Source organism: Bifidobacterium pullorum DSM 20433, assembly GCF_000771405.1.
GTDB classification, from domain to species: Bacteria; Actinomycetota; Actinomycetes; order Actinomycetales; family Bifidobacteriaceae; genus Bifidobacterium; species Bifidobacterium pullorum.
The window spans coordinates 1-57,671 of record NZ_JDUI01000008.1 but is presented as its reverse complement, the minus strand read 5'-3'; the positions used below and the strand labels follow the sequence as shown (position 1 = coordinate 57,671).

48 protein-coding genes, 1 tRNA gene, 5 pseudogenes and 1 riboswitch (1 of these 55 running past the window's edge) are annotated in these 57,671 nt (G+C 62.1%); of the genes and pseudogenes, 32 read left to right on the top strand and 22 right to left on the bottom strand.

Going from position 1 to position 57,671, the window contains the following annotated elements:
- The 6 genes from OU11_RS04770 to OU11_RS04745 form a co-directional block, all read left to right on the top strand.
- Positions 1 to 916 carry the end of an elongation factor G gene (locus OU11_RS04770; RefSeq protein WP_033514813.1) on the top strand. The gene continues 1,358 nt to the left of window position 1, outside the view, so 916 of the gene's 2,274 nt are visible here — the last part of the coding sequence; its start codon lies beyond the left edge, outside the window; its stop codon occupies positions 914 to 916.
- Positions 917 to 1,362: 446 nt separating this feature from the next.
- The gene (locus tag OU11_RS04765) at positions 1,363 to 2,925 is read left to right on the top strand and encodes a DNA cytosine methyltransferase (protein WP_052122646.1); all 1,563 of its coding nucleotides are present in this window, start codon (positions 1,363 to 1,365) and stop codon (positions 2,923 to 2,925) included.
- Positions 2,926 to 3,017: 92 nt separating this feature from the next.
- Positions 3,018 to 4,469: an ATP-binding protein gene (locus OU11_RS04760; protein ID WP_033514811.1), complete on the top strand. Its 1,452-nt coding sequence runs from the start codon at positions 3,018 to 3,020 to the stop codon at positions 4,467 to 4,469.
- On the top strand, positions 4,466 to 7,252 hold the full coding sequence (locus OU11_RS04755) for a Z1 domain-containing protein (protein WP_052122644.1): 2,787 nt from the start codon (positions 4,466 to 4,468) through the stop codon (positions 7,250 to 7,252). The genes OU11_RS04760 and OU11_RS04755 overlap by 4 nt, the downstream gene beginning before the upstream one ends.
- On the top strand, positions 7,230 to 8,225 hold the full coding sequence (locus tag OU11_RS08955; protein WP_161782760.1) for a PD-(D/E)XK motif protein: 996 nt from the start codon (positions 7,230 to 7,232) through the stop codon (positions 8,223 to 8,225). Before OU11_RS04755 ends, OU11_RS08955 begins: the two co-directional genes overlap by 23 nt.
- The gene (locus OU11_RS04745) at positions 8,218 to 10,320 is read left to right on the top strand and encodes an AIPR family protein (RefSeq protein WP_033514807.1); all 2,103 of its coding nucleotides are present in this window, start codon (positions 8,218 to 8,220) and stop codon (positions 10,318 to 10,320) included. Before OU11_RS08955 ends, OU11_RS04745 begins: the two co-directional genes overlap by 8 nt.
- 75 nt (positions 10,321 to 10,395) lie before the next feature.
- On the opposite strand, the gene OU11_RS09165 is transcribed toward OU11_RS04745, so the two are convergent.
- The 5 genes from OU11_RS09165 to OU11_RS08650 all read right to left on the bottom strand — a co-directional run bounded on the left by OU11_RS09165 (position 10,396) and on the right by OU11_RS08650 (position 13,673).
- A complete protein-coding gene (locus OU11_RS09165) occupies positions 10,396 to 11,325 on the bottom strand; it encodes a hypothetical protein (RefSeq protein ID WP_152597070.1) in 930 nt (309 codons plus the stop codon).
- Between the two features lie 192 nt (positions 11,326 to 11,517).
- Positions 11,518 to 11,766 carry a hypothetical protein gene (locus OU11_RS04740; RefSeq protein WP_033514804.1) on the bottom strand — a complete coding sequence of 83 codons (249 nt, stop codon included), beginning with the start codon at positions 11,764 to 11,766 and terminating at the stop codon, positions 11,518 to 11,520.
- A gap of 203 nt (positions 11,767 to 11,969) precedes the next feature.
- A complete protein-coding gene (locus OU11_RS04735; RefSeq protein WP_033514802.1) occupies positions 11,970 to 12,218 on the bottom strand; it encodes a DUF2442 domain-containing protein in 249 nt (82 codons plus the stop codon).
- A gap of 46 nt (positions 12,219 to 12,264) precedes the next feature.
- Complete coding sequence (locus OU11_RS04730; RefSeq protein WP_033514800.1) at positions 12,265 to 12,534, bottom strand: hypothetical protein; 270 nt, start codon at positions 12,532 to 12,534, stop codon at positions 12,265 to 12,267.
- Positions 12,535 to 13,076: 542 nt separating this feature from the next.
- Positions 13,077 to 13,673 carry a GNAT family N-acetyltransferase gene (locus OU11_RS08650; RefSeq protein ID WP_161782759.1) on the bottom strand — a complete coding sequence of 199 codons (597 nt, stop codon included), beginning with the start codon at positions 13,671 to 13,673 and terminating at the stop codon, positions 13,077 to 13,079.
- A gap of 187 nt (positions 13,674 to 13,860) precedes the next feature.
- On the opposite strand from OU11_RS08650, the gene OU11_RS04715 reads away from it, so the two are divergent.
- Positions 13,861 to 14,805 (top strand): metallophosphoesterase, encoded by a 945-nt coding sequence (locus tag OU11_RS04715; protein WP_033514798.1) that lies wholly within the window; start codon positions 13,861 to 13,863, stop codon positions 14,803 to 14,805.
- Between the two features lie 117 nt (positions 14,806 to 14,922).
- A complete protein-coding gene (locus OU11_RS04710; protein WP_052122640.1) occupies positions 14,923 to 15,633 on the top strand; it encodes a metallophosphoesterase family protein in 711 nt (236 codons plus the stop codon).
- On the opposite strand, the gene OU11_RS04705 is transcribed toward OU11_RS04710, so the two are convergent.
- Together OU11_RS04705 and OU11_RS04700 are read right to left on the bottom strand one after the other, a co-directional pair.
- Entirely contained in the window at positions 15,611 to 16,516 is a 906-nt protein-coding gene (locus tag OU11_RS04705; protein ID WP_033514970.1) for an ADP-ribosylglycohydrolase family protein, read from the bottom strand. The genes OU11_RS04710 and OU11_RS04705 overlap by 23 nt on opposite strands.
- Before the next feature lie 30 nt (positions 16,517 to 16,546).
- Positions 16,547 to 17,086 (bottom strand): GNAT family N-acetyltransferase, encoded by a 540-nt coding sequence (locus OU11_RS04700; RefSeq protein WP_033514796.1) that lies wholly within the window; start codon positions 17,084 to 17,086, stop codon positions 16,547 to 16,549.
- A gap of 213 nt (positions 17,087 to 17,299) precedes the next feature.
- Here OU11_RS04700 and OU11_RS04695 point away from each other — a divergent pair, with 213 nt between their 5' ends.
- Positions 17,300 to 18,211, top strand: a complete 912-nt coding sequence (locus tag OU11_RS04695) for an SPFH domain-containing protein (RefSeq protein ID WP_033514794.1) — start codon at positions 17,300 to 17,302, stop codon at positions 18,209 to 18,211.
- Between the two features lie 132 nt (positions 18,212 to 18,343).
- Here OU11_RS04695 and OU11_RS04690 read toward each other — a convergent pair whose 3' ends face one another.
- The 3 genes from OU11_RS04690 to murI form a co-directional block, all read right to left on the bottom strand.
- Positions 18,344 to 20,026, bottom strand: coding sequence for an amidohydrolase (locus tag OU11_RS04690; RefSeq protein ID WP_033514792.1), 1,683 nt, complete (start codon positions 20,024 to 20,026; stop codon positions 18,344 to 18,346).
- Positions 20,027 to 20,096: 70 nt separating this feature from the next.
- On the bottom strand, positions 20,097 to 20,960 hold the full coding sequence (locus OU11_RS04685) for a patatin-like phospholipase family protein (RefSeq protein ID WP_081963446.1): 864 nt from the start codon (positions 20,958 to 20,960) through the stop codon (positions 20,097 to 20,099).
- 262 nt (positions 20,961 to 21,222) lie between these two features.
- Positions 21,223 to 22,002: a glutamate racemase gene (murI, locus tag OU11_RS04680; RefSeq protein WP_033514788.1), complete on the bottom strand. Its 780-nt coding sequence runs from the start codon at positions 22,000 to 22,002 to the stop codon at positions 21,223 to 21,225.
- Positions 22,003 to 22,257: 255 nt separating this feature from the next.
- Between murI and dapF the strand changes: the two genes are divergently transcribed.
- Positions 22,258 to 23,178 (top strand): diaminopimelate epimerase, encoded by a 921-nt coding sequence (dapF, locus tag OU11_RS04675; RefSeq protein ID WP_033514786.1) that lies wholly within the window; start codon positions 22,258 to 22,260, stop codon positions 23,176 to 23,178.
- On the opposite strand, the gene OU11_RS04670 is transcribed toward dapF, so the two are convergent.
- Positions 23,175 to 23,870, bottom strand: a complete 696-nt coding sequence (locus OU11_RS04670) for a vitamin K epoxide reductase family protein (protein WP_081963474.1) — start codon at positions 23,868 to 23,870, stop codon at positions 23,175 to 23,177. The genes dapF and OU11_RS04670 overlap by 4 nt on opposite strands.
- Before the next feature lie 83 nt (positions 23,871 to 23,953).
- Here OU11_RS04670 and OU11_RS04665 point away from each other — a divergent pair, with 83 nt between their 5' ends.
- Entirely contained in the window at positions 23,954 to 24,838 is an 885-nt protein-coding gene (locus tag OU11_RS04665) for a PHP domain-containing protein (RefSeq protein ID WP_033514784.1), read from the top strand.
- Positions 24,839 to 24,937: 99 nt separating this feature from the next.
- Here OU11_RS04665 and OU11_RS04660 read toward each other — a convergent pair whose 3' ends face one another.
- A complete protein-coding gene (locus tag OU11_RS04660) occupies positions 24,938 to 25,162 on the bottom strand; it encodes a DUF3107 domain-containing protein (protein WP_033514782.1) in 225 nt (74 codons plus the stop codon).
- A gap of 77 nt (positions 25,163 to 25,239) precedes the next feature.
- Positions 25,240 to 26,700 carry a phosphotransferase gene (locus OU11_RS04655; protein WP_033514780.1) on the bottom strand — a complete coding sequence of 487 codons (1,461 nt, stop codon included), beginning with the start codon at positions 26,698 to 26,700 and terminating at the stop codon, positions 25,240 to 25,242.
- 69 nt (positions 26,701 to 26,769) lie between these two features.
- Between OU11_RS04655 and OU11_RS04650 the strand changes: the two genes are divergently transcribed.
- A complete protein-coding gene (locus tag OU11_RS04650; RefSeq protein ID WP_033514778.1) occupies positions 26,770 to 28,275 on the top strand; it encodes an ATP-dependent helicase in 1,506 nt (501 codons plus the stop codon).
- A 7-nt stretch (positions 28,276 to 28,282) separates the two neighbouring features.
- Here the strand turns inward: OU11_RS04650 and OU11_RS04645 are convergent, their stop codons facing one another.
- Positions 28,283 to 29,800 carry a zinc-dependent metalloprotease gene (locus tag OU11_RS04645; RefSeq protein ID WP_033514776.1) on the bottom strand — a complete coding sequence of 506 codons (1,518 nt, stop codon included), beginning with the start codon at positions 29,798 to 29,800 and terminating at the stop codon, positions 28,283 to 28,285.
- A 69-nt stretch (positions 29,801 to 29,869) separates the two neighbouring features.
- Here OU11_RS04645 and OU11_RS04640 point away from each other — a divergent pair, with 69 nt between their 5' ends.
- Both OU11_RS04640 and OU11_RS04635 read left to right on the top strand, forming a co-directional pair.
- Entirely contained in the window at positions 29,870 to 30,718 is an 849-nt protein-coding gene (locus tag OU11_RS04640) for a YlbL family protein (protein WP_081963473.1), read from the top strand.
- Between the two features lie 95 nt (positions 30,719 to 30,813).
- Positions 30,814 to 31,230: a DUF3052 domain-containing protein gene (locus OU11_RS04635; RefSeq protein ID WP_152597068.1), complete on the top strand. Its 417-nt coding sequence runs from the start codon at positions 30,814 to 30,816 to the stop codon at positions 31,228 to 31,230.
- A gap of 54 nt (positions 31,231 to 31,284) precedes the next feature.
- On the opposite strand, the gene OU11_RS04630 is transcribed toward OU11_RS04635, so the two are convergent.
- Positions 31,285 to 31,358, bottom strand: a tRNA-Val gene (locus OU11_RS04630).
- A gap of 125 nt (positions 31,359 to 31,483) precedes the next feature.
- Here OU11_RS04630 and OU11_RS09590 point away from each other — a divergent pair.
- The 9 genes and pseudogenes from OU11_RS09590 to OU11_RS04585 form a co-directional block, all read left to right on the top strand.
- Positions 31,484 to 32,126: pseudogene (locus OU11_RS09590) on the top strand (DivIVA domain-containing protein); the annotation flags it as partial.
- Between the two features lie 553 nt (positions 32,127 to 32,679).
- A complete protein-coding gene (dxr, locus tag OU11_RS04620) occupies positions 32,680 to 33,867 on the top strand; it encodes a 1-deoxy-D-xylulose-5-phosphate reductoisomerase (protein ID WP_033514770.1) in 1,188 nt (395 codons plus the stop codon).
- Between the two features lie 26 nt (positions 33,868 to 33,893).
- Positions 33,894 to 35,129 carry a flavodoxin-dependent (E)-4-hydroxy-3-methylbut-2-enyl-diphosphate synthase gene (gene ispG, locus OU11_RS04615; RefSeq protein WP_033514768.1) on the top strand — a complete coding sequence of 412 codons (1,236 nt, stop codon included), beginning with the start codon at positions 33,894 to 33,896 and terminating at the stop codon, positions 35,127 to 35,129.
- 99 nt (positions 35,130 to 35,228) lie between these two features.
- On the top strand, positions 35,229 to 36,869 hold the full coding sequence (locus OU11_RS04610; RefSeq protein ID WP_033514964.1) for an alpha/beta hydrolase family protein: 1,641 nt from the start codon (positions 35,229 to 35,231) through the stop codon (positions 36,867 to 36,869).
- Between the two features lie 20 nt (positions 36,870 to 36,889).
- A complete protein-coding gene (recO, locus tag OU11_RS04605; protein WP_033514766.1) occupies positions 36,890 to 37,603 on the top strand; it encodes a DNA repair protein RecO in 714 nt (237 codons plus the stop codon).
- Between the two features lie 86 nt (positions 37,604 to 37,689).
- A complete protein-coding gene (locus OU11_RS04600; RefSeq protein ID WP_033514764.1) occupies positions 37,690 to 38,481 on the top strand; it encodes an isoprenyl transferase in 792 nt (263 codons plus the stop codon).
- Between the two features lie 311 nt (positions 38,482 to 38,792).
- A pseudogene (locus OU11_RS08645) lies at positions 38,793 to 39,840 on the top strand (LacI family DNA-binding transcriptional regulator).
- A gap of 467 nt (positions 39,841 to 40,307) precedes the next feature.
- Positions 40,308 to 41,640 (top strand): annotated as a pseudogene (locus OU11_RS08640) (oligosaccharide MFS transporter).
- Positions 41,641 to 41,747: 107 nt separating this feature from the next.
- Positions 41,748 to 43,298 carry a glycoside hydrolase family 32 protein gene (locus OU11_RS04585; protein WP_033514762.1) on the top strand — a complete coding sequence of 517 codons (1,551 nt, stop codon included), beginning with the start codon at positions 41,748 to 41,750 and terminating at the stop codon, positions 43,296 to 43,298.
- 158 nt (positions 43,299 to 43,456) lie between these two features.
- Here the strand turns inward: OU11_RS04585 and OU11_RS08800 are convergent, their stop codons facing one another.
- The 5 genes and pseudogenes from OU11_RS08800 to thiM form a co-directional block, all read right to left on the bottom strand.
- Positions 43,457 to 44,287, bottom strand: a complete 831-nt coding sequence (locus OU11_RS08800) for a hypothetical protein (RefSeq protein ID WP_052122634.1) — start codon at positions 44,285 to 44,287, stop codon at positions 43,457 to 43,459.
- Positions 44,288 to 44,398: 111 nt separating this feature from the next.
- Positions 44,399 to 44,809 carry a thiamine-binding protein gene (locus OU11_RS04575; RefSeq protein ID WP_052122632.1) on the bottom strand — a complete coding sequence of 137 codons (411 nt, stop codon included), beginning with the start codon at positions 44,807 to 44,809 and terminating at the stop codon, positions 44,399 to 44,401.
- Between the two features lie 119 nt (positions 44,810 to 44,928).
- A complete protein-coding gene (gene thiD / locus OU11_RS09585; RefSeq protein ID WP_052122679.1) occupies positions 44,929 to 45,771 on the bottom strand; it encodes a bifunctional hydroxymethylpyrimidine kinase/phosphomethylpyrimidine kinase in 843 nt (280 codons plus the stop codon).
- 177 nt (positions 45,772 to 45,948) lie between these two features.
- Positions 45,949 to 46,566, bottom strand: a pseudogene (locus OU11_RS09580) (thiamine phosphate synthase); the annotation flags it as partial.
- A 74-nt stretch (positions 46,567 to 46,640) separates the two neighbouring features.
- The gene (thiM, locus tag OU11_RS04565; RefSeq protein ID WP_033514760.1) at positions 46,641 to 47,573 is read right to left on the bottom strand and encodes a hydroxyethylthiazole kinase; all 933 of its coding nucleotides are present in this window, start codon (positions 47,571 to 47,573) and stop codon (positions 46,641 to 46,643) included.
- A riboswitch (TPP riboswitch) is annotated at positions 47,569 to 47,671 on the bottom strand. It overlaps the preceding gene by 5 nt.
- A 121-nt stretch (positions 47,672 to 47,792) precedes the next feature.
- On the opposite strand from thiM, the gene OU11_RS04560 reads away from it, so the two are divergent.
- The 8 genes from OU11_RS04560 to OU11_RS04525 all read left to right on the top strand — a co-directional run bounded on the left by OU11_RS04560 (position 47,793) and on the right by OU11_RS04525 (position 55,625).
- A complete protein-coding gene (locus OU11_RS04560; RefSeq protein WP_033514758.1) occupies positions 47,793 to 49,310 on the top strand; it encodes a glycine--tRNA ligase in 1,518 nt (505 codons plus the stop codon).
- A 97-nt stretch (positions 49,311 to 49,407) separates the two neighbouring features.
- On the top strand, positions 49,408 to 50,637 hold the full coding sequence (dusB, locus tag OU11_RS04555; protein ID WP_081963443.1) for a tRNA dihydrouridine synthase DusB: 1,230 nt from the start codon (positions 49,408 to 49,410) through the stop codon (positions 50,635 to 50,637).
- Positions 50,638 to 50,764: 127 nt separating this feature from the next.
- Complete coding sequence (gene ftsZ / locus OU11_RS04550; protein ID WP_152597083.1) at positions 50,765 to 51,967, top strand: cell division protein FtsZ; 1,203 nt, start codon at positions 50,765 to 50,767, stop codon at positions 51,965 to 51,967.
- Between the two features lie 29 nt (positions 51,968 to 51,996).
- Entirely contained in the window at positions 51,997 to 52,467 is a 471-nt protein-coding gene (locus OU11_RS04545; protein ID WP_033514753.1) for a cell division protein SepF, read from the top strand.
- A 50-nt stretch (positions 52,468 to 52,517) separates the two neighbouring features.
- Positions 52,518 to 52,799 carry a YggT family protein gene (locus OU11_RS04540; RefSeq protein WP_033514750.1) on the top strand — a complete coding sequence of 94 codons (282 nt, stop codon included), beginning with the start codon at positions 52,518 to 52,520 and terminating at the stop codon, positions 52,797 to 52,799.
- 97 nt (positions 52,800 to 52,896) lie between these two features.
- A complete protein-coding gene (locus OU11_RS04535) occupies positions 52,897 to 54,171 on the top strand; it encodes a DivIVA domain-containing protein (protein WP_033514748.1) in 1,275 nt (424 codons plus the stop codon).
- A gap of 21 nt (positions 54,172 to 54,192) precedes the next feature.
- Positions 54,193 to 54,708: a signal peptidase II gene (locus tag OU11_RS04530; RefSeq protein WP_033514746.1), complete on the top strand. Its 516-nt coding sequence runs from the start codon at positions 54,193 to 54,195 to the stop codon at positions 54,706 to 54,708.
- Complete coding sequence (locus tag OU11_RS04525) at positions 54,705 to 55,625, top strand: RluA family pseudouridine synthase (RefSeq protein ID WP_033514744.1); 921 nt, start codon at positions 54,705 to 54,707, stop codon at positions 55,623 to 55,625. The genes OU11_RS04530 and OU11_RS04525 overlap by 4 nt, the downstream gene beginning before the upstream one ends.
- On the opposite strand, the gene OU11_RS04520 is transcribed toward OU11_RS04525, so the two are convergent.
- Positions 55,593 to 55,916, bottom strand: coding sequence for a hypothetical protein (locus OU11_RS04520; RefSeq protein WP_033514742.1), 324 nt, complete (start codon positions 55,914 to 55,916; stop codon positions 55,593 to 55,595). The two genes, OU11_RS04525 and OU11_RS04520, sit on opposite strands and share 33 nt — an antisense overlap.
- A 187-nt stretch (positions 55,917 to 56,103) precedes the next feature.
- Between OU11_RS04520 and OU11_RS04515 the strand changes: the two genes are divergently transcribed.
- Positions 56,104 to 57,162, top strand: a complete 1,059-nt coding sequence (locus OU11_RS04515; protein ID WP_033514740.1) for a helix-turn-helix transcriptional regulator — start codon at positions 56,104 to 56,106, stop codon at positions 57,160 to 57,162.
- Positions 57,163 to 57,261: 99 nt separating this feature from the next.
- Here the strand turns inward: OU11_RS04515 and OU11_RS04510 are convergent.
- Positions 57,262 to 57,671 (bottom strand): annotated as a pseudogene (locus tag OU11_RS04510) (DnaA ATPase domain-containing protein); the annotation flags it as partial.

The following is a 57,671-nucleotide window of genomic DNA, read 5'->3' as shown; positions in this document are numbered from 1 at the left end:
CGACCGGTTCGGCTTGGATGTGGTGTTTGGTCCGGGCGGCATCCTGTACCGGGAGACCATCACGACACCGATCGAGGGTGTGGGCCATTTCGAACCGTTGCGGCATTACGCTGAGGCGCACATCCGGCTGGAGCCGGGCGAGCCGGACAGCGGTGTGCGGATCGCGACCGCGGTGAGTGAGAACGTGCTGGACCGCAACTGGCAGCGGCTGATCATGACGCATCTGGGGGAGCGTGAGCACTTGGGCGTACTGATCGGCGCGCCGCTGACCGATGTCAAACTGACGCTGGTGGGTGGCCGCGCGCACCTGAAGCATACGGAAGGCGGCGATTTCCGCCAGGCCACATACCGGGCGATTCGGCAGGGGCTGATGGAGCTGCGCGTGGGCGTGGAAGGCCGGCCGTCGGCGGCGGAAGGGCAGACCGATGCCGCGTTTGTGAAGGAGGCGATGGACAAGGGGCGCGGGTATTGCCGTGTGCTGGAGCCGTGGTACCGGTTCCGATTGGAGGTGCCGCAGGATATGGTCGGCCGGGCGATGTCCGATATTCAGCGCATGGCCGGCACGTTTGAGATGGGTGACGATACGGGCGCTGGATTCGGCTCTGGCACGGCTGCGTCAGCAGGTTCCGCGATGGATACCGATTACGCCGTGCTGACGGGGGAATGCCCGGTCTCGGAGATGCGTGACTACGCGATGGACGTGAACGCGTACACGCACGGTCGCGGGCGATTGAGCTGCACATTCGCCGGCTATCGCCCGTGCCATGACGAGGAGCGCGTGGTACGCGAGGCGCACTACGATCCGGAAGCGGATTTGGACAATACCCCCGATTCCGTGTTCTGTGCCCATGGCGCCGGCTACCCGGTCAAATGGTATAAAGTGCCCGAGTTCGCGCATGTGGAGTATGCTGACTAAGCAGCCGGGAGATCTCACGTGACCAGCTTTCAAGCTTGGCATATACGTCGAGGGGTTATCTTCCGGTTTGCTTCTTGGGAAAGCATTCAAATGTGGAGTATGTCTCAGCCGATCTGGTTGTGCGTTTGTCGTTGTGCGACGATAGGGGGCTGCAGCAGACAGGGGGACCGCGTCCTGCACAACATCGCACTGGTGTGTATGCGTCACTATCAGCCCACCCGCGGCTACGTCGCCATGAAACTCCTTCGCGTCTAGTCAAGGCTTACAACCAAATCATTGGCGAATACGAAAGCGATCCCGGTCTGCATATCGAATACAACGGCTAGTGCGGCGCTCGTTTAGCGCGTTATGCGGACACAGGCCACAAAATACTTGAAAGTATTGTCGCCTTTCCTGGTGTTTTCCAGGCTAAACGCTATCCTGGATACACTAGGAAAGGTGACGATGTGCGCAAGAGGGTTCCCATTATTGATCTGTTCGCAGGCCCCGGAGGGCTCGGGGAAGGATTCTCTTCCCTGACCGACTCCACCGGCGAACGTATCTTTCAGATTCTTATGTCCGTAGAAATGGAATCTTCGGCTCATAAAACGCTTCGACTGCGTTCGTTCTTCCGTAAGATCTATGACACCGAAGGCAGAATCCCACGGCAGTACATAGATTACATGGAAAATCCAACAGCAACTCAACTTTCCAAGCTGCAAAACGCATTTCCAGACCAATGGGCTGAAGCAGATCATGAGGCAGTCCAAGCCACTTTGGTGGAAGGTGATGATGCCTTAGTCCAAGAGGCACTCAAACGTCTAGAAGGTTATAGCGGCCCAAAAGTTATCATTGGCGGCCCTCCGTGCCAAGCATATTCCCTAGTAGGACGGTCAAGGCGCTCGCATGAAAAAGAAAAGCTCCAAGCCGACGACAAACAAACTCTCTACAAGTGCTATCTCCAGTTCTTGAACGCTATCCAACCTGACGTGTTTGTGATGGAGAATGTTAAAGGCATTCTTTCAGCGCAGCTGCATAATCAGGGTGTGCTTGGCATGATTCGTGCCGATATTGAGGAAGCTGGATATACGATTCATTCCCTAGTGGTTGCCAATCCGCAAAAACCCTCAGACTATGTAGTTAAGGCGGAACGGTATGGAATTCCACAAGCCAGGCACCGCGTCATTCTTCTTGGAATTCGCAATGACCTAGATGTGGACCCAGCCCAACTTAAGAGACACCCCGAGGAAACCGTTCGAGAAGCCTTGGCAGGCATCCCCTTATTGCGCAGTGATTTCTCGCGACGCAGCAAAGAGGAAGTGCACAGTTCTTGGGCTGACTACATATTGAAAGCCGCTCATCATATCTCGGAGCATTACCCGGATACAGAGCTAGCTGAAGAGCTCTCTGAAATCAGGTTTGGCGACCTTCCGGCTTTCACGTCCGACGACCATGTGCGACGCTCTGATATCTTCACATCTCTTGCCGGCTGGTATCGAGAACGACTAAATGACGTTAATAGCAACGTGCTTACCAATCATTCCGCACGGTCCCATATGGCAAAGGACCTCGATCGTTACCTGTTCTGTGCCGCTTTCGCCCAAGTACACGGGCAACCAGCCAAACTCAAGGATTTCCCTACATACCTGTTGCCAGCACATAAGAACGTCGCCGATTCCAAAGACCTTAAAGCCGTGGAGTTCGCTGACCGTTTCCGAGTTCAGATGTACGACCGCCCTTCCACAACTGTCACGTCGCACATTTCCAAGGATGGCCACTACTTTATCCATCCCGACTTCCGGCAGTGCCGCAGCCTAACGGTACGTGAAGCTGCACGTCTACAGACTTTTCCTGATGACTACTTCTTCGAGGGGAACCGTACGGCCCAGTATCAGCAAGTCGGCAACGCCGTGCCGCCTCTACTCGCTAACCAGATTGCAAAGGTCGTAGCCCAGTGTCTACATATCCCCGCAGACGACTACTTTGACCAATTGCAGCATGCATGGAGGGAAGTGCGCATCCGCCCTTGACAGACACAGCAATATGGGCAGAAATCCGCCAGTCAGAACCATTTCCACTATATACTGGGAAAACCCAGACATGGGGAAGGAACTACGGTGAAGTGACTAATGAAATCGAGCTGACTCCTGAGCCTGGCATTCTGATTGAGAGTCTCCGCGACATCGGATACTCCTTCGACAGCGCGCTTGCTGACATCATTGACAACTCCATCACTGCTCATGCACGGGAGATATCTGTCTTTGCGCTGCCAATAGAAGATTCCTTCAAAGTTGCCATCATTGACGACGGCGATGGTTTGAATCGCTCGGACCTTCTACAAGCCATGCGCTTGGGCAGCACCAATCCAAGAGACGAACGCGCAATCGGCGATCTGGGACGCTTCGGACTAGGACTGAAAACTGCTTCATTTTCACAATGCCGTAGATTAACCGTCGCATCGCGGCAACATGGCAAGACAGTTGCTTTCACTTGGGATCTCGACACCGTTGTTCGAGAAAACTCATGGTCTGTTCTAGAGAGAGCCGACTTCGAACGCATATTTACATTCGACGAGCTGCCTCCCACCGGAACGCTGGTTCTTTGGGAAAAGGTCGATCGATTAACTGGAGACAATGGTTCCGGAAAAGTGGACTATGCACGCATAGTCAGCGAAGCTCAGGACCATTTATCCTTGGTCTTCCATAGGTTCCTCTCTGGGGAAAAAGGTATCCAGAAAGTCAAAATATCCGTCAATGGACGTTCTCTTGACCCCATTGACCCGTTTAATATCGCCAATGATGCCACTCAGGCATCTCCGGAAGAAATAGTGTGCCCAGGCGTTGCGTTACGTTCATTCACGCTTCCACATATTTCGACTTACGAAGACAAGCGCGAATATGACCGCTACGGTCTGCCAGGCGGCTACTTGCGCAACCAAGGTGTATACCTTTACAGGGCTAAGCGCCTTATCATTTTTGGCACATGGTTTGGGTTGGCCAAGAAAACGGCTCTCACACAGCTGACCCGCGTAAAAATCGACATTGGCACCGATCAGGATGAAGTCTGGAAAATCGACGTTAAGAAGGTTTCTGCGCAAATGCCTGAAACCGTTCGTCGCCGAGTAAAGTCTCTAATCCAGACAATAGGCGCGCCTTCCCGTAAGGTGTACAGGCGCAGGGGGGCGCGTCTGACCAGCCCCACTGTCTATCCTGTTTGGAACCGAACCGAAAATGGCGAGAAAACCACTTACAGCATCAACACCGAGCATCCCGTCCTGAAAAATTTCAGAGAGGGCCTTGACGAGGAGAATCAGAAGCAATTTGACTCGCTCATCGCTCTCATCGGAGCCATGCTGCCGACGGAGGCATTGTTCTACGACATGTCCAATAACGCCGAAAGCATTTCGGCAACTGCATTGGAATCGGAAGATTTCTCTAGGAACGCGCGTACATTCTTCGCTGCGCTCAAACAGTTCAAGAACGACGAAGAATCTTTGGATACAATGCGAACCATTGAGCCGTATCAGACCCGATGGAACGAGACGCTGGCCGCACTAGGAATCGAGGAACAATGAGCAACATCAAACTCATGGCTGAGTGGATTTACGAGTACGCCGAACGCGATCTCGATAAGAAGCGTGATTCAGGGGCTAATGCAGTCACCGAAAGCGTTGTTGAGCAATGTTTTCTTACATGGCTCAAAATGGCCGAAATGTATCCTGATTTCTCATCTATGCAGCTGGAAGATCCATCTGCCTTTATCAATAAGTTGATCCGTGACTATAAAACAAAAGAAGATTTTCTGAAACCAGTTGGTTTCCGTTACCAAGACGATGAAGTCAAACCTTGGGTGAACCAAGTGAAACCAGATATCGACTGGTTTTATTGGAACCGTTATAGCGAATATCTTCGCAATAAGAAGCACTGGTCCAGAGACACCATTCGTTCTATGGACAAGGACACCGACAATATTCTTGATGGCATCTCCAACCCAAAAACAGATGAACCGTTTGATCGCCGTGGACTTGTAGTAGCATCAGTGCAATCCGGTAAAACAGCCAATTACATTGGCCTCATTTCGAAGGCCGCTGACGCTGGATACAAAATCATCGTCGTCATGGCAGGTATCTACAACGTACTTCGCAACCAAACTCAAGAGCGCATTGAGGACGGTTTCGTAGGCTATGATCTCGTCAGCAAAAAAAATGTCGGAGTAGGCATCGGTCATCAACGTCACCCTCTCCTCGGAACTTCCAGAATTCGTGACTTTAATAAGGCCACGGAAGATGTTATGCGCGGAGTAATGTCCGGTCATGTTCAAGAACCACTTGTATTCGTCATCAAGAAAAACGCTAATTCCTTGCGTGAAATATCCATATGGCTTGAGGACAATTGTAAAGATGATGGCCCATTGCTGCTCATCGATGATGAAGCCGACAACGCTTCTATTAATGTCAAGTATGACAAAGGAGATATTTCTAAAATCAACGGCCAGATTCGCAAGATTCTAGGGCTATTCAGCCAGAGCGCATACATAGGTTACACCGCAACGCCATTTGCGAACGTCCTAATTGATTCCCAAAGCACCGACGAAGAAGCTGGCGATGATATCTTCCCTCGAAGCTTCATCTACACATTGGAACAATCAACTGCATACTTCGGTGCCGAAAAGGTATTCGGAGATATCGACGACCCGAACCCTAAATTCGTGCGTTGGATCCTAGACGATGATGAGTGTCAAGGAATTAAACGCCGCAGCGGTGACGTCTTGGAGGAACTGCCCGAAAGCTTGGAACAAGCCATCGATACTTTCATCATAGCTTGTGCAATTCGCGTGTTATCAGGCGACGAAGACGAGCATATGACCATGATGATAAACATGTCCCCATTTAAAACGGTGCAACACTCCATCTACTATCTCGTCGAAGACTACGTTGACATACTTCGCAGCTCTATCAATTCTTATGCTGCGTTACCGAGTGACATAGCGCTCAATTCATCTGCTAAATTGCGTGAGTTACACCAAATATGGGAGCATGAATACTCAGATCTGCAATACACGTGGAACGACGTACTCAGCGTTCTGCAAGAAACCATCCGACCCATTACCTTGGCAGAGATTAACTCTCAATCCAAAGATGCATTGGATTATACGAAGTCCCCTCAACGCATAATCGCCATCGGCGGATATCGATTGTCCCGAGGATTAACACTTGAGGGCCTGCTGGTATCGTATTATGCGCGTAATGCCCGAGCCTATGATTCCTTGATGCAGATGGCGCGCTGGTTCGGCTACCGCTTTAACTATGAAGATCTCTGTCGCATTTGGATGACTGAACAATCGGCAAGGTGGTATGCATATGTGGCAAACGCAACTTCAGAGCTGACCGATGAAGTACGAGCCATGTGCACCGCACATTCAACTCCGCGCGAGTACGGTCTTAGGATTAAAAGCAGTCCTGATACATTGATGATCACAGCTCGAAACAAAATGGGAGCTGGAACAGAGGTTAAACCTGCAAAAGTCAAGCTGGATGGCGCATTCATTGAGACAACCGCTTTTGACCGAGATCCTGCGAAGCTGCGCTACAACGACGAACTATCACAAGAATTTCTAGAGAAACTACAGGTGCAGCATTGCATTCCCGATAAGGACTATTCAAAAGCCAACGGGAAGCCAGCAGGCAAACTAGTGCGTCACGTACCCAGCACCTTAATCCGCGATTACATCAGCCGCTACCGCAATTCAGATGAATCACCGAAGTCTAACAGCGAATACCTGCTCAGGCATATCAATCTGCTTGATGACTATGGGCATGACGATTGGGATGTGTTCATCACTTCAGGCAATCCAGCGGAAACAACAGCCAGTTTTACTGCCTTTGGTAATAGCACAATACGCGAGCGCCGAGCACCTGGACGCGGAACGAACAAGGCAATTTTCTACTTGTCTCAAATGCGTCTTTCCAGCCGAGGAGTAGAGAAAGCTCCTCTAGATGAGCAGCAAATCACTCAGGCAGAGACACGTTTCAGAGACAAGAATCCCAATAAGAAAAATGTGTCCGACATCTACTACCGGCAGGTGCCAGGCCGCAAACCATTGCTGATCATTCATCCTGTAGCACTTCAGTTCAAAAACGCGGAAACCTTCGAAAAATGGCTTAAGCCTGAAAACGGCGGGAATAGATCCATTTGGCCCTCTGCAGACCATATCGAGGAAACCGTTGGCTGGAGCATCAGTTTCCCTGAGATTGGCATCAAAGAAGAAGTCACCTATGTCTATAACGATGTGATGCTACATCAAATTGGACATGATATTGAGATTGAAGAGAACGATGACGATGATCCAGACCTCTGATTTCAACCCGTGGGAAGGTATACGCAGCACATCATCACATGCGTATTTTGCGAGCAGACGTGTTGATGAATCGCTTAATCCACAGCAGCGAGACTTGCACTGGTCTCTCGATGAAATGGGTAGTCCAGCGTTGCTTATCGGATACGACGCCAATGAGCAGTATATCAATCCCATGCCTCGTTTCAAGGGCATTGCATCTGGCGAAGACTGCGGCCGGCATCTCATGGTTATAGCCTTGAAAGATCCGGCCATGAGCGAGGCCTTTCTCAAGGTATGCCTTGACATTATCAAGGTACTGCAAACCGCGCCAGTCAATCAGCAACGCCATGCCACCATACTTCGGCTAGAGCGCTGGGCCTATTTCTTTCAAGGTAAGAGGTTAGGACTAACCGAAGAAGAACAAAAGGGATTAATCGCCGAACTCCTGTGCTTTCAGCGTATCGCTTTAAGATCACTAACTCCCAAAGCGGCATTGCAAAGCTGGACCGGCCCGCAGCAAGCCGTACATGATTTCTCATTCGGACAGACAGCAATAGAAGTGAAATCAAATAGAGGAGCCGGAACACCAACTATAACCATTAACTCTGCAACGCAGCTAAGCGTAAACGATAACGAAAGGCTTTTCCTGTACGTTGTCGAAGTAAACCAAGAACCTTCTCGGGCCGAAGGACATTCGCTGAACGATTATGTCCGACAAACCCGCGCATTACTTGATTCTCCTTTGGATGCACTTGAATTTGACCTTAAACTCTCGCAAATCGGCTTTGAAGAGACAGACAACTACTCAGGAACAGCATGGAGCATCGGAGCAATCCGACAGTTCATCGTCCCTGAGAATTTCCCGCATATCGATGAAAGTTCTCTTGATCCAGCAATTTCCAGCGTCACCTACAAAGTGAACCTGAACCATTGCGGTACATTCGAGATAAGCGAAGATGCACTGTTGAAGATCGTGGGAGGCGGCAATGCCTGATACAACCGAGCTGGAAGAATTCTCGGAAGATTTTTTCCAAGATATCATCAACGAGTCTGAAAATGGCGGCTGGAAGGAAGACATCTTCTTCGACAAATTCGCCGACTTCCTTATCGATGCCGGAGAGTTCGACGAAGCGGTACGTTCCAGCTATCAGCCTGCTAATGGACAGATGCGTGTAGACGGATACTGTGGAGATCCTCTCGAAAGCCGCTCAACCGGGGATCCTGACGAACCATTAACGTTGGGGCTTATCATTCTCGACTTTCACCAAGGCGGAGATCTCGAGACGCTAGGTACCCGCGATATGAACGCCACTTTTAACCGTCTCATGCGTTACCTTCACAGTGCTCTTAAACCTGAGTGGCGTCGATCACTGGAGATTTCCGACCCAGGCTTTGGTCTTGCGGACTTGATCGCCACACGCTGGAGCCGAATCACTAAAATACGTCTCTACCTGTTGACCAACAAAGTGCTCAGCAGCCGAATCGATGGCAAAACAGCCGGGGACTTCGAAGGTCGTTCCGTCGTATATAGCGTTTGGGACATCAACCGTCTTCTCACGCTCAATAAAGCAGCAACAGGCCAGGAGCCCTTGCACGTGCATTTTGATGAAAAGCCGCTGCATCCGCTACGTGCGTTGCTGGCAAGCGCAAGAGATGCAGAGAATCCTGTGTACTTGGCTGCTGTGCCAGGTACAGATCTAGCTCGTATCTACGACCGATGGGGAGCAAGACTACTCGAACAAAACGTACGAGTCTTTTTGCAAGCCCGCAGCAATGTCAACAAGGGCATCAAACGAACGCTTGAAAGCGAACCTGAACTTTTCTTCTCATTCAATAATGGGCTGACTGCCACTGCTGAGCATATTGAGACCGAGATGACGTCGGATGGCCTTAACATTCTCTCTCTGGACAATTTGCAGATCGTTAATGGCGGACAAACCACAGCATCCGTATATGCTGCTTACCGAGCCGGCAAAGACCTTAGCAAAGTCTTTGTCCAAATGAAGCTCAGCATCGTTAATCCAAAGAAAGCCGAGGACCTTGTCCCCCGCATTTCCGAGTACGCAAACAGCCAGAACAAAGTTTCGCAAGCGGATCTGTTCGCTAACCATCCGTTCCATGCACGCATGGAGAAATTCTCTAGGCGTATCTTGGCTCCTGCGCAAGAAGGAACCTTCAACCAAACCAAGTGGTTCTACGAACGCGCTAGAGGACAGTACGGCGATGCACAAGCGTATCTGACTCGCGGCGAGAAGAACAAGTTCCTAGCGGAGTTTCCAAAGAATCAGAAATTCGCGAAAACCGATTTGGCCAAATATGCAATGGTTTGGACAGATAAAGCATACTTTGTTAACCGTGGTGCTCAAAAGAACTTTGCAGAATTTGCCAAGGACATCGCACAACGATGGACCGAGAACGATCTCCAATTCAACGAGTACTATTACAAAACGCTGATTGCGCAAAAGATCATTTGGGATGCCACCGAAAAGATCATTCCTCAAATGGAATGGTATGAAGCTGGCGGCTATCGAGCGCAGCATGTTGTGCTCACCATCGGGTTGCTAGCAGAAGCTGCCCGTCAGCTTAAGAAAAAGGTGGATTTCGAGCGTATTTGGAATGCCCAGTCACTCGACGAACCATTCAGAAAAGCTATTCGCCAAGCAGCCGACGCAGTTCACCCGGTACTCATGCACCCAGCTCAGGGCTACCGCAACATCAGCGAATGGGCCAAGCAACCACGCTGTTGGGAAGCAGTGAAAGCATTGCATGTTGTTTGGGACCAAGATTGGCTGTCTAAGCTAATCTCCCCGCGGGAAGAGTGGTCGCGCAATCGAAGCAGCTCGCGAGATCAACGTGAAACAAACGGCATCGAATACACGGCAGCAGTTGTAAACGCTGGCCCAAAGTTCTGGAAAGACGTAGCTCAGTGGCTTCTTGACGAAGACGAGGGCGATGAAAAAGAACGAGGATGCGTAAGCGTTGCAGCCGCGATGCCGACAAAGATTCCATCCGATAAGCAAAGTGCTGTCATTGTCCACCTAATGCAGCGTCTGGCGAAAGCTGGCTGCCCCTACCGACTGAAAATCTAGGTAATGACGCCGGGGAGGGGCGTCCTCCCCGGTCCCTCCCGCATTACTCCAGAGGATTAGGCAGATTTCTCCATGCTATTTTCCACAGGGGTACTGAGACCATTGCTCACTAATTTCCTTTTGTAAACAAGCCCTATATTGTTCTTCGGACATACGGAAATTAGGGAAGAACTCTGCATAGTTCAATAACCTAAATACTGGAGGCTGAGCAAAGCGTGCTTCCAATTGAGCTCGTGATCCAAAAGAAGATATCGTTGAGCCAGAGTCAACTTTATCTTGTGAATACTCAGCTTCAGAGAAAGAATCAAGACAAGCTACTAAATATCTAATAATGACATATAGAAAAGAACTGCCTTCGAGCTGTATATGGTTGCTTTGAAAAAGAGACTCCACACATTGCTCGTTACTTTGAATGATGTTACCTTCTTCATCAAAGTAATATATATCCCTCAGTTCATTAGGTACATTGTCTTTCTCTTTTGCGATAAATAACATCTCATTCTGCCAAGGCTGATGTTTTTGCTGTGGCTTAAACCGTAAAACTAATCGTCGCCATCTGCGTACTGGATCGGATGCACCACTCTTGTCCAGAGAAATAAAATTATAGTAGCGATCTTTCTTGGCAAAGTCTGTTAAGAATTTTAGAACATCTTCTAAAAACTCATTGTCTTCGGGGGTGGCCACATTAACTACATGCCCCGATTCTTCCATTACTGAGCCTACTTGCCAATACAGTTTCGATAAATCATGTCCCCAATTGGACAGCTTTCCGTTAGTTAAAAATTGCCCTGTATTCACATATGCTTCTGAGTCAATAATAAGTTTGCAAAGTCTCTCAAAAGCAATCGTAATATTAAAGAAAGCGGTGTTATATCGCTCTTGACTTCGGAAATCCGCTTTCCTCAAATAGATGAAGCCGAGATTCAGCATCTTCTCTACAAGCCCTGTTTCACGATGTAATGCAATCCACTTCGGGTCATAGTCATTAAAATGCGATACCAGCACGTCTTCTATTATATGGGCTCAATGTTCTCGTGGACCGGGGAGACTCGTTTCAGCCTGTTGCGACACGCCAGAGAGGGGGTTGCGGACGTTTGCTTGGAGATGGTCACGCGCAGTGCCTGGCTGTATTCCTCACGCCGTGATGATTGTGCGCTGTACCCGTTGGACAGATCAGCGACGTCTATCTGGAATGAGCTAGTAGAGGACGCCGGGATCGGGGTTATCCTGCAAGTCGATTCTTGGCAATGGCACGCCGGTCGACAGCGCGTTGACGGCCTTCTCGTGGAAGCCGGGATCAGCTTCGATGCCTCCGTAAAGGAAGCTCACCGGATAGTACGTGGGTTCGAACGGGTAACATTCGCCGAATGTCTCTTTGTAAGCTTCGGCGAGTTCGTCGTTGCTCATCGTTTCCAGTTCTTCCGCGGTGCGAGGATTCTTCGTCATTGCGGTGTCTCCTGCCCATCATGCCAACCAGCTTCACGGATTGCTGGAATGCGCTATCCATTATCTGCCGCGCATGACTGTTCACAAGCCGAACGGCCGTCGTTTTGTTGAACATCTCGCGTTTTGGCCCGAGCTTGTGCTCGGTTTCGGCCTGTTCCTGTGTCCTATGGCCTCGGGCGGGCGACGCCATCAAACCGTCTCGGTCAGCAGGACACCATATCGGAACGCACGCGCTCCGGCGCGATATCAATATCACCCGGCCACGTCGGCGCACCGAAAATCAGACGCACGACATTGAACACACTCGTATCCTTCAACCGTTTGAACATGCCACGCTCCAAATACCGGGACATGTCGAAAACCCCTGACACGCCATCCGAACACTTGACCCTAAGCCGATACCCCGGCAAAGGCTCGCACTCGGTAACCCGGATCAGATAATCGATCGCCATCTCAAGACCTCACTTCAACGGTTCTATGGGATAAGGCTGCTCGCCTTCATGAGTAATCGGTGTTTATCCGACGGTCGAGCATGGGGCTGTATTCTTCCTTGTCTTGGTCTTCGAGCATGTCGTACGCTTCGAGCAGCGTATCGAGTGGAACGCTCGTATCGTGTGAGAGGATATCGGCTATGAGCCAGCTGAGCGCATAGTACGGCTCATCGGATAGGCCAGAGTCCAACAGTTCAAGTCCATCCGGTTCGATGCTCCCATCGCAGTATGGCCTTAGCCGTCCGTATGCGGTTTTGCATTGCGTATCCGTTGCCATATTCGTTCCTGTCTTCGTCCTTCGTTAGATGCGCCGTGTGGACTGTCCATCTGCTTTGGGTAATCTACGTTTCTGGATCCATACCATGCTCTGACGATCATATCTCCGATGGCCTTGAGTCGATACTCAAGATTCCCGTCTTGCGTCGCGATGACAAGGTCAGGTGAAGCTATCTTCCTTGACCGCTCGTTATGTCTTGTCTTTGTTCCAGTCAACGGGGTTTGAACTGCAACCTGTTCTCATGCTGTTAGGATGACCGTATGTCCACTGAAGGTTTTTCTTCTGCTCCAGTCAAGCTGATACCAGTTACTGACCCAGAACGACTTGAGGAAATATACAGAAAAACCGGCCTGTATCCCCTTCCGGCGGCTGAACGAGAATGGGTAAGCCGAGAGGGTAAAAGCGTCTCAAAGCCGGCATTCCCTGCAGCACGGATTCGCTTCGCGCCGAATACGCGCGTTACGTCGCCTCCAAGCGCCGACAACGGGTTCGGAGGGAGGACCCTCGGAAAAGGGGGAACCCTCGGAAAACTGACTGTCGCGTCAGTTATCGGCACTATTCCTTTGCCGGCATGCCACCTCCTTCACCGCCCACATGTCCATTGCCGAATGCTCTCCACCGATCAGCGGCCCGTCCAGAAACTCGAATCCCATCGCCCGGTATAATCCGCAGGCCGCCTTCAGCGAGCTATGCGTCTCCAAGTAGCACCGCCGGTAATGCTCGCCCGCAAACGCCAGCGCCTTCTCCAGCAATCGCCGCCCCAACCCGAGTCCGCGCCGATCGGCCGCAACATACAGTTTCTGCAACTCGCATGTATCCTTCGACCCCGGCCACGCCGCAATGCCAACCCCGCCGACGACAATGCCGTCCGTACTGAGGCCGTATACGTTGCGATCATTCGTGCCATGGCCGGAGGCATCGCAACCATCCGCCCCGGAACCGCAGCCGATGCCGCCACCGGCATCACCGGAGCCGCAACCGTCATCATCGACAAGCCGCTCAACCATAACCCAATACGCCCCAGGCCGTTCCAATCCCGCGTAATATTCCGCCAGCCGGTCCAACTGTGGGTCGCAGTACGCGGTGCCCGGCCGGTCCAGTCCCGCATCCTCCAGGCTCCGGCGGATCAGCGCGGCCATCGCCGCATCATCGGCGGGCGTAATCGGACGAATTGTATACGCAGCAGTCATATCGCCATTATCCGCCGTCGGCGAGATGCCGGTGTCTCGTAGCTTGTGCGGGAACCCCGGCGGGACGTGAACCCGCAAAGTCGATGCCATGTTTCGGAGGTTGCCCGTCGTTCCGCGGAGCGTGTACCGTGGAATCATGTCGACCGATCAGCACGCCACTCCCGAATCGCCTCGCCCCGCCGACCTCTGGCGCAAAGGCTTGGGCCAAAGCGGCTCCCGCGCCGACCGCATCCTGTTCTGCGGCGACATCCATGACAAAGGCAAACGCCTGTGCCCGCTGGTCGAACGCACGGCCGACCGCGTGGACGCCGGCACCATCGTGCTGTTGGGCGACCTGCTCAACGAGTGGGGCATCTCGTCCGCCGGCGAGATTGCCGCGTTCGAATACCTGGCCGCATGGGTGGAGTCCCAGCGCAAGTCCCGCAGTGTGGTGGTGCTGCTCGGCAATCACGACCTGACCTACTACGTGGATTCCGGAACGCCGAATTTCCGCGCGTTCGCCGGCACCTGTCCCGGCTTCAACCCTGCCGCGTACCCGGACGTGCATTATCTGCTGCGCATGATGAAACCCCGGCTCATGTTCGGCTTCACCGACGCCGCCGGCACCGGCGTGCTCGCCTCGCACGCCGGTCTGACCCACGGCTGGTACGAGTGGATGTGGGAGCGGCTGGCTGCTGCGGATGAGCCGCGTCCGCAATCGCCGTCCGCCGAGATGATCGCCGATCAGATTGACGCGTTCGCCGCCGGTCATATCGGCGGTGGCATCCGCCCGTTCGGGGTGATGGTGGGTCGGGCGCGCGGCGGCTGGGACACCGCCGCGCCCTCGCCCTGCTGGGCCGACCGGACGGAACTGGCGGCCGATCCGCTGCCGGGATTCCGACAGGTCGTCGGTCATACGCCGGTGCCGACCGTCCTGTTCCAGCGGAGCGCGGCCGGTGCATGCGCCGGCAATCCCGTCGACTTGTGGTTCTGCGATACGCATTCGCTGACGCGCGGCGGTGTGTCGATCGGCGACGGGTCGATGCTGCTGGTCGACCGTGCGGCCGGCGGCGCGTGGCGTGTGCCCATCGCCGACGAATGATCGCCGTCTGACGTTTCCGGACGATCGATTCCAGGCGATCGATTCCGGCCGACTGCCGGCGGTGCGGCTTCGCGCCGAATCGGGTAGGCTTCTGCTGTAGGAAGAGAGGAGCCGACGATGGCGATGTATTTCACGACCGACACCCATTTCGGGCATCCGTTGGTGTCGGCACTGCGCGGGTTCGTCACAATCCCCGACATCAAGGCCGGCTACGACCGCATCGTCGCGGAACAGGGGCGCGCCGAGGCGACCCGGTATGTCAAGCGGACCGCCACTGACCGGAATCTGCGCATGCGGGACATCGCCGATACCGACGCGCATGATGCGGCGGTCGTCGCCTCGATCAACGCCACGCTGACGCCGGACGACGAGCTGTGGATCATGGGCGACGTCGGCTACCGCACCTCGATGGAGCACATCCGCCACTGCCTGCACGCCATCCACGCCAAGCGTCTGCACTTGGTCATCGGCAACCATGACGTGAACTTCCATCACCGGGAGTTGGACGGCGCATGGCATCACGCCTTCGCCACCATCCAGGACAGCGCAACCGTCGCCATCGACGGCGTCGCATACCATCTCAGCCATTTCCCGTACCGGGAGGATATGGACGGCTACCGCGACCCGACCGGCGACGTGTCCGACAACGCCTACGATCCCGGATACGCGCCCGACGCGCTGCCCCGGGACGGGCGTCGTCTGCTGTTCGGACATACGCACCAGCACACCAAGGCCGGACGGTCGGCGGATTCGCTGCACGTCGGATTGGACTCGTGGGATCTGCGGCCGGTGAGCGAGACGCAGGTCACGCAGTGGTTTGCGGCGTGAAGAGCACAGTTTCGATGATCTCCTTGCCGCGCAGCGTCTCCATCCATCGCGCCGGAATCGCGTCGGTTCCGTAGGCGATGCCGGCCAGGGCCCCCGCCACGGCCGCCGTCGTGTCGGTGTCGGCGCCCAGGTTCACGGCCTTGCGCACGCAGTCCGCGTACGTTTCGGTCGTCAGCAGGCACCAGACCGCCGCCCGGAGCGTGTCGAGCACGTATCCGCCCGAATTGATGCCGTCCTCGGAGGTCAGGCTCAGCAGCCTGCCGACCGTGGAGGCGCCGGGGGAGAGCGCGGAGGCGTGTTCTCCCGCCAGGCTTGCGATCACATCCTCATGCAGTGTCGCGCAGTCCGCATCGATCGCCCGATGCACGGCCTCGCTCGGCGTCGCCCCATCGGCCAGCAGCCGCGCGATGTGCACGAACAGCACGCAGGCGTCGCAGGAAACCGGATGCGCATGCGTGATCGCGCTGACCTCGCGGATCTCGTCGTCGCCGGCGGCGGTGAACGCCAACGGCACCGTACGCATCAGCGACCCGTTGCCGTTGTCCCATTCGTCGGCCAGGCCATGCCCCTGCGTCAACGCCACGCGCGTGGTGTTGCCCACGTCGAACGTGCCGCCCACCGTGTAATCGCCGTGACGGTACCACCGTACGAAGCGCTCGCGGATGTCGTCGCAGTCGATGCGGCCGGTCATGCGGATGCTGTCGCAAATCGCCAGCATCATGCTCGTATCATCCGACCAGGTGCCGGCCGGTTGGTCATGCGTGCCGAATCCGGTCATGCCGGTGCAGTCGAAGGATCCGCGCGCACGGAACTCGTACGGCACGCCGAGCGCATCGCCCACCGCCTGCCCATACACCGCGTCGTGAAGCGTGGCCTTGGTCATCATCGCCCCTTTCCTCGCATTACTGCCAGTTTAGCCGCACACCGCAGGCGGCTGGAATCGCAGACGCATCTGGTACCAGGTCACGTCGCCGTGCGTGGAATCGGAGACGCCTTCGTTCGCGAAACCGAGCCGCCCGTAGAACCCGATGAGCCGGTCCTTGCAGGTCAGCACCAATCCCGCGCGGCCGGCGTCGCGCGCGTCCTCGATCGCCGCGCGCAGCAGCTCGCTTGCATACCCGTGGTGGCGGTATGCGGGCGCGGTGTCCACGCCGAAGATCATCTGCCAGGCGCCCCGTTCGTCGTGCATGGCGGCGTTCTCGTACATCTCGTCGGTCAGGTCCGGTTCGTCGGTCGTGAACCCGTTGACGAACGCGGCGAGCCTGCCATCCCGGACCGTCGTCGCATCGCGGTCCGTCGTCTCGTCGTCCACCATCAGCCAGAAATGATTCGGATACACGGACAGCCGGGCGCGCACCTCGCTCTCGTCCGCCGCTTCGGCCGCGGGGAAGCAGGCGGCCTCCACCGCCGCGATCGCCGCGGCGTCGTCCAATGTCGCATGTCGGATTCTCATACGGACCACTGTAGTCGGGGTCTCGCCACCGCTGGTCGGTCGCGGCCATGCGCGGGCACGAGCCGGGGCGAACGGGCATCGGCCGGTCCCTGCCGGATACCGGATGTTCATCCGCTTGTCGGCGGGGCTGGGCGCGCGCTGATGCCGCGATTGGTAAGATGGTGCCACGGAACGCGGCGACCGGTGCCGCGCCGGAGCCATGAAGGAGACATCATGTTTGGCTCGGATTTTGGGGCGCTTGTGACTGTGATCGTCGTGCTGGTCGTCATCGTCGCGGTGCTCGCCGCATCGTTGTTCATCGTGCCGCAGCAGCAGGCGTACATCATCGAGCGGTTCGGCAAATTCAACAAGGTGCAGTTCGCGGGCATCCACGTGAAGATCCCGTTCGTGGACCGCATCGCGATGAAGACGAACATGCGCGTCTCGCAGATCAACGTGCAGCTGGAGACCAAGACGCTCGACAACGTGTTTGTGACGGTGGTGGCCTCCACACAGTTCCGCGTGAACCCGCAGGATGTGGCCACCGCCTACTATGAGCTGCGCGACCCGGCCGGCCAGCTGCGCTCCTACATGGAGGACGCCCTGCGTTCCGCGATCCCGGCCCTGAGCCTGGACGACGCGTTCGCGCGCAAGGATGATGTGGCCTCCGACGTGCAGAAGACTGTCGGCGCCGAGATGGCGCGCTTCGGCTTCACCGTGGTCAAGACGCTGATCACCGCGATCGACCCGAGCCCGCAGGTCAAGAGCGCGATGGATTCCATCAACGCCGCCCAGCGCGAGAAGGAGGCCACCCGCCAGCGCGCCGAGGCCCAGCGCATCCAGATCGAGACGCAGGCCGCCGCCGAGGCCGAGAAGACCCGCCTGCAGGGTGAGGGCCAGGCGAACTACCGCCGCGAGATCGCCAACGGCATCGTCGACCAGATCAAGAGCCTGCAGGCCGTGGGCATGGACATCAACAACGTGAACAACGTGGTGCTGTTCAACCAGTATCTGGATGTGATGCGCTCGCTGTCCGAGTCGAGCAACGCCAAGACCGTGGTGCTGCCCGCCTCCACGCCCGGCGGTTACCAGGATCTCTATGAGCAGGTGACCAAGGCCATGCTCACCGCCGGCGAGACCAAGTAGCGCCGTCCGCCGTGTTGCGACCGGTTCGGCCGTGACGCAGCGCCGTGGCCGTGGAACCAGTGCGATAATCGGAGAACGGCCCCTTCCCATATCAGGGAAGGGGCCGTTCTCGTTACCGGGGCGATTGTTCCGCTACTGGCGCTGCCATGCGAGTTTGCCGGTTTTGATCGTGGCCAGTACGCCGATGCGACGCAGGCTGTCGGGGGAGTCGGGGGACAGGCTGCACGCCAGCGGGTCACGGTCCAGAATCACCAGGTCGGCCAGTTTGCCTGGCGTCAGCGTGCCCTTGGTGGACTCCTCGCCGTACTGATGGGCGGCGTTCACCGTTATCGCCTTCAATCCTTCGTAGACGCCCACGCGCTGTGCCGGGTCGAGCTGGACTCCGCCCTTGGTCACGCGGGTCGCCGCGCACCAGACCGACTCGAACAGATTCGGTTCGATCACCGGGGAATCGGTGTGGAACGTGAACGGCAGTCCCAGGTCCAGCGCATCGCGGACCCTGCTGATCTCCGCGGCGCGGTCCATGCCCATGTTCGCGATGTGGATGTCGCCCCAATACCACGTATGCGCCACGAAAATCGACGGAATCATCCCCAATCCGCGCATCCGCTCGTACTGATCACGCCGGGCGAACTGGCAGTGCACCATCACCGGGCGCAGACGCCGCTTGTCCGGATTCGTCGAGTCCCGCAGGGCGCGTTCGTAGAGGTCCAGATACGCGTCCGACGCGGCGTCGCCGTTGCAATGGCACAGCAGCTGATGCCCCTCGTCGATGGCGGCCAGTGCGAATCGGTACGCGGCATCCATGTCCACGGTCGCATGTCCGCGATATCCCTCACCCTCCGGGCCCGGCGTATACGGTTCACTCAGCCATGCGGTCCGGGCCTGCGGGGAGCCGTCCATGAACAGTTTGCGTCCGCCGAATCGGAAGTGGTTCCGGTAGGTGGGGCCGTCAAACCGGGCGTAGTTGCGGAACACGCCGTCGACGTCCTCGCCGAACATCGGATAGGAGACCAGGTCGAGCCGCAGATCCCCGTGCTCGGCCGCGTCCGCGAACCGCGCCGCATCATGGGCAGTGGTGGCGCCGTCCTGCAGGGTGGTGATGCCGTTGGACGCATACAGATCCTGCATGTCGCCGAGCAGATCGCGCAGTTCGAAGCGTTGGTGGACCTGGATGAACGTGAAGATCGGCGACATGGCCGGAGGCTCCACGCAGCGGCCGTCCGGCGCGCCGGACGAGTCGCGCAGGTACCGTCCGCCGGTCGGATCCGGCGTCTGCGCGGTGATGCCGACGAGTTCGAGCATGCGTGAGTTGCAGGACAGATTGTGGCCGGAAACATGGTTGACCACAATCGGCAGGGTGTCGCTTACGCGGTCGAGCACCCGCCGGTCGGGCATGCGGCCTTCGGTCAGCTCGTTGTCGTCCAATCCGACGCCGATCAGGATCACCCCCGTATCGACGGGGGTGTGGCCGTGTCGTTCCATCCAGTGATGCCGTTGCGCGAATTCGCCGAGCAGTCGGATCACGTCGTCGAAGTCGCGCGCACCGCTCAGGTCGGCGGCCGTGAAATATTGCGTGGCGCCGCTGAAATGCGAATGCGGGTCGATCAGTCCGGGCATCACGGTGTATCCGCCGCAGTCGATCTCGCGCAGCGCCGTATCCGGCGTGGTGTCGCGCAGATGGTTCGCGTGCGCGCGGGCGTCCTCCAGGGAGCCGGTGAAGGCGATGGTGCCGGTGCCGTCGACCAGCATCGCCTCGAAGGTGTCATGTTCGCCGGTCATCGGCAGGAACCGGGCGTTGGCATAAAGTTCCATGGCTGCTCGCTTTCCTTAGGTCGTCGCGAGTCTACGCCGTGCACCGGGGAAAATCCAGAGAAACCCCCCGTCAGCTGGCGAGGAAGTCGCCGATCTGCGCGGCTGCGGCGTAACCCTTGCGGTACATGCGCTCCAATCCCTCATAGGTCTTGGTGAGCGTGCTCAGGCCGCACAGGTCGTCCGGCGCCAGAATCAGCGCAATGCCCTGCCTCTCGTACTCCTTGGCCAGCGCCACCTCGTCGTTGTAGGTCTTGTAGCGGTTGAGCAGGCGCTCGGCGGCCGCAGGATACAGATGCTTGAGCACGCGCGCGGGGGCGACGTCCTTCTTCTGCTCGCGCAGCTCGTCCTTCAAGCGGGTCAGCACCACCACGATGCGGTCGCAGCCGTCGTCCACGGCCTTCTGCACCGGCACCGGGTCCGCGATGCCGCCGTCGTAATACGGCACACCGTCGATCACATACGGTTCGTTGGCCACCGGCACGGAGCTGGAGGCCTTGATCGGGTCGATCGACTCGTAGCCCATGTCGTCCCAGCCGAAGTACTTGGTGGAACCGTCGCGCGCGTCGCAGGCGACGACTGTGAACTCGGCGGGGTTCTTCAGGAACGTCTCGTAGTCGAGCGGGTTCTCTCCGTCATGGTTGCTCAGCGTGCTGTACACGTAGTCCAGGTCGACGAAATTGCGGTGTTTGAGGAAGTTCTCGGTGCTGGCGTATTCCTTGCGGAAGGCGTACTGGGTGTAGAACGTGTGGTTGCGTCCGGGCTGGTTGGCCAGATAGGAGGTCAGGTTCGCGCTGCCGGCGGACACGCCGTAGCAGCTGTCGAACGCGATGCCGTCCTCCAGGCACCGGTCCATCACGCCTGCGCCGAAGATCGCGCGATAGCCGCCGCCTACATCGATGATGGCCGTCTTGTGCGCCGTCTGCGTCATCGCCATACCCCTTTCGTACTGTAAACGGCAAGCTTACGCGCCCTGTCTCGACATTTCCGCCGGACGGCCGATCTGCACGACACGCCCACCCCGTTGCGGACTCTGACACTTTTGTGACCGTGATGCAAGTTGAAAACCTTGGAATATAGCGGTTTTGACAATTGTGTCAGGGTCACGATGCATCAGAGTCCGAAACGGGGTGGGCGTGTCGGGGTGGGGACGACGGGGAGGGCGCCGGGTAGGGGAAGGGTGGGGCCGGGTGGGATGGTTATTGACGATGCAGGAGGTCCTGTGCCAGGGTGGCGATGCGGGGGGACGGGTCGGAATTCGACAGTTCCACGCCGCCCGCGGCGTCCTCGGGCGCCAGTTTGCCCAACGATTCGAGCACCACGTGCAGATGCCGCACCGTCCCCTCATTGCCGTCGATGATGGCGGCCGAATCGGGCAGCAGCTCGCGGAAATAGTCGCGGAAGAACACGAAATGCGTGCATCCGAGCACCACGGCGTCGATGGAATCCAGGTCGTAATGGTCGAAGTAGCCGTGCAGCGTGCGCATCACCAGGTCGTGGTCGTCCAACCGTCCGCTCTCCACGATCGAGACCAGGTCCGGGCACGGTTCCGGGTGGATCGTATGGTCGGCCTTGAACCGGTCCATCAGCGCGGCGAACTTGCGCTCGCGCAGCGTCAGCGGCGTGGCGGCCACGATCACGCGTTGCCGCCGGCCATGCCCGCGGTCGCAGGCCACCTTGAGCGCCGGTTCCATGCCGATGATCGGGATGTCATACGTCTCACGCAGCTCGTTCGCCGCGGCGGACGTGGCGGTGTTGCAGGCGATCACCACCGCTTTCACCCCTTGTTTCACGAAGTGTTCCACGATGTCGAACGACAGGTCGCGCACCTGCTCCGGCGTCTTCGTGCCGTAGGGGGCGTGCGCGGAATCCCCGAAATACAACACCCGCTCGCGCGGCATGGCGCGGTGGATCTCGCGCGTCACCGAAATGCCGCCCAATCCGGAATCAAACACCCCGATCGGTGCCGTTGATGCCATGCCTTCCACTCCTTCGTCGCCGAATCATGCCGTCCATAGCTGCATATGCTGCTTTATCAGGATACCGCCCGCGTAGCCTCATCCCGCGCCATGCGACCCGCACGGTCCGTGTCTTGGCATGGGGCGCGCCACGCGTGCTGTCCGAATCGGGGGATTCGGAATATGTGAACGTAACCAATGCCCCGAAGGCGTAGGAATCCCCCGATTCGGACAACGGACGGGACACCGCCTTGAGGTGGCGGTAGGCTCTAAGGCATGAGCATTCCCCAGGACGTATTCAAGGCGCATGCCACAGGCAACGATTTCGTGGTGTATCTGGACCCGGACGGCCGGTTCGAGCCGACCGCCGACGAGGTGCGGTTCCTGTGCGACAGGCATTTCGGCATTGGCGGCGACGGTCTGATCCGTCTGACCCATCCCGGGATGGTGTCGGACCTGAGCGCGGACCGGATCGCCGCGTGCGCGGATGGCGGCGCCGAATGGTTCATGGACTACCGCAACGCCGATGGTTCGCTGGCGGAGATGTGCGGCAACGGCACGCGGGCGATCACGCTGTTCGCCCAACGGCAGGGGATCGCCGACGGGCCGGGCGGCGAACCGTTCCGGCTGGGCACCCGCGCCGGCGTGAAGACGCTGACCTCGCTGGGTGACGTGGAACCGTACGGCAGGGATGTGTTCCAGGTGCAGATGGGCGCTTGGAACATGGGGGAGCCCGACGCGTATACGGTGACGATCCCGGGCACGCTGGGGCGGGGCCTGGGCACGTTCGTGGACATGGGCAACCCGCATGTGGTGGTGCCGGTGCAGGGCGATGCCGCGACGCTGCCGGATGTCGGGGAGCTGGACCTGACCGTCAAGCCGGTGGTGGATCCGGTGATCGAATCCGACCAGAACGTGGAATTCGTGCGGATCGATGATGCGCCAGACACCGCGGACGGCAAGAGCGCCGGCGAAGGCGTCGGCAAGGCCACGATGCGTGTGTTCGAGCGAGGCTGCGGGGAGACGTTATCCTGCGGCACGGGGCTGTGCGCCACCGGTGTGGTGCTGCGCAGCCGCACGGGAATCGACCATTGGGACATCACGGTGCGCGGCGGAATCGTGCGCGTCGACGTGAGCGAGTCCGAGGTCCTGCTCACCGGCCCCGCCACCATCGTGGGACGGATCACCCTGGACTAGGCGAACAGCGCCGGCCCGTCGACCACCAGAATCAGCGTGATGATGGCGAGCACCCACACCACGTCGATCATCAGATCGATGTTGAGCCGGTAATACTTACGCAGCCGCTCACCCCTCGGTGGCAGCCCCTGCACCACCGCGGTGGCGTGCGAAAGCGCCATGAACTGGATGGTGGTGGAGAACATCAGCACCATGCACCACGGGCACAGCGCGTGGATGACGAACATCGACTGGCTGAACAACCAGTAGGCGTAAGCCAGGGCGGCCAGTCCGCCGAACCAGGTGCAGGCGGCGAACCAGCGCGGCACGCGCACCTGGCACAACCCGATCACGGCGATGGTGACGAACACCGATTCGGCCGCAATGCCGAAGAACGCGTTCGGGTAGCTCAGTCCGCCGAATTTGACGATTTCCGCCTGCCAGGATTGGGCGACCGTCGAACAGGAGAGCACGCCGTTGACGTCGCATCCGAGCGACTCGCTCGGATGCCGCGCCAGCTGGAGCGTCTCGGCCGACAGCACGAGCGAGGCGAACAGCGCCGTCGCCGAGGCGATCAGCATGATCAGATACGTCCATTGCGCAGTATGCCGCCATCCCGCAAGCAGGCTGCGCCCCGGAATCAGCGCGCCGGAGCGTGCCACGGTCGTCTCGGCGCTGGGAGCGGCACCGGCCGCGGTCGTCGGGGATTGCATTGCATCGTCCATTGTCGTCCTCCATGTCACACGGACGCCACTCGCGGTGTCCGCCATGCCGTTCACCAGATTACGATGGGTGTATGACCCGAGTTGCTCACGCCGATACCCCGCCGCAGTCCGGCTGGGATATTCATTGCCATACCGTCTACTCTGACGGCACCGAAACCCCGGAAACGCTGGTGGCCGAGGCCGTGAGGAGGGGCCTGCACGGCGTGGCGATCGCCGATCATGACACGACCGCTGGCTGGCAGGAGGCCGAGCAGGCCGCCACCCGGATGTCGATGCCGCTGCTGCGCGGCACGGAGATCACGGCGGTCGACGACGGTGTCTCCGTACACATGCTGGGACTGCAATACGATCCCGAGAACGAGGGGATCCGCGAGCTGTTCGCCATGACCCGGCGCGCCCGTCTGCGCCGTACGCGCCGGATGGTGGAGATGATCGCCAAGGACTATCCGATCACCTGGGATGATGTGCTGGCGCAGACCAAACAGGGGGAGCGCACCACCATCGGCCGTCCCCATATCGCCGACGCGTTGGTGGCGGCGGGCGTGTATCCGACGCGCTCGGACGCGTTCGCCGGGGCGGTGAGCGCATCCAGCCGGTACTACATCCCCACCCCGTCGCCGAGCGCGGCCGACGTGGTGTCGGCGGTGTCGGCCGCCGGAGGCGTGAGCATCGTGGCCCACGCCGGCGATCCGGGACGCAACCGGGTGCTGCTGTCCGATACGCAGATCGAACGGTTGGCGAAGGCGGGGTTGGGCGGTCTTGAAGTGTGGCATCGGGGCAATCCCCTGGAACAGCGTGAACGCCTGCTGACGCTCGCACATCGCCTCGACCTGCTGGTTACGGGTGGTTCGGACTGGCACGGCGCCGGCAAACCGAACGCGTTGGGCGAGAACCTCACCGCGGACGCCACGGTGGAGGAGATCATACGCCGTGGCTGCCTGCCGGCCATCCGCTGAAACGACGACGGCGCCGCAGGATGTGGGCGTCGTTTCAGCGGACTACGTCATGTTCGCCTTGGCTGCGACACAGCCGCGATCAAGGCGAACAAGGCATGCTCACAGTGCGCCGAAGCCCACGGCGTGCTTGGTCTCCGAACCGATGATCGCGTAGCCGAGCGAGCCGGCGGGCACGATGATGTGCCGGCCCTTGTCGTCCACCAGATCGATGGTGCGGTCGTTCGCCACCGCGGCGGCGATGACCTGCCCGACTTCGTCGGCGCTCTGCTCGGTACTGAAGGTCACGGTGCGAGCCACGTCGCGGATACCCAGTTCGATGTCCATCGGTTCCTCCTCGTTCGCGCCGTCGTCCGCGGCGCTGTGTTCCGGATAACGATTGTATTGTGCCTGACGGGATGCGATTACGCCTGCGGCGTGCGCTCGTCGGTATCGTCGTTGTCGTCGTCCCCGTCGATGCCGGCGCGGGCGTCGCGCATCGCCTGTTCCTCGCGTTCCAGCCTCGGGATGACGATTGTGGCGGTGGATTCGCCCGACGGCTGCGCCGCGGCGGCGTCCGTGCGCTCGCTCGTGTCGTCGGTGTCGTCGGGTTCATCGGTATCGCCCGTATCACCGGATTCGGTGACGTATATGGCGTCCGATGGGGCCCCGAACACGGCGGTGGGAGACGTTGCCGGATGGCTGTGCGGCGTCACCGGACGATCCGCGGTCGAATCGGGGTCAGCGGTGCCGACCGTCGTGATCTGCGCGGAACCGGTTCGATCCATCTCCCCGGTGTTGTCCGCTTCGTCGGCATTGGCGGGTGCGGGGGACTCCCCGCCAGCGTGTGAGGCGGCACCGTGGCGTTCCGCGTCGTTGAGCAGAGTGCTGACCGTGATGGTGCTCGGCGGTTTGGCGCCGGTTGCGGGCTTCGATGCCGGCGCGGCGGCCTTCGCGCGTTGTGTGGCCACGCCGAGCTGGTGGGCGAGACGCTCCACCTGCGCTTTGAACTGCAGGATTCTGGCGTTGTCCGCCTGGCTCAGCGCCTGGACGAAGTCGCCGACCTGCTCCATCTGCAGCCACAGGTTGGCGCGCAGCATGATCAGATCGTCCAACCGGTTGCCGAGCATCCTGCCGTAGGCCGCCAGCACGGCGTTGCGGTGCGTTTCGTCCAGCTTGGCGAAGATCCACGCCAGATCCCGGGCGGGGTCGTTGATCTGCATATCCTGCCAGTTGGTGATGGCCGTGATCGTGGAGCCGGAGAACAATACGTCGCCGTCGTCGAATCCGCCGTGCACGGGGCAGGTGGTGAACGACCACAGGCCCTCGGTCTCCAGCACGCGCGCCCAGCTGGCGGTGATCTCGCCGGGGATGTGGCCGGCGGCGCGCAGACGTTTGATCCACGCCGTCAACTGTGCGCGGATCTGCCCGGTGGTGAACGTGGGGTAGTCGTGTTCGGCCAGAAACGCGCCGTTCAGGCGGTGGATGGCGCCGATGGCGGTGCCCATGGCCGTGCAGTCGTCGATCGTCAGCATCGACAGCGGACGGGCGGTGCCGGTGGGGTGCGCGGTGATCATCACCGCGGCGCCCGCCGTCGGCCCACGGTCGTTCCCGCCGCGTTCGAACGCCACCACGCGGTCCAGAACAAACCCCAGACCGCCCAGTTCGCGCGTCTGGGACAACGTGTCGGCCGCGTGCACCCGCGCCGCGAGCGCCTTGCAGCCGGCTTCGGTGTCGGTTACGTAGACGTCGTAGAGCTTGCCGACCGCGTCCTGCACGGTCGCCTGGCTGATACCGTTCGCGGCATCGGCGGGACGGGGCTGACCCGCCTCCCGCACTCCGGACACGACCATGCCCGGCATGGCCGCCGAGGCCAACGCCGCCATCTGGAACTTGCTTCGCTGAGTCACAGTTCCACACTAATACACGGACGGCGCAAAGCGAAGCATGGCACAATGGGTGGCATGGGAACTTCGGGCGATGAGATCCTGCAGGGGTTGGATGACATGCAACGGGCCGCTGCCACCGCGGTGGACGGCCCGGTGCGCATCGTGGCCGTGGCCGGTGCCGGCAAAACCCGTACGGTGACGCGCCGCATCGCCTACGCCTGTGCGACGGGCGCCTGGGATCCGGCGCGTACGCTCGCCGTCACGTTCTCGGTCAAGGCGGCGGCCGAGATGCGCGCCCGGCTGGGCAAACTGGGGGTGGGCGAATCGGTGACGGCGGCGACGTTCCATTCCGCGGCCCTGCACCAGCTGCGCAGGGTGTGGGACGACGTGTGCGAGGGGCCGTTCCCGCATATCTGCGACGATCAGCGCGCCCTGGTGGCGCGGGCGTTCGCGCGGGTCATCGAGACGCAGCCGCAGGAGGCCGACCTGCGCGACATCCATGCCGAGATCAACTGGTGCAAGGTCTCGCTGATTGCCCCCGACGACTATCCACGGGTGTGCGCGGCGCTGGGCCGCCGCCCGCCGGCGGGACTGGAACCGCAGCGTCTCGTGGACATCTACCGCGCCTACGAGGCGGAGAAGACCTCGCGCGGGGAGATCGATTTCAACGACATCCTGCTGATCGCCTGCCACCTGCTCGACGAGGTGCCCGAGGCGGCCGAGGCTATCCGTTCCTCGATCCGCTGGCTGACCGTGGACGAATATCAGGACGTCTCGCCGCTGCAGCACCGGCTGATGCGATTGTGGCTGGGCGGCAACCGCAACGTGTGCGTGGTGGGGGATCCCGCGCAGACCATCTATTCGTTCGCCGGCGCGAGCAGCTATGATCTGCTCGGCTTCGCCGACGAGTTCGCGCCGTTGTCCGCCGACATCAATCTGTCCGTCGACTACCGTTCCACGCCGCAGATCGTGCGGTGCGCCAATCAGGTGCTGGCGGCTTCGCCGAACCGTGACGACTACCTGCGGCTGACGTCGGGGCGCGAGGGCGGTTTCCGGATCAGCCGCACCGTCTACGCCACCGATGCGGACGAGGCCTGCGGCGTGGCCGCGGCGATTGCACGGCTGGTGGAGGGCGGCGCCCAGCCGGGGCAGTGCGCGGTGCTGACGCGCCTGAACGCGCAGCAGCAGGTGGTGTGCGCCGCGCTGCGGCGTGAGGGATTGCGGTACCGGGTCCGGAGGGATGCCGGCTGGCAGCGTTCCGCGTTGGACGACGGGCAGGCCGGCCGTCAGGCGATGCTGGAGGCGTTGGGCGTGGGCGACGACCAGGGGGTGACGGTGTCGACCATCCACGCCGCCAAAGGTCTGGAGTTCCGGCACGTGTTCCTCGTCGGCTGTTCGGAGGGACTGCTGCCGTATGGTTCGCCGCCGCCGGGCGACCTGCTCGAGGAGGAGCGTCGCCTGATGTATGTCGGCATCACCCGTGCGGAGGAGACGCTGCACCTGTCCTATGCGCGCGGCAAGGACGGTTCGGCCATGGGGCGGCGTGCGCCCAGCCGATTCCTCGCCACCTGACGCGGCGTCAGTCGGCGTTCGTGCCGGAGCCGCCCTCGCCGGTGCCGGGGTCGCCGTCGGCATTGGCATCGCCGGTATCGGCGCCGCCGTCCGTCAGACCCTCGTCGAGCAGCTTGCTCAGCTCCGCATCCCAATCGATGCCGGTCGTCTGTTCGGTGGCGACGGGGGTCTTCGGGGCGTCGTCCGAGCCGTCGGATTCGGACTCGTCGGCGGGCAGTTGGGGCAGCAGATCAGGGTGCGACCAGTGGGCGTCACGCTGCGCGTCGCCTTCGTCCAGACCGATCCGCTCCCAGAGCGCGGCGGCCTCGCGCATGCGCTTGGGCCGCAGATGCATGCCCAGCAGCTGCGCGAAGGTGCGTTCGGACGGTCCGCCGGTGGCGCGCTCGCGGCGCGTCATCTCCCGGAGCTGTTCGATATGCGGGATATGGGCCATGCCCGCCTTCCACGTCACGCAATCCACCCAACCTTCGACCAGCGCGAGCAGCGTCTCCAGACTGGCCAGGGCCTCGCGCTGCTCGGGGGTGTCGGGAATGCCCACCTTGGTCAGGTTCACCGCCCCGGACAACGAGTCCGGGTCCATCGACGTCGCCTCACGCAGCTGCTCCTCCATCGCGTCCAGGTCGATCGAGATGCCGCGCGCGTATTTGCCGATCAGCGCCTCGAACCGGGGCATCAGCCACGGAACGGCCGCAAACAGGCGGGCATGGGCCAGCTCCTGCAACGCCATGTACGCCATGACCTCGTCCAGCGGGATGTCCAGCGACGAGGCGTAGTCGACGATGTTCTGCACGATGAGCGCGCCGGCGGGATTCCGCAACAGCGCCACCCCCTGATCGAAGCTTCCGCGGACCTCGTGCGACATCGTGCCGGCCGCGCGTCCCAACTGCATGGCGAACGAGGTGTTCGCCAGCAGTTTCATCAGCTGTCCGGGATCCTTCATCCCCTCGGGAACCGGAATCGGCACGGGGCCTGCGAACATGCCGGCGACCTCGCCGTCGGCGAAGGCGTCCCCCAATCGCTCGGAGATCACGGAGGCCAACGCGTCGTTCATCGACTGCGCCACCGGCGCGCTGAAGGCAGCCCAGGCGTCGAGCGTGCCCTCCACCCAGCCGGCCCGCGTCAGCAACGCGGTCTCGCCGGCTACGGGGTCGAACGCGCAGGTCGTGTCCAGCCACAGATTCGCCTCGCTCACCGCGCGGCGCGCGGCCTGACCGGTTTCGGCGTTGACGGTGCGTTCGGAGCCTTCGCCGTTCGCCTGCTGCAGCGCGATGGAGGTGGCGAGCTTGACGTTGATCGGCCCCTCCTGCACCGTGCGCCGCATATCATCCACGGTGTTCAGCCCCCCGGCGGCGAACGCCTGCATCATCGACTGGACCTCGGCGGGCTTGGGCAAGCGACTTGGATCCTGACTCAACAGTTGCTCGCGGATGCCCTCGGGCAGGTTCGCGATCTGGTTCCAGGCCATCTCCCCCTGAACCGGTCCGAAGCACTCGATCAGCCACTGCCGGATAGCATTCTCATCCATAATCGGTCTCCGTCTTCGCGCTGTAGGGATATCGTCGGTTGTATCCATACTATGGGAGGTATGCCGAATATGCATTCCACACGCCGAATTCACGCCAAGGGCGCATTCGCAAGGCTGCACGCCTACTTCCAGGCGCGTTCGCCGAAGTATTGCGCGGGGCTGTTCGCCGTGCTGCTGGCCGTCGTGCTGCTCGCCGCGCCCAGCCCCTACTGCATCGAGACGCCCGGGCCCACGCAGGATGTGCTGGGGAAGGCGGAGAGCGGCGAGGTCATCTCCATCGAGGGGGCCGAGACCTATGCGGACGACGGGAAACTGCTGCTGACGACCGTCAACGCCTCCGGCGTGCCTGGATATCCGGTGTCCAACATCGTGGCGTTGATCGGCTGGTTCGACCCGCACAGTGTGGTGATGCCGCGCGAGGTTGTGGTGCCGATCGGCCAGACCGCCGAGGAATACTCCGCGGAGAGCCAGGAGGAGATGAGCTCCTCCCAGGGGGACGCCGCCGACGCGGCGCTCACGTTCATGGCGTCGCGCGGCATGGGCGCGGACGGGGTCGAGGTGTCGATGCATGTGGATGATATCGGCGGCCCCTCGGCCGGCATGATGTATGCGTTGGGCGTGATCGACAAGCTGACGCCGCAGGATGAGACCGGCGGCCTGACGATCGCGGGCACGGGCACCATCGACGCCGACGGCAAGGTGGGCGCCATCGGCGGCGTCAGGCTGAAGATGCTGGGCGCGCGGCGTGACGGTGCCACCTGGTTCCTGGCGCCGGAGGAGAACTGCGCCGAGGTGGTGGGGCATGTCCCCGACGGTCTGCGCGACGTGAGCGTCTCCACGCTGGAGGAGGCGTACGAGGCGCTGGTGGCCATCGGCAAGGGCGAGGGGGATGCGCTTCCGCACTGTTCCGCGGCGTAGATTGCCGTGGGCGGGCTGTCCGGCATATGGAACGTTCGGCGCATACGATGAGCCGAAGCCCCGGGTGTTCACGCCCGTTTGCTATATTGTGCAACGTGAACGAAACAGCATCACGACACGCTGAGGAATTCGGGTTCAGCCGTGGGGACATCATTCAGGAATGGATGTGGGATGACGACGTGGATGATTCCATCCGCGCCTCGATCGAGGAACTGACGGGGGAGGAGCTTGTCGACGAGGACTTCGACTCCGCGGTCGACGGCGTCATCATCTGGTGGCGTGACGGCGACGATGAGGACGAGCTGTCGGACACGATCGTGGACGCCTACGCCGTGCTGGGACAGGATGGTCCGTTGTGGGTGCTGACCCCGAAGCCGGGGCGTCCCGGCGCCGCAAGCTCAAGCACCGTGCAGTCCGCCGCCAAGACGGCCGGCATGAACGCCGCGACCCCGCTGACGGTCAGCCCCGACTGGAACGGCATCCGTCTGCGTGCCTTCGGCAAGGGGCGCTGAACACGTTCCGAGTCCGCCTAGCGAAAAGGCCGGCGCATGGCCGGCCTTGGAAGGTGGGCGATGAGGGACTCGAACCCCCGACATCCACCGTGTAAAGGTGGCGCTCTAACCAACTGAGCTAATCGCCCGCAACGCTCTACTGTACCGCATGTCATGACACGGCGGTGCAGGTGTGGCGCGTGTTGGTCGGTCGGCGCGTCGCAACGGTCACGTAATCTGAGAGATGGAGTGTAACCGTAGGAGGTCAAAAGCCATGGCGCAGCAACCTGAATCCGGCCGGAATGCCTCGGGCATTGCACGGGCGAGCAAGCGCAAATGGGGATACAACCCCGCTCAGGTGGACGAGTTTCTGGAGCGCACCCATGCGCTGTACGACAGCGGTGATGGGCAGCTGACGCAGCAGGACATCCAGAACGTATCCTTCGATCTGTGCAAGGGCGGGTATGTCATCAGCCAGGTCGACGCGGCGCTGGGCCGTCTGGAGCGGGCCGTGGTGGACCAGCAGACCACGCGGGAGATCACCCGCCACGGTCGCGTGGTCTGGAAGGCGCAGACCGAGGACCTGTACCGCAGCCTGGCCGGACACGCGCAGCGTGCGGCCAAGGAGCGGTTCCGTCCGGGAGAGCCGAAGAGCCCCTCATACGACCGCAAGCAGGTTGACCGTCTGATCGATCAGGTCATCGACAAGGCCGCCGCCGAACTCGGCGTGGACGGCGTGACCGCCGACGACGTGCGCGATCTGACGGATCTGAACTCCACCAGCGTGGCCAATGTGATCTTTACCCAGCGCAAGGGCAAGCGCGGGTATGACGAGCGCCAGGTCGACAACTATCTGAACGCGTGCGTCCGGCTGCTCAGCCGTCTGGAATCCTACGCCCGTGTGGCCGAGTACGTGCACGATCCGGCCACGGTCCAGTCCCCGGCGCCCACGCCGGTTGCGGCTCCCGCCGCCGCGCTGTTCCCGCCGCGTGACGCCCGCCCCGCGAATGACGGCGTCTCGTCCCCGACGGTGATGGACAACGACTTGCAGACGATGCCGCCGTCGTTCGCGCCGACCCCGCAGCAGGACTCGGCGCCTGCGCCGGTCGCCGCGCCGACCCCGTCCGTGACGCCGACTCCGGTTGCGACGCCGATGCCGTCCATGACGCCGATGTCCACGCCGGACCCGGCCCCGACCACCGAAGCGGTGGAATCCACGCAACCGTCGTTCGCCCAGCCCGCGGCCGCTCCTGTATCGTCGGGCGACGCGTTGTCCGATTTGGAACGGCTGGCCGCCTCCACGCAGATGGCACCCGAACCGTCCGCGGCCGCGCCGACGCCTTCGCTGGATGTGCCCAGCGCCCCGTCGATCCCGTCGATCGGCATGGACTCGATGCAGTCGCTGGACATCCCCGATCTGTCGTTCCCGACCTTTGACACCAACCAACCCGCGCAGAAGAAGCCGGAACTGTGAAGCAGCATCTCACCGTCGTCATCCTGGGCTCGACCGGTTCCATCGGCACCCAGGGCCTGGACGTCATCTCCCGTCATCGTGATCGGTTCACCGTGGTCGGTTTGGCCGCGGGCGGTGCCCACGTGGAGCTGCTCGCCCGTCAGGCGGCCGAATTCCAGGTGCCGCAGGTCGCCGTCTACCGTGCCGATGTCGTGCCGGCGTTGCGCGAGGCGTTGGACCGCGCCGGCGCCGTGACCACGCAGATCCAGGCCGGGCCGGACGCCGTCGAGGCGTTGGCCGGGTGCGGGGCGTCGGTGGTGCTCAACGGCATCACCGGTTCGATCGGTCTCAAGCCGTCGATCGCCGCGCTGAAGGCCGGGTCCCAGTTGGCCCTGGCGAACAAGGAATCGGTGGTGGCCGGCGGCAACCTGCTGTTCTCGGCCCAGACCCGTGACGATCAGATCAATCCGGTGGACTCCGAACATTCCGCGATCTGGCAGTCGTTGCGCTCCGGCACCCATTCGGAGGTCTCCCGCCTGATCGTCACCGCGTCGGGAGGCCCGTTCCGCGGTATGACCCGCGAGCAGATGGCCGGCGTCACCCCGGAGCAGGCGCTGCATCATCCGACGTGGAATATGGGGCCGGTCGTCACCATCAACTCGTCCACGCTGATGAACAAGGGCCTGGAGGTCATCGAGGCGAGCCGTCTGTTCGACATCGAACCGGACCGCATCGTGGTGACCGTGCACCCGCAGTCCATCGTGCATTCGATGGTGGAATTCCGCGACGGCGCCACCATCGCACAGGCCTCCCCGCCGGATATGCGCCTGCCGATTGCGTTGGGCCTGTCCGCGCCGGACCGTCTCGGTGACGTGGCCGCCCCCTGCGACTGGAGCACGGCCGCATCCTGGACGTTCGAGCCGCTGGACGACGAGGCGTTCCCCGCCGTCAACTTGGCACGCCAGTGCCTCAAGGCGTCGCAGAAGCATACCGCGGTGCTCAACGCGGCGAATGAACAGGCCGTGCATGCGTTCCTTGACCACCGTCTGCCGTATCTCGGCATCGTGGATACGGTCAAGGCCGTACTGGATCAGATGGATGCCGAATTGCGCGGCAATCCGGCGTTCGCGTCCGTGGAGGAAATGGGCGAAGTCGAGCTTGAGGCCCGTCGTCGCGCCGATGATTTGATAGACAGGCAGTTGTGAGCGAGCACGAAACCACAGTCGAAACGATGACCATCAGCACGTCGAACGACGCCACGCCGCAGGTCGGCGCGGACAAGCTGTTCCGCAAAACCGGCGAGGCTTCGATCAGCGAGAGCCCGCTGCATCCGCGTCGCCAATCCCGCCGCATCATGGTGGGACCGGTGCCGGTCGGCGGCGGTGCGCCGATCTCCGTGCAGTCGATGACCAACACGCCGACCGTGGACGTGTCCGCCACGCTCCGGCAGATCGCCGAACTGACCGCGGCCGGCTGCGACATCGTGCGCGTGGCCGTGCCCAGCCAGGATGATGCCGACGCACTGCCCGAAATCGTCAGGAAATCGCCGATTCCGGTGATCGCCGACATCCATTTCCAAAGCAAGTACGTGTTCCAGGCCATTGACGCGGGGTGCGCCGCGGTGCGTGTGAACCCCGGCAACATCCGCAAGTTCGACGAGGTGGGACCGGCCATCTGCAAGGCCGCCACCGACGCGGGCATCTCGCTGCGCATCGGCGTGAACGCCGGTTCGCTCGACAAGGACCTGTACGCCAAGTACGGCGGGCCGACCCCGGAGGCGCTGGTCGCCTCGGCGTTGAAGGAGGCTCGCATGTTCGAGGACGTCGGCTTCCACGATTTCAAGATCTCCGTCAAACACCACGATCCGATCACGATGGTGCAGACCTACCGCCTGCTCGCTTCGAAGGGCGACTGGCCGCTGCACCTGGGCGTGACCGAGGCCGGACCCGCCTGGCAGGGCACGATCAAATCGTGCCTGGCGTTCGGCGCGCTGCTGGCCGAAGGCATCGGCGACACGATCCGCGTCTCCCTGTCCGCCCCTCCGGTCGAGGAGGTCAAGGTGGGCTGCAAGATCCTGGAATACCTGGGGCTGCGTCCGCGCAAGTTCGACATCATCTCCTGCCCGAGCTGCGGGCGTGCGCAGGTGGATGTGATCCAGCTGGCCAACGCCGTGACCGAAGGGTTGAAGGACGTGACCGCGCCGATCCGCGTGGCCGTGATGGGCTGCATCGTCAACGGTCCCGGCGAGGCCCGCGAGGCCGACCTGGGCGTGGCCTCCGGCAACGGCAAGGGGCAGATCTTCATCAAGGGCAAGGTCATCGAGACGGTTCCCGAGGATCGCATCGTCGAGACGCTGCTGACGAAGGCCAACGAGATCGCCGCGCAGATGGAGGCCGACGGCCAGGTGCCCGCCGGCGCCACCGGACCGGTCGTCGTGCCGATCACCCAGATCGCGCACAGCGAGTGAACCGCGCTTCCCGCCGGTGCCGGACTACAATGAACCGACGTGATACGTCATCGGGAGCATCCGCAGCACGCCGTCGGCTGGAGCCGTGGGCGCCGTCTGCTGACCACGCTGCCGATCTTCGTCGTCCTGTTCGGCATCCTCGTCACCGTCTCCACGTTGACGGACGTCCAATGGCATAACGACACCGCCGGACGGGTGATCTCGCCGCCGACGCCCGACACGGCCGTCGCCTTCGCCAACCCCGATGGGATCGTCTTGCCCGAAGCCGGTACGTACGAGGTCGGCGACCGGTATGTGAGCATCGACGTCATGCGTGAGTCGACGGGCGAGGTCCAGACGTTGAATGTGCACGTCAGGGAACCGCTGGGCGCGGGCGGCGGACGGCCCGGCATCGTGTTCCTGCATGGCGCCGGCTACGGCACATGCGACAACTCGTTCAGCGATGTGGCGGAGGCGATGGGTTCCGCCGGCATCGTGACCGCCGTGGTGGACAAGCCCGCATGGTCCACCATCGACGTCAACCGCGACTATCCCGCTTCGGCGGACGCCTACGACGCGGTCATCGACTACGTTCGCGGCATGCGCACCGTGGACGACGGCAAAGTAGGCATCTACGCCACGTCCGAAGGCACCTGGATCTCCAGTTATCTGCTGCAGGGCGACCCCGATGTGGCCTTCCAGATCCTGCTGAGCCCCATGGTGTTCACGCCGCGCGAATCACTGGCGTTCTTCGTGGCGCAGGATTTCACGCTGGCCGGCGCGCACGGAGGGTACCAGTCCATTGTGCGGCGCGTGTTCAACATCGACGCCGCGCCGTTCGGGCTGACAAATCTGGACATCCGGACCCTGACGCCCGCGGCATACGCCATCCCCACTTTCGTGGCGTACGGTTCGCGCGACGTCATGACCGCGCAGGTCGAAGGGCTCGAGACCATACTGACCATGTGCGAGCGTGCCGGAAACCGCCATGTGACGGTCCGCAGCTACCAGGGCGGCAATCATGTGCTGCGCCCCGGCGACCTGACCGCGCTCGGCACCCCGTATTCCGGCAACTATGTCAACGATCTCATCGCCTGGGTCGGCGGCACGGTGGCCGGGCTGACGCCGACGGGGGAGCGTGTGGCCGGCGCACCGATCCGGCAGTCGAGCGCGGTGCCGACCCTGCATGCACAGCGGGTGGCCACGGTGTACGGCGTGATCCTGCACATCCTGACCGTGCTGCTGCTGGTCGCCTTGGGGGTGACCGCAGCCGTGGCGTTGGGCGTCCGGCTGAGGCAGGGGATCCGCAGACGCCGGCCGGTGTTCGGCTTCAGCCACGGTTTCGGGCGGGTCCTGGCGCTGCTGGTGATGATGACGGCTTTGACGCTGCTGCTGTTCGCGGCCGCCATGGGGCGCATCGTCATGTCGGTGGTGGACCTGGCATGGGGCGGCAGCCCAGCGCATGATCCGGGCATCATGTATTGGAGCTGGCCGGTGGCGCAGGTGGCCTGCACGCTGGTGGTCTGGGAATGGTCGAGCGTGCTCGTCCGGCTGATCGAGGTGGCCTCCGTCCGCGGCATCCTGCAGCTGCCGCCGCGCAAGGGCGCGGTGCGGGAGATCGTGACCGGCGAGCAGCCGGTGCTGGCTTCGCGCCGTCTGGGACGGGTGACGTTCTGGCTGGCGGGTGCCAGCATGTTCGCGATCCTGCTGGTTTTCGCGTTCTGGGGACTGTTCTCGTATACCGAACCGCTCGTATACTGAAGTCCGGACGGAGGTGCGAGATGGCGTTGTACAGGGATGAGGGCGTGGTCCTGCGCACCGCCAAACTGGGGGAGGCCGACCGCATCATCACCCTGTTCACTCGTGCGCACGGCAAGGTGCGCGCCGTGGCCAAAGGCGTGCGACGCACCAAATCGCGGTTCGGGGGACGGCTCGAACCGTTCATGCGCGTGGACGTGCTCATAGCCGAGGGCCGGTCGCTGGATGTCATCTCACAGGCCGAGACCATAGCGGCATACGCCTCGTCGATCTCAACGGACTATGACGCGTACATGGCGGCCGGCATCATGGCGGAGACCGTCGATAAACTCCTCGGTGCCGAGCATGAGCCGGCGGTCGACCAGTACCGGCTGCTCATCGGCGCTCTGCACGCCTTGGCCAGGCAGGCCCATCCGGCGCGATCGATCGGCGACTCCTATGTGCTGCGGGCGCTGGCCCTGGCCGGCTGGACGCCCAGGCTCGATTCGTGCGTGGTCTGCGGCGAGCGTGAATCACTGACGTACCTGTCGATTCCGGCCGGTGGCGTGATGTGTGCGGCCGATCGCACACCCGAGGCGCGTGGTCTGAACGAGGGGGAACGGCTCCAACTGCGGGCGTTGCTGACAGGGGATTGGGCTGCGCTCGGCGAACGCCCGCCTGATTCACGGGTGACCCGTCTGGTGGGGGATTGGGCCGAATACTATCTGGAACGTCCGCTGCGTTCGATGCGCCTGTAGCGGACTCGGCGGCGAAACCCAGTCGTTTTGGGAGGTTTTCTCCCGGACGTGCCCGGGAGACGGCCTCAGCCGGTAAGATGCGTAGTATGGCTTTTGAGAACGTTGACTACACGTCGTTGAGTGTGCCCGCCGCGCCGTTTTCCGATCCTTCGCGCATCCCGGATTTCCCGAAGGGCAAGGTTCCCCGGCACATCGGCGTGATCATGGACGGCAACGGCCGTTGGGCGCAGCAGCGCGGCCTGATCCGCACCGAAGGCCATCAGGCCGCCGAACCAGTGGTGTTCGACACCATCGCCGGTGCCATCGAGGCGGGTGTGCGGTACCTGAGCCTGTACACGTTCTCCACCGAAAACTGGAAGCGCTCCCCGCAGGAGGTGCGGTTCCTGATGGGCTTCTCGCGCGACATCATCCGCCGCCGCGTGGCCCAGATGGACGAGTGGGGCGTGCGTGTGCGCTGGTCGGGGCGTCGTCCGAAGCTGTGGAAGTCGGTGATCGACGAGCTTGAATCGGCGATGGAACGCACCAAGCGCAACAAGGTCATCGACGTGGTGTTCTGCATCAACTACGGCGGGCGTGCGGAGATCGCCGACGCCTGCGCCGCCATCGCGCGCGAGGTGCGCGACGGGCGCATCAGCGGCGATCGCGTGACCGAGAAGATGGTGGCCGAGCATCTGTACAATCCCGACATCCCCGACTGCGATCTGGTGATTCGTACCTCGGGCGAGCAGCGCACCTCGAACTTCCTGCCGTGGCAGGCCGCCTATGCCGAGCTCGACTTCGTGCCCGAACTGTTCCCCGACTGCGGCCGCGAGGTGCTGTGGCGTTCGATCGACCACTACATCCACCGCGATCGCCGGTTCGGCGGCGTCAAGAAGTAGGCGGTCCGCGAACCTATTCGTTCGACGATTCCAGGAGTTCGCGCCCACTGCGTCGCGTGCGTTGCGGAACCGTAGGACTGTCAGCGCATTGCTTTGCGCTATGCGATTAGTTGCGGATTAGCAACCAATCGCATAGCGATGCGTATCCGTGCTGCTTCTGTCGTATTCGGAACGTCGGAATCATTGTGTGATAGGACGGTTCGGCGTACGGCACGTATCGTCGTGTCCTGTGCAGGAACATGTCCTTACTTCGGTAACGCAAACGCGTGCCGATGGAGGCATGGCGTGAAACGACGTGTATCGTTTGATGCATGACGACGATGAAGCAGGTTGCGCAGCAGGCGGGAGTATCGGTTTCCACTGTGTCGCTGGTGATGAATCACCGCGATGGGGGACGTGTCAAACCGGAGATCGCCGCGCGCGTGCGGAAGACTGCGGAGGAGCTGGGGTATCGCCCGAATCCGCTGGCCAGCAGCCTGCGCACCAGCCGGACCCGCATCCTAGGTTTCATCAGCGAGGAGGTCGCCACCACCCCGTACGCCGGCGGCATCATCCTGGGGGCGCAGGACGCGGCCAGCCGTCTGGGATACATGATGCTGACCGTGAGCACCGACGGCGAATCCAATGAGGCGGACGAGATCGCCGCGTTGAAGCGCTACGGTGTGGACGGCTTCATGTATGCGAAGATGTCGAACCGGATCACGCACGTGCCGGATTCCATGAAGGATTCTCCCGTGGTGCTGGTGGACGCCACTGACGCGGAGGGGCAGATTCCCAGCGTGGAACCGGACGAGATCATGATCGCCAAGGATGCCACGAACCGGCTGATCCAGGCCGGTTGCCGACGCATCGCCTATATCGGATGCGCCGAACCGATGATCGCCCAGGACCTGCGGAAGGAAGGAAGGATACCGGCAGGCGCTCGAGGAGGCCGGGATCGGATATGACGAGCGGCTCGTCGTCGACGTGCTGAACAACCGGCCCGCATTGAACGAGGTCCGCGAGCTATTCGACCGCGAGAACCCGGACGGCTTCTTCTGCTTCAACGACGCACGGTCGTGGCCCGTTTATGAATGTGCGGCGCGCAAGGGGTTGACGGTCGGCAGGGATATCTCGGTGGTCGGCGTGGACAACCATCGCGTCATCGCCGAAACGTTCTCCCCGCAACTGACCACGGTGGAGCTTCCGCATTACGAGATGGGGTACTGGGCGGCGTGCAAGCTGGTGTCGATGATCGAGAACCGTTCGCTCGACGACGTGCCGATGCCGAAGACGAACGCCCCGATTCCCCCGTTGGATTCCCCGATTCCGGCGAAGATCCACTGCACCCTCATCGAAAAGGAATCCGTGGTTCGCTGAGCGCCGCCGGACATGGTGGATGGGCGAGCAGGAGAGCGGCGCGCGGTCCGCTGGGCGCCGGCGGAGCGTGTGACGCAAACTGGAAACAGACAGATTCAGTCGTTCCGTCCGCTGTCCGCCGGCGGAGTGTGCACTGGCATATCCATGGATGCCGGTGGGTGTGATCCGACCTGTCCGGATGGGGTCGCCGATTCACTGCCGTGTAAGCGGCGACACGCCGGTTTGTGTCATCCCGGGAATCGAGTAACCGCAGTATTTCAATCGTTTGACGAGGTGCTGCGCGCGTATAGCTAAAATCGTTTGACGTAAAACGATTGACGTTCTATGATGGCAATCACGATCCATCCGGACGGCACGGCAGCCAACCGGCGGATCCGTCGCAAAGGAACTGCGGCACAATCGAATACAAGGCAAAGGAAACGCGACGGGCGCACGGCAGCGGCCGTCGATAGAGAAAAGAGATACACATGGCAAGTGCATCACGTTCTGCGTGGAGGAACCCCTCCTATCTGCAGAGCTCCTTCGGTATCTTCATGTTCTTCTGCTCGTGGGGCATCTGGTGGTCGTTCTTCTCCAGGTGGCTGCTTGACCCGGAGAAGGGCTTGGGCATGACCGCGGCCGAACAGGGGCAGATCTACTCCATCAACTCTCTGGCCACGCTGATCATCATGTTCGTCTACGGCGTGATCCAGGACCAGCTGGGCATCAAGCGCAAGCTCGTCATCGTCATATCGATCATCGCCGCGCTGGTCGGACCGTTCGCGCAGTTCGTCTACTCGCCGATGCTCACCGCCGGCGGCACCACCCGCTTCATGGGCGTCCTGCTCGGCTCGGTCGTGCTGTCCGCGGGCTTCATGTCCGGCTGCTCGCTGGTCGAGGCGCTCACCGAGCGCTACAGCCGCAAGTTCGGCTTCGAATACGGCCAGTCCCGCGCCTGGGGCTCCTTCGGCTACGCCATCGTGGCTCTCGTCGCCGGACACACCTTCAACATCAACCCGCTGATTAACTTCTGGATCGGCTCCGCCTGCGGCCTGGGCATGCTGCTCGTCTACCTGTTCTGGGTGCCGTCCGAGCAGAAGGCCGAGCTCAAGAAGGAGGCCGATTCCACCGAGCGCACCAACCCGTCGCTCAAGGAGATGGTGTCCGTGCTCGGCATGCCGACCCTGTGGGTGCTCATCGTCTTCATGATCTTCACGAACACCTTCTACACCGTGTTCGACCAGCAGATGTTCCCGACCTACTACTCGAGCCTGTTCCCGACCACCGAGATTGGCGACGCCACCTATGGCACGCTCAACGGCTTCCAGGTCTTCCTCGAGTCCGCCATGATGGGCGTGGTCCCGATCATCATGCGCAAGATCGGCGTGCGCAACTCCCTGCTGCTCGGCGCGTTCGTGATGTGCGCCCGCATCGGCCTGTGCGGCGCGTTCCATGACCCGATCTCCGTGTCGATCGTCAAGCTGTTCCATTCCATCGAGGTGCCGCTGTTCTGTCTGCCGGCGTTCCGTTACTTCACGCTGCACTTCGACACCAAGCTCTCCGCCACGCTGTACATGGTCGGCTTCCAGATCGCCTCCCAGGTCGGCCAGGTGGTGCTGTCCGTGCCGCTGGGCGCCCTGCATGACGCGATGGGCGACCGCCCGACCTTCTTCACGATCTCCGCAATCGTACTCGTCGCCCTGATCTACGGCTTCTTCGTCATCAAGAAGGACGACCAGCAAGAAGGACGACCAGCAGGTCGGCGGCGACCCGTTCTACACCGACAAGCAGCTCAAGGCCATGGAAGCCGCCAAGGCCTGACAACGCGGCGGGGCGGCCGAGCCGTCGGCGACGTCGCCCCGCCGTCTCCCAGTTCTTCCGTAACACAGCCATCGAACACCACCAAGTAATCAGAAAGGCACGCAACGATGAGTGACTTCACTCCCACCCTCACCCCGATCGCCGACCATGACGCCGAACTGGCCAAGGCCGAACTCGGCATCGCCAAGCTTGCGGCATCCCGCAACGACCGCTGGTACCCCAAGTTCCACATCGCCTCCAACGGCGGCTGGATCAACGATCCTAACGGTCTGTGCTTCTACAAGGGCCGCTGGCACGTCTTCTACCAGCTGCACCCGTACAGCACCGTCTGGGGTCCGATGCACTGGGGACATGTCTCCAGCGAGGACATGGTCACCTGGCGCCGCGAACCGGTCGCCATGGCGCCGAGCCTCGAACAGGAGAAGGACGGCGTGTTCTCCGGATCGGCCGTCATCGGCGACGACGGCAAGCTCCGCTTCTACTACACCGGCCACCGCTGGGCCAACGGCGTGGACAACACCGGCGGCGAATGGCAGGTGCAGCTCATGGCCGTGCCGGACGACGACGAGATCACGCACGTCACCAAGCTCGGCATGGTCGTCGATTGCCCGCGCGAGAAGGTCCACTGGCACTTCCGCGACCCGAAGGTCTGGAAGACCGGCGACACCTGGTACATGATCCACGGCGTCTCCTCCGCCGACCAGCGTGGCCAGATGTGGCTGTACACCTCCGAGGACATGGTCGAATGGACGTTCAAGACCGTGCTGTTCGAGCATCCGGATTCGGACGTGTTCATGCTCGAATGCCCCGACTTCTTCCCGCTCAAGGACAAGGACGGCAACGAGAAGTGGGTGATCTGCTTCTCCGCCATGGGCTCCAAGCCGAACGGTTTCATGAACCGCAACGCCAACAACGCTGGATACATGATCGGCACATGGGAACCGGGCGGCCAGTTCCAGCCCGAAACCGAATTCCGCCTGTGGGACTGGGGCCACAACTACTACGCCCCGCAGTCCTTCGACACCGAGGACGGTCGGCGCATCATGTACGGCTGGATGAGCCCGTTCGGCTACAAGTACGCGATGGCCGACGACGGTTGGTGCGGCCAGCTGACCCTGCCTCGCGAGGTGTTCCTCGGCGATGACGGCGACGTGCATACCGTGCCGGTGCCTGAACTGGAGGGACTGCGCGAGGACACGTATGACCATGGCGTGATCGACCTGGCCGCCGGCGAGGAACGGGTGCTCAGCGACGATGCCGAGGCCGTGGAGATCGAGATGGCGATCGACCTGAAGGCCACCACGGCGGAACGTTGCGGGCTCAAGGTTCATGCCACCGAGGACGGCGGCTACGTCTACGTGGCGTATGACGCGCAGCTCGGCCGCGTGGTGCTCGACCGGCAGGCCGGCCACGGCACCGACGGCGGCTACCGCGCCGCCCCGCTGGATGCCGCGGAGCTGGCGGCCGACGCCCTCACGCTGCGGGTGTTCGTGGACCGCGGTTCGGTGGAGGTCTACGTCAATGATGGCCACCAGGTGCTGAGCTCGTACAACTTCCCGGTCGAGGGGCCGCGTGCGGTCAAGCTGGTCAGCGAGTCCGGCGCGCTCAAAGCCACGGGCGTGACGCTTCACCACCTGAAGTCCAACGGATTGGAGTAATCGCCTCAGCCATTCTTCTTCGTGAAGCCTAGTTGCATGCAAACGGTCCGCAACGTTCCCATTCTATGGGTGGCGTTGCGGGCCGCTTGCGTTGTGGCACGGAATAGCTGATATGCGACTTCGCCGGGTTCCGTGTCACTGCTCGAAGGGCTGGAACGCTAGCGTGCCCGTGACCGGCGGATGCCTGCTGCGATGAGATAGGCGAGGATCGTAATGACGGCGAAGGGAGCGATATACATCAGGAACGCATCCCATTGCGGGCCATGGCCGTGGGCGGTTTGGCTGACGACCGTGAATTCCGCTACCAGCGCGACCTCGGCGACGATGCATGCGACGGGAATCCAGTGGCCGGGCTTGCCCGCGTATCCGGCGACGGCTGCGATGATGAGGGTGACCAGCGGCATAAGAATCATGTGGAACAGGCCGGTGGCAAAACCGACGTAATCGACACAACGCACGCATATCGCCAGCGCAACGACCGCAACGACCGCAATCCAGCATCCGGTCAACATGGGATGCCCCGCAATCCAACGGGCAGGACGGGCGAACGGTGTGTGTTGCGTCCACGCATATGCCGCCGCAAGAATTCGGCGGATGAGCAGCCATCCGATTAGATAGGGCAGGAACGCAACAACGGCATAGAACACCAGCGGCAGCATGATACAGAGCGCAATATCCGCCACGGTCCCGTTGAGCGTGCCGCTGACCAGTTCGAGTGCGACAAATGCGATGGTGGTTATGGCGGTGGCTGCGATGGGGAATGCGAGGTCGCTAGTTCGCATCGCGCCGACCAGCAGACAGCAGGTGGCCAACCCGATTGACCACCATACGATGGCCGGTTGCAGCCAGAATGGTGCGGAAGTAACCGAAGCACTCCAATCGATTGCACTCAGCGAAGCGATGCCGATCACCACCAGCATGTAGGCGGACAGCGCCACCAGACCGATGGCGTGCGTACGGTTCCATGTCAGTATATGCCGGGTGCCCATGGTGTCTCCTCTTCACAGGGAACCGCGCCCTTGCGGTTCTCTCCCTCCATGATACGGCTCGGGGGGGGGGTAACGCGCAAGGGCATACTGCGAGGTGTCTGCCCTTGCCGACTAATTGGACAGGAGCTCGTCCACCAGTTTCGATTTCTCGGTCAGCTGGCCGCTGAAGCCCGGGCGGATGTCAAGCTTCAGGGTCACACCGGTGCGGTAGCCCTGCTCGGCGAGCTTCATCGTGGCATCGCGCACCACGCGCAGCACGTCGTCCAGATCGCCTTCGATGTTGGTGAACATCGCGTTCGTCTCGTTCGGCAGACCGGAATCGCGGATTACCGCCACGGCCTGAGAGACGTATTCGCTGAGCTCCGCGCCTACGCCGCTGGGGGCGATGGCTACAGCCGCCACCGTGTTGATATACGGCTTGCCGGTTTCGGGATTGACCGGCACCTCCTGCCGGACTGCGTTGCGGTCCGGCGTCGTCGCGGCGGCGGATACGGTGTTGGATTGAGCGGGTGTTGTGGTCATAGTGGCGACGGTACTCCTTGTGTGCAAGTTGGGCGGTATGGGTGTTCACAACAATGGCCGGTGGTTCAGACGGCGGCAGTGGGCGCACCGCGGGCTGCCGCCGTCTGAACCGAACGATGTCAGCGCCAACGCCAGGCGTGGTCCATCGGGCCGGAACCGCGTCCCAGGTCGAGCTGTTCGGCCAGCGCGCCGGTCAGATAATCCTTGGCGCTGCGTACCGCCTGCGGCAGCGTCTCGCCGAGCGCCAGATGGGAGGCGATCGCCGAGGACAGCGTGCAGCCGGTGCCGTGCGTATTCGGGTTGTCGATACGCGGGCTGGCGAACCAGGTGGCGGTGCCGTCCGGCTCCACCAGCACGTCGTTGGCGTCCTTGACGCCATGCCCGCCTTTGACGAGCACGGCGCAGCCGAAGTGTTCGGCCAGTGTGCGGCCCGCCATCTCCATATCCGCTTCGGTACGAATCCCTGCGCTGAGCAGCCGAGCGGCAGGGGCGTCATCCGCCGACGAACGCTCCTGCAGGGCCTGCTCCAGCAGCGCCTCGGTTTCGGGCATGTTCGGCGTGATGACCGTGGCCAGCGGGAACAGTTTGGAGGTCAGTGCGGCGACGGCATCGTCGTCGATGAGTTTGGCGCCGGAGGTGGCCACCATCACCGGATCGAGTACGATGTTCCGCGCTTGGTGTGCGGACAGACGTTCGGCGATCGTTTCGATCAGGTCGGCGCTGGACACCATCCCGATCTTGACCGCCATCGGCGGGATGTCCTCGAACACCGCGTCGACTTGTTCCGCCAGCACGCGGGGCTCGGCGTTCTGCACGTCGCACACGCCGGTGGTGTTCTGTGCGGTCAGCGAGGTGATGGCGGACATGCCGAACACGCCGTTGGCCATCATCGTCTTCAGGTCGGCCTGAATGCCCGCGCCGCCCGAGGAATCCGAGCCGGCGACCGTGAGCACCGGAGGCAGCCCGTGCGGCTGCTTGGTCCGCCAATGCGGCAGGAACGGGATCGAGGAGGATGCCGTGGGGGCGGCGATGCCGGCTGCCGCGTATCCGTGACGTTGTTCGCCGCGGATTGCGGTCCATGCCGAGATGAGCTGTCGGGTGGCCGATTCCGGATCATCCGCCGCGGCGATCGCGGACACCACGAACCAGCCGGCCGCCGTGGTGCGGGCGAGTGCGGGGATGTCGTCGGTATGGACGCCGCCTCCGACCACTACGGGGTATCGGCTGGCGTCGCATAGCGACTGCGCTCCGGCGATGCCGAGCGCGTGCTTGGTACCGTCCGCCTCGACGGCCGCCGCCTCCGGTTTGGTCGCCGTATAGTGCAGCGGGCCGGCGCCGATGTAGTCGACGACCCCGTCCGGCAGGGCATTGGCCGTGGCGATGTGTTGCAGGGTTTCCGCGGACAGGCCGATGATCGCGTCCGGGCCGAGCATCGCGCGCGCCTGCTCGGGCATCATGTCGTCCTGTCCGATATGCACGCCGTCGATCTTGATGCCGAGCTGCCGGCATTGCCAGGCCACGTCGGTGCGGTCGTCGATGACGAACGCCACGGTATCCGCCTTGCCGGCGGAGTCGATGACGTTGGCGATGGCGCGGGCCATGTCGGTCAGTTCGCGGGCATCGGCGTGCTTGGCGCGCAGTTGGACGAAGGTCGCGCCGCCGCGCAGCGCCGCGGCCACCACGTCGGTCACCGGACGGCCTTTGGTGTCGTCGGGGCCGACGACGAAGTAGGCGCGCAGATCGAAACACTCACGCATCGTGGGATAGGGGAAGCGGTTCATCGTTGATTCCTTCCGTCTTGGCCGGCCGACATCGGCCGGACCGTGGTATGTCACTGCAGAATGGTGGAGTCGGCGATCTGTTCGGCGGTCACGTTCCACAACGCATCCAGGAATTCGGTCTGGAACGAGCCGGGGCCGTGGGCGGCGGCTTCGGCGATCTCGCCGGCGCGGTTGAAGTGCAGCGAAGCGGCCATCGCCGCGGTCAGCGGGTCGGCGACGGCCAGATAAGTGCCGACCACGCCGCCGAGCGAGCAGCCGGCGCCGGTGATCTTGGTCATCAGCGCGCTGCCGCCGGGCAGCCGGTAATCGTGCGTGCCGTCGGTGACGAAATCGATGGCGCCGGATACGGCGACCGCACCCTGTCCATTGGGCGAATGGGCGGCGAGGTGGCGGGCGAGGCGGCGGGCCGCGGGAATCGCGGAATCCACCTCGTCGACGGATTCCACGCCGGCCGGACGGGTCGCGTCATCCGCGGCGGCGTCCGCGTCGGCCAGCCCCCACATGCGGTCGAGCACGATGATCTCACTGGCGTTGCCGCGCACGACGGTCGGCGGCACATCGCGGAACGATTCCAGGATGGCGGTGCGCGTGGCGCCGAGTCCGGCCGCCACGGGGTCGAGCACCCACGGCCTGCCCTGTTCGTGGAGGCCTTGGGCGATGTCCGTCAACGCGTCCTTATAGAACGGCAGCAGCGTTCCGACGTTGATGTAGGTGGCGCCGCAGATGGCGGCGATATCCAGTACGTCGTCCGGCAGGAAACTCATCGCGGCGGTGCCGCCGACGGCCAGCTGGGCGTTGGCCACCAGATTGATAGTGACGAAGTTCGTGAACGATTGCGCCAGCGGCGTGGTGTCGCGGACGGTGCGGACCGCGTCGGCGATGCGCGTGCGCAGCGGATGGTCGGACGGCAGATTGCCGGGTTGCGCCCCGTCGAAGGCGGACACGGATGCTGCGGATGATGCGACGGACGAGTCGATGCTCATAGCTATCACTGCTCCCTACGATGGTCTTAACCAACAGGTTCAAAGGGTCGGGCTCGTGGCCCATCTCAACCCCGTGCGGGGTTCCCCTGCATGTCGGTTCCGACGCTACGCCGCCAAGCGGACAATCCCGGCATAAAGCGGCGGTCCGGGCTGTCAGCGTCTATCGGTATCCTGAGGTCTTTGACAAGACCCCAAACCGTTCAAACCAGAAGGTGCATTGTGGCTGCAAGCAAACTCGATGAAGTGGTATCCCTCGCGAAGCGTCGCGGATTCGTCTTCCCCGCCGGAGAAATCTACGGCGGCACCCGTTCCGCCTGGGATTACGGCCCGCTCGGCGTGGCACTCAAGGACAACATCAAGCGCGAATGGTGGCGCTCGATGGTCGTGACCCGCGGCGACGTGGTGGGCGTGGACACCTCGGTGATCCTGCCTCCGGCCGTGTGGGTGGCCTCCGGACACGTCTCCGTGTTCAACGACCCGCTGATCGAATGCCTGAACTGCCATAAGCGCCACCGTGCCGACAAGCTCGAGGAGTCCTTCGCCGAGAAGCACGGCCATGAGCCGGAGAACGGCCTGAAGGACATCGTGTGCCCGGACTGCGGCACCAAGGGCAACTGGACCGAGCCGCGCGACTTCAACATGATGCTGCGCACGCATCTGGGCCCGGTGGAGGACGAGAACAGCCTGCACTACCTGCGCCCCGAAACCGCGCAGGGCATCTTCGTGGACTTCAAGAACGTGATGACCTCCTCGCGTTCCAAGCCGCCGTTCGGCATCGCGAACATGGGCAAGAGCTTCCGCAACGAGATCACCCCGGGCAACTTCATCTTCCGCACCCGCGAGTTCGAGCAGATGGAGATGGAGTTCTTCGTGGTGCCCGGCACCGACGAGGAATGGCACCAGTACTGGATCGACACCCGCACCCGCTGGTACACCGATCTGGGCATCAACCCGGAGAACCTGCGCCATTACGAGCATCCGAAGGAGAAGCTGAGCCACTACTCCAAGCGCACCGTGGACATCGAATACCGCTTCGGGTTCCAGGGTTCCGAGTGGGGCGAGCTGGAGGGCATCGCCAACCGCACCGACTTCGACCTGACCGCGCATCAGAACCACTCCGGCGAGGACCTGAGCTACTTCAACCAGGCCACCGGCGAGCGGTTCATCCCGTACGTCATCGAGCCGGCCGCCGGTCTGACCCGTTCCCTCATGGCGTTCCTGGTGGACGCCTACGACGTGGATGAGGCCCCGAACACCAAGGGCGGCGTGGACAAGCGCACCGTGCTGCGTCTGGACCCGCGCCTGGCCCCGGTCAAGGCCGCGGTGCTGCCGCTGTCCAAGAAGCCGGAGCTGCAGGCCATCGCCCAGGATCTGGCCGCCGACCTGCGCCAGCATGATTGGATGATCGACTACGATGAGGCCGGCGCCATCGGCCGCCGCTACCGCCGTGAGGACGAGATCGGCACCCCGCTGTGCGTGACCGTGGACTTCGACACGATCGAGGATCACGCCGTGACGATCCGCGAGCGTGACACGATGGCCCAGGAGCGCGTCAGCCTGGACAAGGTGGCCGACTATGTGGCCGAACGCGTGGGCGAGAAGCGCGTGCGCTACCCGCAGGGCCCGGTTTCCATCGTGGGCACCAAGGCCGCGGACGGCGGCGTGGACGTGGCCAAGGAGCAGGGCGTCGACGAGAGCGAGCCGGTGAAGGTCGCCGAGGCGGGCGGCCAGTACTGAGCCGGTTCCACGGTATCGACAACGCATCGACGGGACCCAGGACGGCATGTGGCCGGTCTGGGTCCCGTTGCCGTGAACAAGGGATGGGAATCCGCATATGGCAGAGGAAACCGTGATCGATTGCTCCGACGAGACCGCTTCGGTGGACCCTCGCACGGATCTGAGGCCGACCGAGGCCGTACATATGCCGCCGTTGGACTTGGGGCCGGTGCATGTCGAGACCCCGGTGATGCTCTCGCCGATGGCGGGCGTGACCAACTGGCCGTTCCGCGTGCTGTGCGAGGAGTACGGCCCGGATGGGCTGTACGTGGCCGAGATGATTACGGCCCGCGCGTTGGTGGCGCGCAATCCCAAGGCGTTGCGGCTGTGCCGCTTCGCGCCGGGGGAAAAGATCCGGTCGCTGCAGCTGTACGGGGTGAACCCGGCGATCGTCGAGCAGGCGGCGCGCATCGTGGTCGACGAGAACATGGCCGATCACGTGGACCTGAATTTCGGCTGTCCGGTGCCCAAGGTCACGCGCCGCGGCGGCGGTTCCGCCCTGCCGTGGAAGACCGATCTGTTCCGTGAGATCATCCAGCGGGTGGTGCGCGTCTGCGACGAGGCGAACATCCCCGTCACCGCGAAGATCCGTGTCGGCATCGACCACGACCATGAGACCTTCCATGAGGCGGGGCGTATCGCGCAGGAGGAGGGGTGCAAGGCCGTGACCCTGCACGCCCGCACCACCGCCGAATACTATGGGGGCCACTCCGACTGGTCGCGCATCGGCGAATTGGTGAGCGAACTGGATATCCCGGTGTTCGGCAACGGCGACATCTGGGGTGCCGACGACGCGCTGGCGATGGTTGAGCAGACCGGTTGCGCCGGCGTGGCCATCGGGCGCGGCTGCCAGGGCAGGCCGTGGCTGTTCGCGGACATCAAACACGCCTTCGCCGGTAGCGATGAGCGCACGAATCCCACGTTGGGCGAGGTCGGACGCATCATCGTGCGTCATGCCGGGCTGCTCACCGAGTTCTATGACGGCGATGAGCGGATGGCGGTGCACGACCTGCGCAAACATGTGGCGTGGTATCTCAAGGGATTCCCCGTCGGGGGAGCGACCCGTCGCGCGTTCATGGAATGCGAATCTCTGGCCGACGTGGAGCGGGAGGTGGCCTGTCTGGACCAGGACGCCCCGTATCCGGAACGTGTGGTGGACAAGCCGCGCGGGCGGGTGCGCTTCCAGAAGAAGGTGCATCTGCCGTATGGGTGGCTGGATTCCCGGGCCACCACGCATGAGGAGCGGGAGGCGTTGTTCGGCGACGATCCGATGGACGCCAGCTACTGATTGCGGGCGGTTTCCCCGCGCGTGTCGGGGGAGTTGTCAAAAAGCGGTACACGCCTTAAGAATCTGCTGCGAATGTCAACCCGACTGCGTTAAAGTTATGCCTAACCGTGAGTGACAGGAGACTATGGTGAGCGAGATCGCCCAGACTGAGTTCAACGACAAGACTAACATCAAGGTCGTCGGTGTCGGCGGCGCCGGCGGCAACGCCGTCAACCGCATGATCGCCGAGGGCCTGCAGAGTGTGGAATTCGTGGCCGTCAACACCGATGCCAAGGATCTGCTGCGTTCCGATGCGGATGTGAAGATCTCCCTGGGGGACAACCAGAACCGTGGTCTCGGCGCGGGTGCCGATCCGGAGCGCGGCATGAAGGCCGCCCAGGACCATCAGTCCGATATCGAGGAGGCCCTCAAGGGTGCCGACATGGTGTTCGTCACCTGTGGCGAGGGCGGCGGCACCGGTACCGGCGCAAGCCCGATCGTGGCCCGTGCGGCGCATCAGCAGGGTGCTCTGACCATTGCGGTGGTCACGCGTCCGTTCGCCTTCGAGGGGCCGCAGCGTGCCAACAAGGCGGAGCTGGGCATCGAAAACCTGCGCAAGGAGGTCGACGCGCTGATCGTCATTCCGAACGATCGTCTGCTGGAGCTGTCGGATCGCTCCATCGGCATCGTCGACGCGTTCAAGACCGCGGATAGCGCGTTGATGGCCGGTGTCCGCGGCATCACCGATCTGATCACGATGAATTCGTACATCCATGTCGACTTCGCCGATGTGACCGCCATTCTGCGTGGCGCCGGCACCGCGCTGTTCGGCATCGGCTCCGCCCGTGGCGAGGATCGTGCCACCCAGGCGGCGGAGATCGCCATCAGCTCGCCGCTGATCGAGGAGAGCATCGAGGGCGCTCACGGCGCGCTGATCAACATCGCAGGTCCGAGCGACATCGGTCTGCAGGAGGCGGCTGCGGCCACTCAGCTGGTGCGCGACGCCATCCATCCCGAGGCCCAGATCATCTGGGGCCTGGCGCTCGACGATTCGTATGGCGACGAGGTTCGCGTCACCGTCATCGCCGCTGGGTTCGACGCCACGTCGAAGAAGCAGGAGAAGGAGGATCCCGTCGTGCTCGCCCCGGCCGTCGCCGCGGCCCAGCCGTCGCCGGTGCCCTCCGCGGCCGCCCAGCAGCCTGCCGAGCCGGTCCAGCAGCCGGAGCGGACCGCCAGCTTCACCCCCTCCGCCGGCGACGCCGCGTCCCAGTCCTTCGACGAGACCGGCGAACACGACGTTATCCCGTCCAACGATCCGGGCGATCTCGATATCCCCGATTTCCTGCGCTGAACTGACGGAATGTGGTGAAAGGAACCGCGATGGCTGGGTTTATGAAGAGTGCGATGTCCTACCTGGGCATGACGGACGTCGTTGACGACGACGATCCGATTCTCGACGAGGAACCTGCCGAGTCGTCGTTCGATTCGGACCATTCGGTCACCCCGATGTCGTCGGCCGCGCAGCCGACGACGGGCGCCACGGCGCGGGAGTCGTCCACCAGCCCGTTCCCGGGCCGGGTCAGCCGTATCACGACGATTCACCCGAAGACCTATGACGAGGCGCAGCTGGTCGGGCGCGCGCTGCGTGACGGCGTGCCGGTGGTGCTCAACCTGACCGGCGTTCCGGAGGCCGTGGCCTACCGCATCGTCGATTTCTCAGCTGGCGTGGTGTTTGGCGTTCGAGGGTCGATCGAGCGGGTGACTCCGCGCGTGTTCCTGCTGAGCCCGGCGAACATCAAGGTCGACGAGCCCCAGACGACCAAGTCGGCTCACGATCTGTTCGCGGACTGACGTTCATTTCGTTCTCAGCATGTCCCCGGCCCACTTGGTAGGCTGGGGACATGCTGTTATTTGTCCTTGGACGGATCGTCGATTGGCTGATCGGCGCGTACATCACGGTTCTGCTGATTCGCATGGTGCTCGATTGGGTGGCTGTGCTGGCGCCGCGCTGGCGTCCGCGTGGTGTGGTCTGGTCTCTGATCAACGCGGTCTATCGGCTCACCGATCCGCCGCTGCGGTGGCTGAGGCGCTATATTCCGCCGATTCCGATGGGTCCCATCTATTTTGATGTCAGCTTCATCGTGCTGTATTTCATCCTGATCGTGCTTCAGGTTCTCCTTTAGCGCCCCCTTGGATGGCGTGCTGAACAGGGGGCGTGCTAGCATCGAACATTGAATACGTACATAGCGGGGCACTATGCCTGAAGCGAGGTGCAATTTTATGGCTCTGTTGACGCCGAAGGATATTAGGGAGCATACCTTCCGGACCGTTCGACTGAAGGAAGGCTATGATGTCGACGAGGTCGACGACTTCCTGGATCAGGTGACCGAGACTGTCGAGGCATTGGGCCGTCAGGCCATGCAGAGCAGCCAGGCCACCCAGTCGCTTGGACCGGATGTCGCCAGCCTGAACACCAAGATCTCGGAGCTGACCGCGCAGGTGCAGTCGTTGCAGTCCGAGAACGAGCGTCTGAAGGTTTCCGCCTCCGGCGATCAGGCCGCCCAGGTGGACGCCTCCAAGCTGACCGAGGCCCAGGAGAGCAACCGTGCGCTGTCCGCTCAGAATGAGCAGCTGAAGGGCCAGGTCGATCGTCTGAGCGCTCAGGTCGATCAGCTGACCGCCCAGGCCGCCCAGGCCTCCGGGAACGAGGACGTCGCCGCGCAGCTGGCCTCCGTGCAGCGTGAGCGCGACGAGTTCCGCACCCGCGCCGAGAATCTCTCCCGTCAGCTGGCCGCCGCCCAGCAGCAGGTCGGTTCCGCCTCCCAGCAGGTGGACCAGCTGCGCGAGGTCACCCGCAAGCTTGAGGAATCCCAGGCCCGCGAGGCCCAGCTGCGCGAGCAGCTCGCCAAGGTGGAGCCGAGCACCGAGACCGGCAGCCTGCAGAAGATCGCCGGTGCCGCCGCCACGGGCACGACTGAGCCGGAGCGCGCAACCGCCATGCTGACGCTGGCCATGCAGCTGCACGATCAGTATGTCGATAAGGGCAAGGCCAAGGCCAAGGAGATCACCGACACCGCGCAGAGCCGATACGAGGAGACCGTCGCGAAGGCGAACGACTACTCCACCCGTACCCGTTCCGAGGCGGACGAGTACAGCCAGCGCGTCCATGCCGACGCCGACGCCTACTCGGATCAGACCCGTTCCGAGGCCGACAGCTATGCGGTCAAGACCCGTCAGGATGCCGACACCTACATGCAGACCAAGCATGCGGAAGGCGACCAGTACGCCGAGTCCAAGCATCAGTCCGCCGACCAGTACGAGGCCGAGGTCCAGCGCCGTGCCGCCGAATACGACACGCAGACCCGCAGCTCTGCCGACACGTATGCCCAGGAGGTTCGCAACAACCTCGAGAACCAGAGCAAGGTCATCGAGGGCAACATCCAGAGCCTGAAGCACTTCGAGACCGAGTACCGCGCCCGTCTGACCGAGTTCCTCGGCCAGCTGGTGTCGCAGATCTCGGACACGAACAACTTCGACAAGGTCGAGCAGAACTGACCTGATCGGGGTTGACGTTCTATGACTAACGGTCAACAAAGACGGCTGCGCGTGCGCGTAGCCGTCTTTGCATGTATTACGGTTGTCGGGCTCGCGCTGGACCAGGGGACCAAACTGTGGGCGCAGGCCGCGTTGGAGGGCGCCGGTACGGTGCCGGTGATCCCCGGGCTGCTGTCGTTCACGCTGGTGCATAACCCGGGCATGTCGCTGGGCCTGTTCTCCTCGGCCACATGGGTTATCTCGCTGCTGGCCCTGGTGGCCTGCGTCCTGCTGTGTGTCGCGGCGATCAGAACGATTTCGATGGCGTGGACCATCGTGCTGTCCGTGGCATTCTCCGGGGCGTTGGGCAACCTGATCGACCGCGTGGCGTATGCGGATGGATTCCTGAACGGCAAGGTCGTGGATTTCCTGAACTACGGATGGTCCGTGGGGAATGTGGCCGACATCTTCCTGGTGGGGGCCGGCGTGGCGGTGGTCGTGCTGCTGATGATGGGGGTTCCGTTCAGCCGTTCGGATCTTGAACAGGAGCGGCGATGACCCATCTGGCACCGGCTCCCGACGCGCTGATCGGCAAACGGTTCGACGTTGCCGTGGCCAAGATGTTGGGTATTTCACGAGCGAAGGCGTCCGAACTGGTCGCCAGCGGACAGGCGCGCATATTGGGGCGTGACGTGTCCAAATCGGGAATACTGCAGACCGGTGACATGGTGGAGTTCGACCTGCAGGAGGAACGGCGCGACCCCGAGCCGATCGCCGACGACATGGGCGTGGCCTACGAGGATGACGACATCATCGTGGTGGACAAGCCGGTCGGCGTGGCCGCGCACGCCTCGGTGGGATGGACCGGGCCGACCGTATTGGGCAGTCTGCTGGACCGCGGGGTGCATATCACCTCATACGGCGCGCCGGGGCGTCAGGGGATCGTGAGCCGCCTGGACGTAGGCACCTCCGGGCTGATGCTGGTGTGCAAGTCCGAGCTGGCGTACAAGGAGATGCGGCGGCAGTTCTCCGAGCACGAGGTGGTCAAGACCTACCACGCGCTGGTGCAAGGGAACCTGAAGGAGGACAAGGCCACCATCGACGCGCCAATCGGGCGCGCCAAGGTGTCCGATTTCCGTTTCACCGTGACGCCCGCCGGCAAGGAGGCCGTCACGCATTGGGATGTGATGGAGCGGTTCGGCGAAGCCACGCTGGTCAGTGTGAACCTGGAGACCGGGCGTACCCATCAGATCCGTGTGCACTTCTCGTCGATCGGGCATCCGCTGGTCGGAGATCCGATGTATGGCGCGAACCCGGTGATGGCGGCCGAGCTGGGGCTGGAACGCCAGTGGCTGCACGCCGTGCAGCTGGAATTCCGGCATCCCCGCACGCATGTATGGACCACCGTCACGTCGCGGTATCCCGCCGATCTGGACCACGCCCTAGAGCAGTTGCGTGGCCAGCACGCCGAGTAGCGGCACCGCGCCCACGGTGATGGCGTACACCGCCATCCAACGGCCTCGCGAACGGCGGCAGAGCGCGATGATACCCAAGACGAGGGCGACCGCTGCCGTGATAACCGTGAGCCAGCCGGTTGCCAGCAACGACACCAGGAGCAGGGCGCCCAACGGTGAGTATTCACTGCAGAACAACGCCCACGTCTGCAGCGCCGTGCCCAATATCCCGAGCGTCGTGCACACGGCCGCCACCGAGGCCGCTACGGCGATGGTATCCGGCTCGTCGGGTGGTGCTTGTTGTCTGGTCATGATGCTGACGGTAGGCGGGGTATGGCGCCGGGGTCCAGATGGGTTGGGCAATGTGGTCGAACGATGCCGGTTATCCACATGTCCGGCGTGTTATCCACCGGCATGAGGTCTGCATGTGTCGGCCGGAATGCGGCGGGCGCGGTGCCATGGCTAAGATGAGGATAGGCATCGAGTCCGGGAGGGCGGCATGGTAGGAAGGAAAACACGCAGCACCAACGAGATTCTGGTGGACATCCTGAACGAATTGGCCGAGCACACCGACTCGGAACATGGCTTGACGGTCAAGGAATTGAGCAATCGGGTGGGGGCGACCGAGAAAACGGTGCATGCCCACCTGCAGTTGTTGGAGACCCAACGGCCTATGGGGCGGACGGTTCGGCGTCTGACCGCGGCCGACATGCGTCAGGCGGACAGTGCCGATGCGTGCCCCGGATGGTGCATGGAACCTGCGATCGACGTGGCCGAGCTGCGTCTGTTCGGCGACGGGTTGGCGCTGTCCCGCATCGATGAGGCGTATGCACGGGAGTCCTATGGCCGGTTGCGTGCCCTTGCGGGATTCGCCGGCGCGCATTCACAGGGGTTGAAGAACATACGCGTGCCCAGGCCGTACAATCGCGAGTTCCTGTCGAATGTCGAGAATCTTGACGAGGCCATCAGCGGGAAACGTGTGGTGTCCTTCCGGATGTGCGATTACGCGGTGGACGGCAGCCTGACGTTGCGTATCAATCCGGAAAGCGGCAAGCCGCGGGAATACCGTGCCGACCCGTATCAGATGACGTACCGCAACGGCATGTACTACCTGCTGTGCCATATGCATGGCAAGAACGGTGTGGCGTTCGCGCATGTCGACAGGATTCGGGACCTGCGGATCGTGGAGGGCCTGCGGCAGGAGTGCCCGTTGGAGCAGCTGCGCGCATCGGACGGTTCGCCGTTCTCGCTGGCCGATTATCTGGCGGAACGCCTCTATCCGTGGACCGGTCAGGCCGAGGATATCCTGATGCATGTCGGCAGTCTGGCGTGCATCTATGACTGGTTCGAACGACCCTCGGTCAGCCGGGTGGATGCACACACGTATGAGGTTGCCGTGCGCGCGGACCCGCAGACCGTATTGTGGTGGGCCCTCCAATACGCCGATAACGTCGACATCGATATTCTGAAACCGCAGTCGCTGCGCGACGCCATGGCCGCCGTGGGCCGACGTCTGGTCGAGCGATACGGCAGCGACGCTGACGACGGTGCCGACTGATCGGATGTATGAGGTGGCAACTGTATGACTGAAGCGCTCGGAATGGGATGGTACTATTCCGAGCGCTTCGGTTTGCGTGGTGCGCTAGGCCATGATGCTGAGTTCCCGTTTGGCGAACTGGGACGTGATACGTTGCCCGGTGAGCGTGGCGATGACGCTGAGGCGGATGAGCGAGCCTTTGAGCGTGCGGATATCATCGGGGTAACGTTCAACGAGCATATCGATGGCGTCGTCGGGAACGTCGTATCCATACATGGCGGATGTCATACGCAGGATTGCCGTTCTGGTTTCGAGCGATGGCGTATTGAGCCCCACCACGATGCCGGACTGCAACCGGCTGATCAGGCGTGCTCCGAATCCTTTGAGGTTTTTGGGTGCGACGTTGCTGGCGATGACGATGCGTTTGTTGGCCTGGTAGAGGCTGTTGAAGGTGTGGAAGAACTGTTCGAGGGTGTGGAAGAACTGTTCGAGGGTGGCCTCCTTGCCGCCGAGGAACTGGATGTCGTCGA

Coding starts and splice junctions, on each gene's coding strand:
- OU11_RS04755 (WP_052122644.1), top strand. CDS start 4,466: ATGAGCAACATCAAACTCATGGCTGAGTGGATTTACGAGTACGCCGAA.
- OU11_RS08955 (WP_161782760.1), top strand. CDS start 7,230: ATGACGATGATCCAGACCTCTGATTTCAACCCGTGGGAAGGTATACGC.
- OU11_RS04745 (WP_033514807.1), top strand. CDS start 8,218: ATGCCTGATACAACCGAGCTGGAAGAATTCTCGGAAGATTTTTTCCAA.
- OU11_RS04740 (WP_033514804.1), bottom strand. CDS start 11,766: ATGACGAAGAATCCTCGCACCGCGGAAGAACTGGAAACGATGAGCAAC.
- OU11_RS04735 (WP_033514802.1), bottom strand. CDS start 12,218: ATGGCGATCGATTATCTGATCCGGGTTACCGAGTGCGAGCCTTTGCCG.
- OU11_RS04730 (WP_033514800.1), bottom strand. CDS start 12,534: ATGGCAACGGATACGCAATGCAAAACCGCATACGGACGGCTAAGGCCA.
- OU11_RS08650 (WP_161782759.1), bottom strand. CDS start 13,673: ATGGCCGCGCTGATCCGCCGGAGCCTGGAGGATGCGGGACTGGACCGG.
- OU11_RS04715 (WP_033514798.1), top strand. CDS start 13,861: ATGTCGACCGATCAGCACGCCACTCCCGAATCGCCTCGCCCCGCCGAC.
- OU11_RS04710 (WP_052122640.1), top strand. CDS start 14,923: ATGGCGATGTATTTCACGACCGACACCCATTTCGGGCATCCGTTGGTG.
- OU11_RS04705 (WP_033514970.1), bottom strand. CDS start 16,516: ATGACCAAGGCCACGCTTCACGACGCGGTGTATGGGCAGGCGGTGGGC.
- OU11_RS04700 (WP_033514796.1), bottom strand. CDS start 17,086: ATGAGAATCCGACATGCGACATTGGACGACGCCGCGGCGATCGCGGCG.
- OU11_RS04695 (WP_033514794.1), top strand. CDS start 17,300: ATGTTTGGCTCGGATTTTGGGGCGCTTGTGACTGTGATCGTCGTGCTG.
- OU11_RS04690 (WP_033514792.1), bottom strand. CDS start 20,026: ATGGAACTTTATGCCAACGCCCGGTTCCTGCCGATGACCGGCGAACAT.
- OU11_RS04685 (WP_081963446.1), bottom strand. CDS start 20,960: ATGGCGATGACGCAGACGGCGCACAAGACGGCCATCATCGATGTAGGC.
- murI (WP_033514788.1), bottom strand. CDS start 22,002: ATGGCATCAACGGCACCGATCGGGGTGTTTGATTCCGGATTGGGCGGC.
- dapF (WP_033514786.1), top strand. CDS start 22,258: ATGAGCATTCCCCAGGACGTATTCAAGGCGCATGCCACAGGCAACGAT.
- OU11_RS04670 (WP_081963474.1), bottom strand. CDS start 23,870: ATGCAATCCCCGACGACCGCGGCCGGTGCCGCTCCCAGCGCCGAGACG.
- OU11_RS04665 (WP_033514784.1), top strand. CDS start 23,954: ATGACCCGAGTTGCTCACGCCGATACCCCGCCGCAGTCCGGCTGGGAT.
- OU11_RS04660 (WP_033514782.1), bottom strand. CDS start 25,162: ATGGACATCGAACTGGGTATCCGCGACGTGGCTCGCACCGTGACCTTC.
- OU11_RS04655 (WP_033514780.1), bottom strand. CDS start 26,700: ATGGCGGCGTTGGCCTCGGCGGCCATGCCGGGCATGGTCGTGTCCGGA.
- OU11_RS04650 (WP_033514778.1), top strand. CDS start 26,770: ATGGGTGGCATGGGAACTTCGGGCGATGAGATCCTGCAGGGGTTGGAT.
- OU11_RS04645 (WP_033514776.1), bottom strand. CDS start 29,800: ATGGATGAGAATGCTATCCGGCAGTGGCTGATCGAGTGCTTCGGACCG.
- OU11_RS04640 (WP_081963473.1), top strand. CDS start 29,870: ATGCATTCCACACGCCGAATTCACGCCAAGGGCGCATTCGCAAGGCTG.
- ispG (WP_033514768.1), top strand. CDS start 33,894: ATGACCATCAGCACGTCGAACGACGCCACGCCGCAGGTCGGCGCGGAC.
- recO (WP_033514766.1), top strand. CDS start 36,890: ATGGCGTTGTACAGGGATGAGGGCGTGGTCCTGCGCACCGCCAAACTG.
- OU11_RS04600 (WP_033514764.1), top strand. CDS start 37,690: ATGGCTTTTGAGAACGTTGACTACACGTCGTTGAGTGTGCCCGCCGCG.
- OU11_RS04585 (WP_033514762.1), top strand. CDS start 41,748: ATGAGTGACTTCACTCCCACCCTCACCCCGATCGCCGACCATGACGCC.
- OU11_RS08800 (WP_052122634.1), bottom strand. CDS start 44,287: ATGGGCACCCGGCATATACTGACATGGAACCGTACGCACGCCATCGGT.
- OU11_RS04575 (WP_052122632.1), bottom strand. CDS start 44,809: ATGACCACAACACCCGCTCAATCCAACACCGTATCCGCCGCCGCGACG.
- thiM (WP_033514760.1), bottom strand. CDS start 47,573: ATGAGCATCGACTCGTCCGTCGCATCATCCGCAGCATCCGTGTCCGCC.
- dusB (WP_081963443.1), top strand. CDS start 49,408: ATGGCAGAGGAAACCGTGATCGATTGCTCCGACGAGACCGCTTCGGTG.
- OU11_RS04545 (WP_033514753.1), top strand. CDS start 51,997: ATGGCTGGGTTTATGAAGAGTGCGATGTCCTACCTGGGCATGACGGAC.
- OU11_RS04540 (WP_033514750.1), top strand. CDS start 52,518: ATGCTGTTATTTGTCCTTGGACGGATCGTCGATTGGCTGATCGGCGCG.
- OU11_RS04535 (WP_033514748.1), top strand. CDS start 52,897: ATGGCTCTGTTGACGCCGAAGGATATTAGGGAGCATACCTTCCGGACC.
- OU11_RS04530 (WP_033514746.1), top strand. CDS start 54,193: ATGACTAACGGTCAACAAAGACGGCTGCGCGTGCGCGTAGCCGTCTTT.
- OU11_RS04525 (WP_033514744.1), top strand. CDS start 54,705: ATGACCCATCTGGCACCGGCTCCCGACGCGCTGATCGGCAAACGGTTC.
- OU11_RS04520 (WP_033514742.1), bottom strand. CDS start 55,916: ATGACCAGACAACAAGCACCACCCGACGAGCCGGATACCATCGCCGTA.
- OU11_RS04515 (WP_033514740.1), top strand. CDS start 56,104: ATGGTAGGAAGGAAAACACGCAGCACCAACGAGATTCTGGTGGACATC.